Source organism: Halomonas sp. OfavH-34-E, from assembly GCF_024124525.1.
Lineage (GTDB): Bacteria > Pseudomonadota > Gammaproteobacteria > Pseudomonadales > Halomonadaceae > Halomonas > Halomonas litopenaei.
The window spans coordinates 1-57671 of the sequence record NZ_JAMXRY010000035.1 but is presented as its reverse complement, the minus strand read 5'-3'; the positions used below and the strand labels follow the sequence as shown (position 1 = coordinate 57671).

General features: G+C 60.6%; 39 protein-coding genes, 7 tRNA genes and 3 pseudogenes (1 of these 49 running past the window's edge). 33 read left to right on the top strand and 16 right to left on the bottom strand.

Annotated elements, in window-relative coordinates; translation table 11 throughout:
- Together rlmKL and NH448_RS15485 are read left to right on the top strand one after the other, a co-directional pair.
- Positions 1-902 carry part of the coding region annotated (gene rlmKL / locus NH448_RS15490) for a bifunctional 23S rRNA (guanine(2069)-N(7))-methyltransferase RlmK/23S rRNA (guanine(2445)-N(2))-methyltransferase RlmL (RefSeq protein WP_253028990.1) on the top strand (this coding region is incomplete at its 5' end). The annotated region extends 628 nt beyond the left edge of the window, so 902 of the 1530 annotated nt are shown.
- On the top strand, positions 902-1261 hold the full coding sequence (locus NH448_RS15485) for a glutaredoxin family protein (RefSeq protein ID WP_052704538.1): 360 nt from the start codon (positions 902-904) through the stop codon (positions 1259-1261). The genes rlmKL and NH448_RS15485, both read left to right, overlap by 1 nt.
- 91 nt (positions 1262-1352) lie before the next feature.
- Here the strand turns inward: NH448_RS15485 and NH448_RS15480 are convergent, their stop codons facing one another.
- Complete coding sequence (locus NH448_RS15480; RefSeq protein WP_045994891.1) at positions 1353-1703, bottom strand: hypothetical protein; 351 nt, start codon at positions 1701-1703, stop codon at positions 1353-1355.
- 2 nt (positions 1704-1705) lie between these two features.
- On the bottom strand, positions 1706-1987 hold the full coding sequence (locus NH448_RS15475) for a hypothetical protein (RefSeq protein WP_045994908.1): 282 nt from the start codon (positions 1985-1987) through the stop codon (positions 1706-1708).
- 186 nt (positions 1988-2173) lie between these two features.
- On the opposite strand from NH448_RS15475, the gene pdxB reads away from it, so the two are divergent.
- The gene (pdxB, locus tag NH448_RS15470) at positions 2174-3358 is read left to right on the top strand and encodes a 4-phosphoerythronate dehydrogenase PdxB (protein WP_045994890.1); all 1185 of its coding nucleotides are present in this window, start codon (positions 2174-2176) and stop codon (positions 3356-3358) included.
- A gap of 183 nt (positions 3359-3541) precedes the next feature.
- Here the strand turns inward: pdxB and ggt are convergent, their stop codons facing one another.
- The 5 genes from ggt to msrB form a co-directional block, all read right to left on the bottom strand.
- Entirely contained in the window at positions 3542-5281 is a 1740-nt protein-coding gene (ggt, locus tag NH448_RS15465) for a gamma-glutamyltransferase (protein ID WP_253028989.1), read from the bottom strand.
- Positions 5282-5500: 219 nt separating this feature from the next.
- Positions 5501-6400: a protease HtpX gene (gene htpX, locus NH448_RS15460; protein WP_045994888.1), complete on the bottom strand. Its 900-nt coding sequence runs from the start codon at positions 6398-6400 to the stop codon at positions 5501-5503.
- A 185-nt stretch (positions 6401-6585) separates the two neighbouring features.
- Positions 6586-7815, bottom strand: a complete 1230-nt coding sequence (locus NH448_RS15455) for a pyridoxal phosphate-dependent aminotransferase (RefSeq protein WP_045994887.1) — start codon at positions 7813-7815, stop codon at positions 6586-6588.
- A gap of 109 nt (positions 7816-7924) precedes the next feature.
- Positions 7925-8959: a ribosome biogenesis GTPase YlqF gene (gene ylqF / locus NH448_RS15450; protein WP_083970654.1), complete on the bottom strand. Its 1035-nt coding sequence runs from the start codon at positions 8957-8959 to the stop codon at positions 7925-7927.
- Between the two features lie 271 nt (positions 8960-9230).
- The gene (gene msrB, locus NH448_RS15445; protein ID WP_045994885.1) at positions 9231-9629 is read right to left on the bottom strand and encodes a peptide-methionine (R)-S-oxide reductase MsrB; all 399 of its coding nucleotides are present in this window, start codon (positions 9627-9629) and stop codon (positions 9231-9233) included.
- 305 nt (positions 9630-9934) lie between these two features.
- On the opposite strand from msrB, the gene NH448_RS15440 reads away from it, so the two are divergent.
- The 12 genes from NH448_RS15440 to NH448_RS15385 all read left to right on the top strand — a co-directional run bounded on the left by NH448_RS15440 (position 9935) and on the right by NH448_RS15385 (position 15085).
- Positions 9935-10010: transfer RNA gene (locus NH448_RS15440), tRNA-Glu, on the top strand.
- A 40-nt stretch (positions 10011-10050) separates the two neighbouring features.
- A tRNA-Gly gene (locus NH448_RS15435) sits at positions 10051-10125 on the top strand.
- A 4-nt stretch (positions 10126-10129) separates the two neighbouring features.
- Positions 10130-10205: transfer RNA gene (locus NH448_RS15430), tRNA-Glu, on the top strand.
- Between the two features lie 27 nt (positions 10206-10232).
- Positions 10233-10307: transfer RNA gene (locus NH448_RS15425), tRNA-Gly, on the top strand.
- A 3-nt stretch (positions 10308-10310) separates the two neighbouring features.
- Positions 10311-10386, top strand: a tRNA-Glu gene (locus NH448_RS15420).
- Positions 10387-10439: 53 nt separating this feature from the next.
- Positions 10440-10514, top strand: a tRNA-Gly gene (locus NH448_RS15415).
- 394 nt (positions 10515-10908) lie between these two features.
- On the top strand, positions 10909-11853 hold the full coding sequence (locus NH448_RS15410; protein WP_108131650.1) for an ABC transporter ATP-binding protein: 945 nt from the start codon (positions 10909-10911) through the stop codon (positions 11851-11853).
- Positions 11850-12623, top strand: a complete 774-nt coding sequence (locus NH448_RS15405; RefSeq protein WP_045993708.1) for an ABC transporter permease — start codon at positions 11850-11852, stop codon at positions 12621-12623. Before NH448_RS15410 ends, NH448_RS15405 begins: the two co-directional genes overlap by 4 nt.
- Positions 12624-12691: 68 nt before the next feature.
- Positions 12692-13546, top strand: coding sequence for an NADPH-dependent 7-cyano-7-deazaguanine reductase QueF (queF, locus tag NH448_RS15400; RefSeq protein WP_253028988.1), 855 nt, complete (start codon positions 12692-12694; stop codon positions 13544-13546).
- A 117-nt stretch (positions 13547-13663) separates the two neighbouring features.
- A complete protein-coding gene (locus NH448_RS15395; RefSeq protein WP_045993706.1) occupies positions 13664-14224 on the top strand; it encodes a nitroreductase in 561 nt (186 codons plus the stop codon).
- Between the two features lie 6 nt (positions 14225-14230).
- Positions 14231-14833 carry a YiiD C-terminal domain-containing protein gene (locus tag NH448_RS15390; protein ID WP_045993705.1) on the top strand — a complete coding sequence of 201 codons (603 nt, stop codon included), beginning with the start codon at positions 14231-14233 and terminating at the stop codon, positions 14831-14833.
- A gap of 164 nt (positions 14834-14997) precedes the next feature.
- Positions 14998-15085 (top strand) — tRNA-Ser (locus NH448_RS15385).
- A 447-nt stretch (positions 15086-15532) separates the two neighbouring features.
- Here the strand turns inward: NH448_RS15385 and NH448_RS15380 are convergent.
- From NH448_RS15380 to NH448_RS15370, 3 genes and pseudogenes are all read right to left on the bottom strand, one after another.
- Positions 15533-15733, bottom strand: a pseudogene (locus NH448_RS15380) (integrase core domain-containing protein); the annotation flags it as partial.
- Between the two features lie 2 nt (positions 15734-15735).
- Positions 15736-16247 (bottom strand): annotated as a pseudogene (locus NH448_RS15375) (IS481 family transposase); the annotation flags it as partial.
- Positions 16248-16498: 251 nt separating this feature from the next.
- Positions 16499-18397 (bottom strand): AAA domain-containing protein, encoded by a 1899-nt coding sequence (locus NH448_RS15370; protein WP_253028987.1) that lies wholly within the window; start codon positions 18395-18397, stop codon positions 16499-16501.
- 328 nt (positions 18398-18725) lie between these two features.
- Here NH448_RS15370 and NH448_RS15365 point away from each other — a divergent pair, with 328 nt between their 5' ends.
- The 9 genes from NH448_RS15365 to NH448_RS15325 are packed head-to-tail and all read left to right on the top strand — an operon-like array spanning position 18726 to position 42744.
- A complete protein-coding gene (locus NH448_RS15365) occupies positions 18726-21695 on the top strand; it encodes a DEAD/DEAH box helicase (RefSeq protein WP_253028986.1) in 2970 nt (989 codons plus the stop codon).
- Positions 21695-26992, top strand: a complete 5298-nt coding sequence (locus NH448_RS15360) for a hypothetical protein (RefSeq protein ID WP_253028985.1) — start codon at positions 21695-21697, stop codon at positions 26990-26992. The genes NH448_RS15365 and NH448_RS15360 overlap by 1 nt, the downstream gene beginning before the upstream one ends.
- 35 nt (positions 26993-27027) lie before the next feature.
- Positions 27028-28194, top strand: a complete 1167-nt coding sequence (locus NH448_RS15355; RefSeq protein ID WP_253028984.1) for an AAA family ATPase — start codon at positions 27028-27030, stop codon at positions 28192-28194.
- The gene (locus NH448_RS15350) at positions 28191-28631 is read left to right on the top strand and encodes a hypothetical protein (protein WP_253028983.1); all 441 of its coding nucleotides are present in this window, start codon (positions 28191-28193) and stop codon (positions 28629-28631) included. Before NH448_RS15355 ends, NH448_RS15350 begins: the two co-directional genes overlap by 4 nt.
- 33 nt (positions 28632-28664) lie before the next feature.
- A complete protein-coding gene (locus NH448_RS15345) occupies positions 28665-30767 on the top strand; it encodes a DUF262 and DUF1524 domain-containing protein (protein ID WP_253028982.1) in 2103 nt (700 codons plus the stop codon).
- 31 nt (positions 30768-30798) lie between these two features.
- Complete coding sequence (locus NH448_RS15340; protein ID WP_253028981.1) at positions 30799-37437, top strand: DEAD/DEAH box helicase; 6639 nt, start codon at positions 30799-30801, stop codon at positions 37435-37437.
- Positions 37437-39497, top strand: a complete 2061-nt coding sequence (locus tag NH448_RS15335) for a UvrD-helicase domain-containing protein (RefSeq protein WP_253028980.1) — start codon at positions 37437-37439, stop codon at positions 39495-39497. Before NH448_RS15340 ends, NH448_RS15335 begins: the two co-directional genes overlap by 1 nt.
- A gap of 23 nt (positions 39498-39520) precedes the next feature.
- Positions 39521-40975, top strand: coding sequence for a hypothetical protein (locus NH448_RS15330; protein WP_253028979.1), 1455 nt, complete (start codon positions 39521-39523; stop codon positions 40973-40975).
- A gap of 38 nt (positions 40976-41013) precedes the next feature.
- On the top strand, positions 41014-42744 hold the full coding sequence (locus NH448_RS15325; protein WP_253028978.1) for a hypothetical protein: 1731 nt from the start codon (positions 41014-41016) through the stop codon (positions 42742-42744).
- 500 nt (positions 42745-43244) lie between these two features.
- Here NH448_RS15325 and NH448_RS15320 read toward each other — a convergent pair whose 3' ends face one another.
- The gene (locus NH448_RS15320) at positions 43245-44897 is read right to left on the bottom strand and encodes a thiamine pyrophosphate-binding protein (protein ID WP_253028977.1); all 1653 of its coding nucleotides are present in this window, start codon (positions 44895-44897) and stop codon (positions 43245-43247) included.
- A gap of 18 nt (positions 44898-44915) precedes the next feature.
- Positions 44916-45656 (bottom strand): GntR family transcriptional regulator, encoded by a 741-nt coding sequence (locus NH448_RS15315; protein ID WP_253028976.1) that lies wholly within the window; start codon positions 45654-45656, stop codon positions 44916-44918.
- Positions 45657-45809: 153 nt separating this feature from the next.
- Between NH448_RS15315 and NH448_RS15310 the strand changes: the two genes are divergently transcribed.
- From NH448_RS15310 to NH448_RS15300, 3 genes are read left to right on the top strand one after another with little or no spacing between them, the layout of a single operon-like run.
- On the top strand, positions 45810-46019 hold the full coding sequence (locus NH448_RS15310) for a TRAP transporter large permease subunit (protein ID WP_286984832.1): 210 nt from the start codon (positions 45810-45812) through the stop codon (positions 46017-46019).
- Complete coding sequence (locus NH448_RS15305) at positions 46016-46513, top strand: TRAP transporter small permease (protein ID WP_253028975.1); 498 nt, start codon at positions 46016-46018, stop codon at positions 46511-46513. The genes NH448_RS15310 and NH448_RS15305 overlap by 4 nt, the downstream gene beginning before the upstream one ends.
- Before the next feature lies 1 nt (position 46514).
- The gene (locus NH448_RS15300) at positions 46515-46856 is read left to right on the top strand and encodes an NIPSNAP family protein (RefSeq protein WP_253028974.1); all 342 of its coding nucleotides are present in this window, start codon (positions 46515-46517) and stop codon (positions 46854-46856) included.
- A 509-nt stretch (positions 46857-47365) separates the two neighbouring features.
- On the opposite strand, the gene NH448_RS15295 is transcribed toward NH448_RS15300, so the two are convergent.
- The gene (locus NH448_RS15295; RefSeq protein WP_253028973.1) at positions 47366-48811 is read right to left on the bottom strand and encodes a sulfatase-like hydrolase/transferase; all 1446 of its coding nucleotides are present in this window, start codon (positions 48809-48811) and stop codon (positions 47366-47368) included.
- A 135-nt stretch (positions 48812-48946) separates the two neighbouring features.
- On the opposite strand from NH448_RS15295, the gene NH448_RS15290 reads away from it, so the two are divergent.
- The 5 genes from NH448_RS15290 (at position 48947) to NH448_RS15270 (ending at position 53287) form a co-directional block, all read left to right on the top strand.
- Positions 48947-49951 carry a LacI family DNA-binding transcriptional regulator gene (locus NH448_RS15290; RefSeq protein WP_253028972.1) on the top strand — a complete coding sequence of 335 codons (1005 nt, stop codon included), beginning with the start codon at positions 48947-48949 and terminating at the stop codon, positions 49949-49951.
- A 440-nt stretch (positions 49952-50391) separates the two neighbouring features.
- On the top strand, positions 50392-51057 hold the full coding sequence (locus tag NH448_RS15285; protein WP_253028971.1) for an amino acid ABC transporter permease: 666 nt from the start codon (positions 50392-50394) through the stop codon (positions 51055-51057).
- 7 nt (positions 51058-51064) lie between these two features.
- Positions 51065-51718: an amino acid ABC transporter permease gene (locus tag NH448_RS15280; RefSeq protein WP_221621135.1), complete on the top strand. Its 654-nt coding sequence runs from the start codon at positions 51065-51067 to the stop codon at positions 51716-51718.
- Positions 51719-51784: 66 nt separating this feature from the next.
- Complete coding sequence (locus NH448_RS15275; protein ID WP_221621126.1) at positions 51785-52531, top strand: transporter substrate-binding domain-containing protein; 747 nt, start codon at positions 51785-51787, stop codon at positions 52529-52531.
- Between the two features lie 21 nt (positions 52532-52552).
- A complete protein-coding gene (locus NH448_RS15270) occupies positions 52553-53287 on the top strand; it encodes an amino acid ABC transporter ATP-binding protein (RefSeq protein WP_124802358.1) in 735 nt (244 codons plus the stop codon).
- Between the two features lie 132 nt (positions 53288-53419).
- Here NH448_RS15270 and NH448_RS15265 read toward each other — a convergent pair whose 3' ends face one another.
- A complete protein-coding gene (locus NH448_RS15265; RefSeq protein ID WP_253028970.1) occupies positions 53420-53905 on the bottom strand; it encodes a hypothetical protein in 486 nt (161 codons plus the stop codon).
- 48 nt (positions 53906-53953) lie between these two features.
- Positions 53954-54964: an SDR family oxidoreductase gene (locus NH448_RS15260; protein WP_253028969.1), complete on the bottom strand. Its 1011-nt coding sequence runs from the start codon at positions 54962-54964 to the stop codon at positions 53954-53956.
- Between the two features lie 128 nt (positions 54965-55092).
- Between NH448_RS15260 and NH448_RS15255 the strand changes: the two genes are divergently transcribed.
- Positions 55093-55980 (top strand): AraC family transcriptional regulator, encoded by an 888-nt coding sequence (locus NH448_RS15255; protein ID WP_124802352.1) that lies wholly within the window; start codon positions 55093-55095, stop codon positions 55978-55980.
- 191 nt (positions 55981-56171) lie between these two features.
- Here the strand turns inward: NH448_RS15255 and NH448_RS15250 are convergent.
- Positions 56172-57545 (bottom strand): annotated as a pseudogene (locus NH448_RS15250) (ABC-F family ATPase); the annotation flags it as partial.
- Between the last annotated feature and the right edge of the window lie 126 nt (positions 57546-57671).

Sequence of the window (57671 nt, the reverse complement as noted above, 5' to 3'; positions counted from 1 at the left end):
GGCTCAAGCGCAGCGGCGAGAGCTGCTATCGGCTGTACGACGCCGACATGCCCGAGTATGCCCTGGCCATCGATGTCTACGGCGATCACGTCCACGTCCAGGAGTACGCCGCGCCCAAGTCCATCGACCCGTCCCAGGCCCAGCGGCGTCTGTTCGATGCCCTTGGGGTGATTCCCGAGGTGCTGGAAGTGGACCCCGGCAAGGTGGTGATCAAGCGGCGCAAGCGTCAGCAGGGGAAGTCCCAGTACGAGAAGCAGGGGCGAAGCGGCCAGCGCTTCCAGGTCACCGAAGGTCGCGCGACGCTATGGGTCAACCTGCGTGACTATCTGGACACAGGGCTGTTTCTCGATCATCGCCCGGTGCGCCGTATGCTCGGCGAGATGGCTGCCGGCAAGCGCTTTCTCAACCTGTTCTGCTACACCGCCACGGCCACGGTGCAGGCAGCGCTCGGCAGCGAGGCCGAGGGCGGCGCCAGTGACAGTGTCAGCGTAGACATGTCCAACACCTACCTGGAGTGGGCGCGGGACAATTTCGCGCTCAACCGGCTCGACCCGTCGCGCCACCGGGTGGTGCGCGACGACTGCCTGCGCTGGCTGGAGACCGCAGGCGGCGAGTTCGACCTGATCTTCATGGACCCGCCGACCTTCTCCAACTCCAAGAAGATGGAAGACACCCTGGATGTCCAGCGGGACCATCCGCGCCTGGTGCGCCTGGCCATGGCTCGGCTGGCGCCGGGCGGTACCCTGGTGTTCTCCAACAACCAGCGGCGCTTTCAGATGGATGACGAGCTTGCCGTCGACTTCGAGGTCAAGGACATCTCGCGTCAGACCTTCGACCCTGACTTCAGCCGCCGGCCGGACCTGCACCACTGCTTCCTCATCCGCCATCGGCAGGCGTCGTGATGGTGCTGACGCTCTACACCACCCTGGGCTGCCATCTGTGCGAGCAGATGGAAGCCCTGGTGCGTGCCCTTGCCCGGGTGGAGTTCACCATCGAGCGTATCGAGATCAGCGAAGACGACACCCTGCTTCGCCGTTACGGCGAGAGGATCCCGGTGCTGATCGACGCTGAACGTCCCGATGACGTACTGGAGGGGCGGGTGGAGCCGGATGCCGTCGTGCGCTGGCTGGCGACACGCGGGTGGTTGAAAGAGCAAGCGGTCGCTGTGCAAGCCGAAGCGGCCTCGGCGAGCCAGGGGAGGGAGGCTCCCGCAGTAACAGCGACCCGGGTGAAAGGACGCCGCGTCTTCGGCAAGCTCTGAGCGGGTGCTGGGATGGCTGTAGGATGACTGTAACAAGGGCTATGGCGAGAGCGCCCGTAGTGGTGGCCTCGTCGCCATGGCGGCCACCGCGTTAGCGGCGGGTCGCCAGGGCAGCCGCCAGCTCTCGCTGGTAGGCCTCGAGATGTGAGGTCGGCTCCTCGTCAAGACGCCCCAGTGCCACCGCCAGTTCGAAGAAGCCGGGGCCCGGCAGTTGGGGTGCCTGGCGGCTGACCACCAGGGCGGCGATCAGCGGTCGTTCGGCCGCGACATCCTCGCGCATGGTGATTTCCAGGGCTTCGGCCACCCGGCGGATGGTGCGTGGCGGGGTGAGCCCTAGAGCCTCGGCGGCCTGCTGGTAGGTGATCGGCAGGGCGCTGTCGGGCAGGCTCTCCAGCAGGGCACGCAGTCGGGGAGCCAGGCTGGCAGGGGAGGTGTCCGCCATGCTCAGTGCTCGTCCAGCAGTGACAGTTGCCCCATGGCTTCACGGCCTTCCGGGCTATGGTCGTCGGCTTCCAGGACCTTGGTGAAACCTCGCGATCCGAGGATGGTCTTCTCGTCTTCCAGCCACATCATTGCCTGACCGTAGTCATCGGCCAGCTGATGCTTGAGCCCGCCGAACTGGGTACCGATCTGGCCCCAGGCACGGCTGAAAATCCAGTCGCCGAACATGTCCTGGTGCACGTGCACGAGGACATAGTCATGGTCGGTTTCCCAGCGGACGATCACGGCGACTCCCGTCATATCACTTGGTGGCTACGGAGGGCGGGCGCCGGCTCCGTTTCTGGAAACGCTGATAAAGCCTTTGCAGTGTTTCCATTATGGTTATCATGGGCATTGTAAGCCCTTGAGGCTAATCCACAAATAGCCCGGTTGCATGACCGGGAGCCCGATACCTGCGACCCGGGGAACCCCATGAAGATTCTTGTCGATGCCAACGTGCCCGCCGCCGATGCCTGCTTTGCGCCGCTTGGCCAGGTCAGCCGCCGGCCGGGGCGCGAGATCGACGCCGACAGCCTGGCCGATGTGGATGCCCTGGTGATTCGCTCGATCACGCGTCTCGACGCCGATTTGATCGAGGCCACCAAGGCCAAGGACTCGCCGCTGTCTTTTGTCGGCAGTTGCACCATTGGCACCGACCATGTCGACCAGGCCGCCCTGGCGCGCCATGCCATCACCTTCGCAAGCGCCCCGGGCTGCAATGCCGAGCCGGTGGTGGACTACGTGCTGTCGGCGTTGATGCTGGCCTGCGAGCGTCGTGGCCAGTTGCTGCTCGAGCGTCGCGTGGGTATCGTCGGCGTCGGCAATGTAGGCGGCCGGCTGGCGGCCCGTCTGGCCGCCATGGGCATCGAGCACCGGCTGTGCGACCCGCCCCGGGCCGAGAGGGAAGCCAGCAGCAGAGCCGGTCGCGAGAACGGCCAGGACTTTATCGAGCTGGACGCCCTGATCGACAGCTGCGACGTGCTGTGCCTGCATACCCCGCTGGTGCGCGAGGGACGCCACGCTACTCGCCACCTGCTCGACGCCCGGCGCATCGAGGCGCTGGCGCCCGGCACGCTGCTGCTCAATGCCGGGCGTGGCGACTGCGTCGACGGTCAGGCGCTGAGCCGACGCCTGGCTCGCGGTGATGACCTCACCGCACTGCTCGACGTGTGGGAGGAAGAGCCCTCCATCGACCAGGTACTGGCGCACCAGGTCGCCCTGGCCACGCCCCATATCGCGGGGCATAGCCTGGACGGCAAGCTGCGCGGTACCCATCAGATCCATCAGGCGCTGGTGGCCCATCTGGGGCTGGGGGAAAGGGTTTCCCTCGCGGAGCTGTTGCCCGCTCCCGCGCTGTCACGCCTGGTACTTGATGGCGGCTTGTCGCCGGAGGAGGCGCTGGCGCTGTGCATGCGGGCGATGTATGACCCGCGGCGCGATCATGATCGACTGCTGCGAGCCATGGCCGTCGATGACCCGGGCAAGGGCTTTGATCAGTGTCGGGCGAGCTATCCGCTGCGTCGTGAGTTTTCGACCCTGACGCTGGAGCTTGTCGGCCAGGCGCAGGAGCTGGCGCCCCTGCTGTCCGGGGCCGGCTTTCAAGTGGATTGCCGTTGACTCAGACGGCACCGCTGACGCAGACGGCACCGCCGCCCAAGTGGTCTTTCCCGACCAGCTGCATGGACACCCCAAGGGCCCGACGCCATGCGCCGGGCCCTTGTCTGTTGTGGCGGACATCCTCTACTGCGACTGCCATCGTGTGTCGCGTCCAAGTCTTGGCGTTGCCTGGGTGTCAGCAGGTTACAGCCCCATGGCCGAGGAGGTGGACCTGCGCGGATCGGCGCCGCCGTAGAAGACGCCGTCCTCGATCAGGATCGACTGGGCGGCACCCATGGCCTCCTGCTGGCTGACGGTGTGGCCCATGCTCTCCAGCAGGTCCAGGGTGTCGGGGCTGACGCCCTGTTCGATACGGATTTCGTCGGGCAGCCACTGATGGTGGATGCGCGGCATGCTGACCGCCGCCTGGATGTTCATGTCGTGGTCGATCACGTTCATCAGCACCTGCAGGGTGGTGGTGATGATGCGCGAGCCACCGGGGCTGCCGGTGATCAGGTAGTTCTTGCCGTCGCGCTTGACGATGGTCGGCGTCATCGACGACAGCATGCGCTTCTCCGGCTCGATCTTGTTGGCTTCGCCGCCGATCAGACCGTAGGCGTTGGGTACCCCCGGCTTGGCCGAGAAGTCGTCCATCTCGTTGTTGAGCAGGAAGCCGGCGCCGTCGACCACGATGCCCGAACCATAGCTGAAGTTGATGGTGTAGGTGTTGGACACCGCCAGGCCGTTGCCGTCGGCGATCGAGAAGTGGGTGGTTTCGTTGGACTCGTAGGGCAGCGGGTTGCCTGGCGCGATATCGGCACTCGGGGTGGCCTGGTCGGCGGCGATATCGCTGCGTAGCTCGGCGGCGTACTCCTCGGAGGTCAGCCCGGCCAGGGGAACCTCGACGAAGTCGGTGTCACCCAGATACTGGGAGCGGTCGGCATAGGCCCGCTTCATTGCCTCGGCCATCAGGTGGATGGTGCGGGCCGAGTTGAAGCCCAGCTCGCCGATATCGTCGTCTTCGAGGATATTGAGGATCTGCACGATATGGGCGCCACCGGAGGACGGTGGGCTCATGGCGTAGACGTCGTGGCCACGGTAGCTGCCATGCACCGGCTCGCGTACGGTGGCCTGGTAGCTGGCCAGATCCTCCCGCGTCATCAGGCCGTCATGACGCTCCATCTCGGCGGCGATCAGCTCGGAGGTCTCGCCTTCGTAGAACTCTCGGGGGCCCTGTTCGGCGATGCGCTTCAAGGTGGCGGCCAGGTCCGGTTGGCGGTAGATGTCGCCGACCTGGTAGCGCGAGCCATCCTCCTTGAAGAACTTGGCGCGGCTAGCCTCCCAGGGCTCGAAGCGTTCGCTGGCGCTGTCGATGCCGTCGACGAAGCGCTGGGGCACGGCGAAGCCCTCTTCGGCAAGCTTGATGGCCGGGGCCAGGGTCTCGGCCAGGCTCATGGTGCCGTAGCGCTCCAGCGCCAGCGCCAGCCCTGCCACGGTGCCGGGTACGCCGGCGGCGTTGTGGGTGTAGCGGGACAGCTCGGCCACAGCGTCGCCGTTGTCGTCCTGGAACATGGTCTCGTAGGCTGCCTTGGGCGCCTTTTCGCGATAGTCGATGGCGATGACTTCATCGCTGTTCTCGTCGGAGATCAGCATGAAACCGCCACCGCCGATATTGCCCGAACGCGGCTGGGTGACCGCCAGCGCAAAGCCTGCGGTGACGGCGGCGTCCACGGCATTGCCGCCGTTGGCCAGCACCTCTCGGGCCACCTCGGAGGCCAGGAAGTGGCTGGTAGCGACCATGCCGCGGGTGCTGACCTCAGGATGGAAGCGTTCGCCTTCCAGGATCGCCTGACTGTCGGCCAGCGCCGAGGTCGAGACGAGACCCAGAGCGAGCCCTAGCGCCGAGCCTGCGATTGCCCCGCGCAGGGAGTAGGAGACTGACATGGCATACCCTCGTGTTTTCGGTAGATCGTTGCAGGCCGCTGGCCGTGCGGCCAGAACGCCTCGTTGTACGCTGCTTAACTATTGTCGTGACGAGGCGTACGCGCAAATGGCGAAGCGATCCTGGGTGTGCCGAGAGGAGTAAGTGAAAGCCGGCTCCAACGACAACGCCCCCGCCAGGCAGGGCCGGGCGGGGGCGTTGAGAGCGTATCAAGTGTGCGCTTACTGGCGGTAGGCGGCTTCCTTGAGCGCGCGGATGCGATCATCCAGCGGCGGGTGGCTCGCAAACAGCTTTTCCATCAGCTTGCGGGTCTGGCCGGTGGTGATGGCGAAGGCGGTCAGGGTGTCCGGCATCTGGTCGGGCATCTGGGTCTCGGCCTTGAGTCGAGCCAGGGCATTGATCATGGCGCCGGAACCAGCGAGCTTGGCCCCGGCGGCGTCGGCGCGGTACTCGCGGAAGCGCGAGAACCAGGCGGCGATCATCGAGGCCAGGATGCCGAACACGATCTCGGCGACCATGACCACGGCGATGTAGCCAAAGAAGCCGAGGCCCTCGTTGTCGTCACGCCGCAGGAAGCTGTCGACCACCTGGGCGACCACCCGGGCGAAGAACATCACGAAGGTGTTGAGCACGCCCTGAATCAGGGCAAGCGTGACCATGTCGCCGTTGGCGACGTGGCCGATCTCGTGGGCCAGCACCGCCTTGATTTCTTCGGGCTGCATGCGATTGAGCAGGCCGGCGGACACCGCGACCAGCGCATCGTTCTTGTTCCAGCCGGTGGCAAAGGCGTTGGACTGCTGGGCCGGGAAGATGCCGACCTCCGGGGTCTTGATGTTGGCCTCGCGGGCCAGCTCGGCGACGGTGTCGACCAGCCACTGCTCGGTGGCGTTGGAGGGATTTTCGATGATCACCGTGCCGGTGGAGCGCTTTGCCATCCACTTGGAGATGAACAGCGACACCATGGAACCCGCCATGCCGAACACGAAGCAGAAGATCAGCAGGCTGTTGAAGTTGATGCCCTGGGCGTTGAGGTAGGGCTCCACGCCGAGCAGGCGCAGGGTGATACTCGCCACCAGGATCACCGCCAGGTTGGTGCCCAGGAAGAGCAGGATTCTCATCATTGCCGACATTCTCCGTAAGGAAGGAAACCTGCCGAGCCAATTGGCTCGACGGGAGGAATCAGATGCTTAGATAAGCCCTGGAGCGACAAGTTTCAAGCGCCCGGGCGCGGATGACGCTATCGCCGTGCCAGCGTCGAGATAGCGGATTCGATGCTGGCACCCGGCGATGACGTCGACGTGACCGCTTACTGGCGATAGCGCGAGAGGAAGCGGGCGAAGCGATCCAGGGCGTCGCCGAGCTGATCGGCCCAGGGCAACGTGACGATGCGCACGTGGTCCGGGTCGGGCCAGTTGAAGGCGGTACCCTGGACCAGCAGGATCTTCTCCTGCAGCAGCAGGTCCAGCACCAGTTGCTGGTCGTCCTGGATATTGAAGACCTTGGGGTCCAGGCGCGGAAAGGCGTAGAGCGCGCCCTTGGGCGTGGTGCAGCTGACCCCTGGGATGGCGTTGAGCTTTTCCACCGTGATGTCGCGCTGGGCCAGCAGGCGCCCGCCGGGCAGGATCAGGTCGTTGATCGACTGGTAGCCCCCCAGTGCAGTCTGGATGGCGTGCTGGGCGGGCACATTGGCGCACAGGCGCATCGAGGCCAGCATGGTCAGGCCCTGGATAAAGTCGTTGGCGCGCTGGCGTGCCACCGCCCCGGACAGGGTCATCCAGCCGCTGCGAAAGCCGGCGCAGCGGTAGCTCTTGGACAGACCGTTCATGGTCACCACCAGCTGGTCTTCGCTGGCCAGTGCCCCGGTGGCCACGTGCACGGTGTCGTCGTAGAGGATCTTGTCGTAGATCTCGTCGGAGAACACCACCAGGTTGTGCTCACGGGCGATGTCGAGCAGCTCGCGCAGCACCTCGGGGGGATAGACCGCACCGGTGGGGTTGTTGGGGTTGATGATGACGATGGCGCGGGTGTGGCTGGTCACCTTGGCGCGGATATCGTCCATCGCTGGCGCCCAGTCGGCCTGTTCGTCGCACAGATAGTGTACGCCACGCCCGCCGGACAGGTTTACCGCAGCGGTCCATAGCGGGTAGTCGGGGGCCGGGATCAGCACCTCGTCACCGTCGTTGAGCAGCGCCTGCATGGCCATCACGATCAGCTCGGAGACGCCGTTGCCGATGTAGATGTCCTCGATACCTACGCCAGGGATCTCCTTGCGCTGGCACTCCTGCATGATCGCCTTGCGCGCCGAGTAGAGACCCTTGGAGTCACAGTAGCCCTGGGCGGTGGGCAGATTGCGCATCACGTCCTGCAGGATCTCTTCCGGCGCCTCGAAGCCGAACGGCGCCGGGTTGCCGATATTGAGCTTGAGGATGCGCTGTCCTTCGTCCTCCAGCCGCTTGGCGTGCTCGAGCACGGGCCCGCGGATGTCGTAGCAGACGTTGTCGAGCTTGTGAGACTTGGAAAGGGTGGGCGTGTCCATGGCGCGGGTCTCGCTGGGTCCGTGTGTCCGTGCCCGCCGTGGCGGGAGTGTCGTTGTTGGTGAGTCCTGTCGATGCGTTGCCGGGGCGGCGGGTGTCCGGGCGTGCGGCCTAGTCGTCGCTCGCCGCTTCGCCCTGGCCGCCCTGGTGAGGTGCTGCCTTCGAGGCGCCTTCTGCGACATCCTGCGAGCCGTCTTCCGAGGCATCTTCTGCGGCCTCGTTAAAGGCTACCTCAGGCGCCGGGATGTCCTCCGGGGTCTCCAGGGTCAGGCGCCCGAGCTTGCCGTCACGCAGTTCGTGCAACAGCACCTCGCTGCCGCGGTGCAGGTCGATCTCGCCACCGGCGCGCAGGCCACCGCGCTTGGCGGCGATCTCGGCGAGGATGGCGTGGCCGTCGAAGCCGGCCAGCGCCATCAGGTCCGGGCGAGCGTCTCCATCGGCCTCGACCTTGTCGGCGTCGGGATTGGCCTCGTAAGCCGGCAGCGCCTTGAGTTTATAGCGTGCCTTGAGCGCCTCTGGATAGCGTTTGGCCAGCTCGGCGGCGGTGATCAGGGCCACATCGACATAGTCGATGGCGGTATCGCGGATGGCGCCGCTGGCCGCCAGACGATAGGCACTGGCCTGATCCTCGATCTTTGGCCACAGCACGCCCGGGGTGTCGGTCAGCGCCACGCGACCCTGGATGCGTACCTTCTGCTGGCGCTTGGTCACCGCCGGTTCGTTACCGGTCTTGGCGATGGTGCGTCCCGCCAGACCATTGATCAGCGTCGATTTGCCGACGTTTGGGATGCCCATCACCATCACCCGCACGTCGCGGTCGGCACGCACCTGGCCAGCCAGTTCATGGCACAGCTTGGGAATGCGCTTGAGCTCGCGGGTATTGGTGGTGGTCACCGCCAGGGCGCGGGTGTCTGGCTGGGCGTCGAAGTGGGCGGTCCAGGCACGGGTACCCTCAGGATCGGCCAGATCGGCTCGGGACAGGATCTTGAGTACCGGCTTGTGGCGGGTCAGGCTCGCCAGCATCGGATTGGCACTGGAATAGGGCAGGCGCGCGTCCAGCACCTCGATGACCACGTCGATTTCCGGCAGCGCCTCGAGAATCTGGCGTCGCGCCTTGTTCATATGTCCCGGAAACCAGCCCAGCATCTCGTTCTCCTGCCTTTTCTAAAGGGTGTTGCGCAAATGGCTCTCCATCTTATGGAAATGCGAGGCAAATGTCGCGAGCGGTGGATGACAAGGTCGCAGATGATGGAGGGCAGGGTCGCACGCGGTGGGAGGCGAGGTCGCAAGGGCCGGGCGATAAAAGCGCCAGGCCCGCCGAGAAACACCTGGCGGCGGGCACAGGGGCTTGCAGCGAGGAGGGAAGGGGCAAGGGGAGAGAGACGTCTGAGGCGTAGGCCGGGGGAGGGCGCAACGCCTACTCCCCCTCATGAAAGTCGATGGCCAGCGAGTTGATGCAGAAGCGCTCTCCGGTGCTGGTCGGACCGTCGGGGAACACATGGCCCAGGTGGGCATCGCAGCGATGGCAGGTGACCTCGATGCGGTGCATGCCGTGGCTGGTGTCCTCGTGGCGCTGCACGCTTTCGCAGGACAGCGGGCGGTCGAAGCTGGGCCAGCCGCAGCCAGCGTCGAACTTGTGCTCGTTTTCAAACAAGGGGGCGTTGCAGCACACGCAGTGATAGATGCCGTGCACCTCGGTGATCTGGTAGTCACCGGTAAAGGGACGTTCCGTGCCTTTTTCGCGGGTGACGTGGTACTGCTCCGGGGTAAGCTGCTCTCGCCATTCGGCGTCGGACTTCTCGATCTTCTTGCGCATGGACGGTCTCCCGTGACGTTCGGTCGAGGCTTGCGCATCGTGGTTCGCGTCGATGCGGCACCCACGACAGCATCAAAGTCGCAGCCTCGGTATTCAAGCTAAGACGTTTGCTGCAGTTTGACCAACTCCTGCGTTCCACGATGCAGGGGAGGGTGGCTAAAGCGTCGATGGAGAGCGAATGCGTATAGAAAGAGCCTATATAGAGAAGGGCGCTGAATCGAGCAGGAAATCCTTCAGCCGGGGTTGACACTTTTGAGGGTGCTCAGTAACATACGCGCCACCTCGAGATGAGACGAGGCGGATGCGTCCCATTCGTCTAGTGGTCCAGGACACCGCCCTTTCACGGCGGGAACAGGGGTTCGAACCCCCTATGGGACGCCAACTCGAATCTCGAGGCCGGAATGCGGCAGTAGTGCGCAGCGCGGGAATAGCTCAGTGGTAGAGCACAACCTTGCCAAGGTTGGGGTCGCGAGTTCGAATCTCGTTTCCCGCTCCAATGCGTCCCATTCGTCTAGTGGTCCAGGACACCGCCCTTTCACGGCGGGAACAGGGGTTCGAACCCCCTATGGGACGCCACTTTCCGGTACAATTTGCGATGCGTTTGCGGGAATAGCTCAGTGGTAGAGCACAACCTTGCCAAGGTTGGGGTCGCGAGTTCGAATCTCGTTTCCCGCTCCATGCGTCCCATTCGTCTAGTGGTCCAGGACACCGCCCTTTCACGGCGGGAACAGGGGTTCGAACCCCCTATGGGACGCCACTTCGCAGCGCAGGCAGGACACGATGAAGACATCGTTGGACTGCATCGATCAAGCGGGAATAGCTCAGTGGTAGAGCACAACCTTGCCAAGGTTGGGGTCGCGAGTTCGAATCTCGTTTCCCGCTCCAGTATCGAGAAGCGTCTCAAATACCTGTGGAAAGCACATCGCCAGAAGCAGCAACAGTCGCCTGAGCGACGCGAATCATCGCGTTGATCGGCGATTTTTTTGTGCTTGCGCGAAGCGAGTCCGGCGTAAGACCATCGAGTGCCCCTTGCGTCGACGCCGCATTTGCCGCTTTGTCCGGTTGAAGATGCTCCCGACCGACCCCATATGCTAAGCCTTCTATCGAATAGCGAATCCCGTCGCTCGGCACGGCGCGATCGCGACGGGTTGGGCAAGCCGAATCCAACCGTCAACGTCGAGTCACCCGCGACAGGCAAGCTAGCGAAGGCGTGCAGCGCTTGGCGTCCGATCTCATGCTTCAAAGCCCAAGCTTTCAACCCTGACACCAAGGATCCCTCATGGCCGAACCGGCTCTGTCCATTCGAGGCCTGACCAAGGTCTACGGCAATGGCTTCAAGGCCCTAAAGGGCATCGACCTCGACGTTCAGCAGGGCGACTTCTATGCCTTGCTTGGCCCCAATGGGGCGGGCAAGTCCACCACTCTGGGCGTGGTCTGTTCGCTGGTGCAGAAGACCGCCGGCCAGGTAAAGATCTTCGGCATCGATATCGATGAGGACTTTGCCCGGGCCAAGTACCATCTCGGGGTGGTGCCGCAGGAGTTCAACTTCAACCAGTTCGAGCGGGTCATCGATATCGTGCTGGCCCAGGCCGGCTACTACGGCATGCCTCGCCGTGAAGCCCTGCCTCGGGCGGAAAGCCTGCTCAGGGACCTCAGCCTGTGGGACAAGCGCAATGGTAGTGCGCGCATGCTGTCCGGTGGCATGAAGCGCCGCCTGATGATCGCCCGCGCGCTGATGCACCGTCCCAAGCTGTTGATCCTCGATGAGCCCACCGCCGGGGTGGATATCGAGTTGCGCCGCAGCATGTGGGAGTACATGCGGCGTATCAACCGCGAGGAAGGCACCACCATCATCCTGACCACCCACTATCTGGAAGAGGCGGAGAGCCTGTGCCGCAACGTGGGCATCATCAACCACGGCGAGATCGTCAGGAACACCAGCGTACGCGAGCTACTGAGTGAGCTCGACACCGAGACCTTCCTGCTGGATCTGGCCGAACCCATCGATCATGCCCCCGCCATCGACGGCTTCGAGGTCAAGCAGGTGGACAGCGCCCAGTTGTCGGTGATGGTGCATCGCGGGCAGTGCCTCAACGACGTCTTCGATGCCCTCAAGGCAGACGGCGTGCGGGTGCTGTCGATGCGCAACCGGGCCAACCGACTGGAAGAAATGTTCGTGTCCATGGTGGAAAGCGGCAACGCCGACAAGGAGCTGAGAGGATGAACCCGAGTCAGATCGCGATCGCCCTGTGGACCCTGGTAGCCAAGGAAGTCCGGCGCTTTACCCGGATCTGGCCGCAGACCCTGTTGCCGCCGTCGATCACCATGACGATGTACTTCATCATCTTCGGCAACTTGATCGGCTCGCGCATCGGTGAGATGGACGGCTACAGCTACATGGACTTCATCGTCCCGGGGCTGATCATGATGTCGGTGATCACCAACAGCTACTCCAACGTGGCCTCGTCGTTCTTCTCCAACAAGTTCCAGCGCAGCGTCGAGGAGATGATGGTCTCGCCGATGCCCAACTGGGTGATACTGGCGGGCTTTATCCTCGGTGGCATGGCGCGCGGGCTCGGTGTCGGCATTATCGTCACCGGGGTGTCGCTGTTCTTTACCCGCATCGAGGTGGCCCACCCGTTGTTGACCATCGGGGTGGTGATTCTGACTGCGGCACTGTTCGCCACCGGCGGCTTCATCAATGCGCTGCTCGGCAAGAAGTTCGACGATATCTCCATCGTGCCGACCTTCGTGCTGACGCCGCTGACCTACCTGGGTGGGGTCTTCTACTCGATCTCGCTGCTGCCGGCCTTCTGGCAGGGCGCCTCGATGCTCAACCCCATCCTCTACATGGTCAACGTCTTCCGCTACGGTTTCCTTGGCGTCTCCGACATCCCGGTCGGCTGGGCGCTCGCCGCTATCTTCGGCTTTATCGTGGTGCTGTTCGCCATTGCCCTGTGGATGCTGGAAAACGGCAAGGGCATTCGCAGTTGATCGCTCCGGCCGCCTCGGGCGGCCGGTCGCCGTTTGTCTCTCGGACTCTCTCTTGTTCAGGTATTGCCATGTCCACTATCCCTCGGGATCCCCACCACCGCCCCGACACCCTGACCGATGCGCCCCTGGGGCGGGAATCGGACTATCCCGAGCGCTACGATGCGCAGCTTCTGTTTCCCATCGAACGCGCCGCCAACCGCAAACCGCTGGGGATCGAGGAGGGCGCGTTGCCCTTCGTCGGCGAGGACGAATGGCACGCCTTCGAGCTGTCCTGGCTGACGCCCAGGGGCAAGCCCTGTGTCGCCGTGGCACGCTTTCGCCTGCCGGCAAGCTCGCCCCGGTTGATCGAGTCCAAATCCTGGAAGCTTTACCTCAATAGCCTGAATCAGACCCGCTTTGCTGGCCACGACGAACTGATCTCCACGCTGAAGCGCGACCTGAGCGAGGCCGCCGGTGCCGAGCTCAGCGTGGAGATCCTGGCGGTGGACGATAGTGAGCTCAACCCGCGCCCGTTGCCGGGGGAGTGCATCGACGATCAGGACATCGAGATCAGCGACTATACGCCGAGCCCGGAGCACCTTTCGGTCAGTGACGAGATCGTCGAGGAAGCGCTGACGTCCCATCTGCTCAAGTCCAACTGCCCGGTGACCGGTCAGCCCGACTGGGGCAGCGTGATGATCCGCTACCGCGGTCCCCGGCTCGATCGCGAAGGCCTTCTGCGCTACATCGTCGGCTATCGCCAGCATCAGGACTTCCACGAGCACTGCGTCGAGCATATCTTCATGGACCTGATGGACAAGGCTCGCCCAGAACGGCTCTTGGTGCTGGCACGTTACGTGCGCCGCGGTGGTCTCGACATCAGCCCCTGGCGTGGTACCCCCGGCGAGGCGCCGCCTACGCCGCTGCGCCTGGCGCGCCAGTAGTCGGCAATGACTACGGGCGATAGCGCCACAGACAATACCCGACTGATCTGGTAGGGTAATGCGAAGAATTCTCGATCGCTGAACAGTGACAGGGCTCGGGCCCTCTGGAGTGACACGATGGATGCAATGACACTGCTGCACGAGCGCAGCTCCATGGGCAAGCTGATGGGACCGGCCCCCAGCCGTGAGCAGCTCGAGGCGATCTACTGCGCCGCTCTGCGCGCACCGGACCACAAGGAGCTCAGACCCTGGCGGTTTATCGAGTTTTCCGGCGAGGGGCTCGACCGCCTGGGTGAATTGTTCGCCGAGGCCGAATTTCGCGAAGACCCCAAGGCGACAGACGAGTGCCTCAACAGCGCCCGAATGAAACCCAAGCGCGCACCCATGATCATCGGCGTCGTCGCCAAGGTGGACCCGGACGTGCCCAAGGTGCCGAAGATCGAGCAGGTCATCTCCGCCGGCTGCGCTGCCCACGGCATCCTGCTGGCCGCCCACGCCCTGGGGCTCGGCGCCATGTGGCGCAGCGGCAAGTACGCCTTCGACGACACCGTGCGCAAGGGCCTCAGGCTCGGCGACGACGACGAACTGGTCGCCTTTATCTACATCGGCCAGCTCGGTGGCCGCCACAAGCCCATCGCCTGTCACGATAGTGAGGATTTTGTCGAGCGCTGGGACTAACCCCTCATGGATGAATTGATCAGACGCGTTGGCACGGCCCACCCTCGACCCGTCTTGCCGCCCGAGGGAGGCGAGGACGACCCCGGGGCCTTTCTCGACTGGCTGGGTGAGGCCATCCCCCTGGTCGGGTCGCTTGGCATCACCCGCATGGCGCGCGACAAGGAGTCGCTGCGCTGGGAGCTTGCCCTGACCCCGAACCTCAACGACAAGGGCACCGGTTTTGGCGGCTCGCTGGCCGCCCAGACAACCTTGCTCGGCTGGTGCTGGACCACCCTGTGGCTGCGACGTCGAGGCTACAACCGCGACGTGGTGGTGGCCGAGGCCAGCCAGCGCTTTCTCGCACCGGTGACCGGCGATTACCGCCTGATCTGCCGACCCGAGGTGAGCAGTGCTGCAGACGTTGATGCCAGTGGTGCGGCAGGGCAGGGTAGTGCCGGGCAGGTCGGCAGGGAAACAGGCGCCGAAGCGGCGCTGGAGCAGCGCCTGGCGGAACGCGGCAAGGGGCGCATAGCCCTGGTCCAGCAGCTGTGGTGCGGCGACACCCTGTGCCTGGAAGCCAGGGGTGACTACGCCGTGCTGGCCAGCGAACCTCCCATCGCAGCACGCTGACGCCATCGCGCCGCTTCGCCATCAGGTCTTGAGCTGCCACGCGACGAATCTGGTGTAAGCCGAAAAACGGCTTGCAATCGAGAACTTAAGACGATAAAGTATGCGCCGTCTTGAGGGATAAGCACCGCGCAACGCGGGCATCATGTTTCTCGGGATGACAATGCGGAGGGGTGTCCGAGTGGTCGAAGGAGCACGCCTGGAAAGTGTGTAAGTCGAAAGGCTTCGAGGGTTCGAATCCCTCCCCCTCCGCCACAGAATTTGAGAAAGCCGCTGAGAAATCAGCGGCTTTTTTCTATTTCTGCTCACCCCCAGCCCCCCCCACTCAGTCCCCCAGGCGATTTTGTTATGGGAGGCCGCGCCATTCAGCCCCTTGAGCCCTCCTTCACCAGCTGTGGCGGCGGGCCGTGGACAGGTGCCAGCCTATCCCTCGGCAACGTCAATGGTGCTCTCTCACTCCTCGGCTGTAGCCGACCCTTGGCCCAGAGATCAATTTCGTCTTCTATGCCCTTTGGTACCTGAATATCAGCATGCATGAAAGATCGAGGTCATCAAGGGTGAGACAGCGGGCCGCGACTTGGAGGACTCCTCCCGGGAGGTCCGTTCAATATTCTCAAATATGACTGTCATATTCTTTGTTCTGGTCAAGTTAGAGCGGACACATTTTCAAGCCGCACCTGCCAATTCAACCTCCCTCGGCGTCTAGTAGCCCAGGGTTGAATGGAGCCGGCAGCTGTTGTACTCCATCTCAATGTATTCGATCACGTCCCTGCGTGCGGCCTGTCGGCTCCAGTATCGCTGGCCAGCCAGCCATTCGCTTTACAGTGAGCCGAAGAAGCGCTCCATGACAGCATTGTCCCAGCAGTTCCCCTTGCGGCTCATCAAGGCCTGGAACCCGTGCTGTTCCAGCGCGTAGCTCGGTCGATGGCAACGTACAGATAGCGGCGCTGCGTCTCATCAGGCATCTGCGGCAGATACTTGATATCGATATGGAGGTAGCCCGGTCCTTAGTCTCGAAAGGGCTTGAGCGTTTCCTTCTTGCCCTCCTGATCCCTCTTAGCCAATTGGGCCAAGGTGAGCACCTGGCGGCGTTTCAACATCCGGTGGAGTGCCGCTCTGGATAGCGTGGGGTGCAAGAACTCCCGGGCGACGACGAGCAGGTCGTCGAGCCCGAGACGAAGAAATTGCGTGCCGCAATCAGCACCTCTTCTTGCTCGTGGTTGAGCGTTGCCTTGAGATTGTTACGGGTGTGGGGGCGATAATAGACATCATCGCGGTGCCGCCACCGACGTATCGTCATGTCACTGACACCAAAGCGCTCCGCCAGCACCGTATCGGTAATGTGAGCGGGAGCCGCCTGGATCTCAGCGCGGATCTTCGGGGTTGTAGCGGCTTGCTTATGAAGCCTGATGTCCACGGCAATGCTCCTGGATGAATTGACGGAGAAGCCCTCGGGCGGCTATCAAAGGATAGCTCCGATGGGTCAATTGAACATCCGAGATACTACTCTTAACCTTTGGCTTAGGAGTTTATCGTTTATCTCCGGAAAGGATGTATTGATAGGTGGCTTTTACTCGCCATTGACGATGGAAAGGGCGTAACTGGCCTCCCTTTCTTCGGGATACACTATTACGTTTAGGAAACGGTCCTTGAGCCTGACAGGCTCGATCAGAACTTGATTACCATTTTGAGCGTCAGGCTGAATCGCTTCCCCTTAACCGTGTTGATATTGTGGTCGCCAATCGGAGCATGCGCTTGAATGTCGGGGGTCCCTTCGGGAATGAAAAAGTCCTTTTTTGGTGGCTGTGGTTGGCTGGCTTGGTAGGCAGCCCTGATGTATGTCGACTCGAGGTCACTTTCGTGGGCAAGAATGATCAACCTAGCCTTGGCTCGGCTGAAGGCGACGTTGATCAGTTCCTTGGATAATATTTCTGAGAGAAACTTGTTAGTCCCTGATAGGTTGATCACGTCGATAACTACTGTGTGGTATTCCTGCCCTTGGGCTTTATGGATGGTCGTGCAAGGAATGCCGTTTATGCCAGCCTGTTTCGCTTTCTGGCGTATCAGGCGAAGTTGGGAGTTAAGTGGTGCCAGGATCATGATGTCAGACTCGAGCTTCTCTCGCTCTTCCCTCAACGCCTGATAAATCTCAATCGCTTTGTCAGCAGATGCGTCTCGCACCTCACCCATGAAGCGCTTTCTCCAGGTCGCCGCCCCCTCAACCAGCACCACCTCAATGGGTCTTTGGTAGGTGGCGTTCAGCCTCTTGCGAATCATGTGCCACTTCTTGCGGACCTCTCCTTTCCCTTGGTCAGCTGTCTTCAGCTTCCCAGCATAAAACTGCTCGCTGATAAGCTTGCAGATCTTGGGCACCATGCGATCCTGCTCATCTAGCTGGATGATGGAGGAGGAGGGAAACTTCTCTCGCTTGCTGAAGATCGACTTTCCCACCCACCTTTGGGCTTGTGTGTTCTGGTGAGCGACACAGACCGGCGGCAGCTGGCGGTCATCACCACAGAACAGATATCGCCTGCCTAGCGGCAACAAGGCGATCGTCTGGTACAGGGAAACTTGGCTGGCCTCATCGAATACCACCAGGTCGAATCGGCTATAGAGCGCTTCAAACCGGAAGCTCGCGCTGGCCGCCGTGGTCGCCACCAGCTGACGCTTTTGCATCAGGGCTTTGGTGTGATCGTCGATCTCCTTGCGAACGTTCTCATACTGGTTCAGCCAACTGTCGTAACCCACCGCATCACGCTGCTCCGGCTTGCGTTTTTCCAGCGTCTTCAGCTTGTCTGTGAGTTCCTGGCTAGAAGGGAGAAGGTGTTCACGGCCTTCATGGCGAGCCATGGTGAAGTTCTTGCCGATGCGTACCGAGCGTGATTTGCGCTGACCGTCGCCCAACTTTTCCAGTGCTTCGTCCACCTTTACCAGCGCATCATCCACGGCGGCGTTGCTGTTGGAGATCAGCAGGACGCGCTGCTCTGGCTCATGGATCAGGAATTGAGCGAGGATCGCTGCCAGAGTGTAAGTTTTGCCCGTGCCGGGTGGGCCGATGAGCAGGGAGTGGCTGCGATAGGGAAGCTTCAGAGCTTCACGCTGCTGGGCTCGAAGGGTCAGGGGGGCCGGGTTGGGCAGGCTTCGCTCGTCCTGAGGGGGCCGGCTATCCAGGGAGCGCAGTATGGTGAGGCCGAGTTCCTGGTAGCGCTGGTCGTAGTAGAGTAGGCGTACCGGTTCGATGAAGTTGGGCGGGTAGATTCGCAGTCGGCTCTCTTCATCGGGCAAGTCACCCCTGACGGCGGTGATGTGCAGCTCGTTGTCCTCGGGAAAGACCGAAAGCACCCTCGCTTCACCGTTATGCGGCCCATCCAGCGGCCACCAGGTATTGGCTCCTTCCAGGCTTTCGCTCAGGGTGTCGCTATTGCGACGGTCATCTTCTGCCGTCACCTTGACCACGGCGATGCGCCCACTGATACGTCTTGCCCGTGCCACCTTGAAGATGTAGGTGCTGCGCTGGGCATCTTCTTCCACCCGGATGGCTTCACGGATCTGTGTCAGCTGCCCCATACTGTCTCCCTGCGTCTGATTCCCGTCGTCCCAACCGATTGTTCTTGTCCTGGTGTTGTATCAGCCGTGACAGAGCCCCCTCAAGTCGGCGCCTGTTGTACGGTGCGACACCGCATGTCGTAGGGTACCGACAGTATGGTCAGGTGCTGCGGCCATGGTAGTGGCGACAAGGGCTGCACCTACCCGTGTGAGCCGTTAGGATGAAAGCAAAGTCGGCTGAGTATGATTCAGCCCATAACACGAAGTGCGGTCATGGCCTGAAGGGCTCAGAGCTTGGACTCTGCCGAGATTCGGCGGGCCGTTACGCAGCGGACAAGGAAGGAACAGCATGGGCAGTGTCTTTACCCCTGGCATGCGCGTCGTGTGTCGCGATGCGGAGTGGCTCGTTTCGCGGGTGGATGCCGCGGGCAGCTATCAGCACCAGATCGTCTTCTGTACCGGGGTGGATGATCTCAACCGCGGCCACGAGGCCGCCTTCCTCACCCAACTGGACCGCATCAAGGAGGTCAACCCGCGCGAGACGGCCCTGGTGCGTGACGATTCCAACGGCTATTCACGCTCCCGATTGTTTCTCGAAGCCCAGCTGCGCCAGATGCCGTTGACAGACCCGGCCCCCCACTTCGAGGACATGGGCGCCTTCACGCCCATGGATTACCAGAAGGAGGCAGTGCACCGGGCTCTCCACCAGCTGCGTCCACGGCTGCTACTGGCCGATCAGGTGGGGCTGGGCAAGACCATCGAAGTTGGCATGATCCTTAGCGAGCTGATCAGGCGAGGGCAGGGCAACCGCATCCTGGTGCTGGCCAAGAAGTCGATGCTCTCGCAGTTCCAGGCGGAGCTGTGGAACCGCTTCGCCCTGCCGCTGGTCCGTATGGACTCCGATGCGCTCTCCAAGCTGCAGCTCAAGATCCCGGCCTCCAAGAACCCCTTCGAGGTCTACCAGCGCATCATTATCTCTATCGATACGCTCAAGGACATCGGCCGCTACGCTCACTTCCTGGAGAATACCCGCTGGGACGTGGTCGTGATCGATGAAGCACATAACGTCTCCGGCGGCAGCAATCCAGAGCGCCACCTCAGCTACCGCCTGGCGCGGCGCCTATCGCGGCGCACTAACAGCATGCTGCTGACCACCGCCACGCCCCATAACGGCAAGCGCGAGACCTTCGGCCGCCTGATCAGCCTGCTCGACCCCTCCGCGGTGCCGGACCCCAATCTCCAGGAGTACGAGGCAAGAGACATCGCTCCCTTCTTCCTGATGCGCTTCAAGGAGGACGTGAAGGCCGAGGCGGGCAGCAACTTCTCCGAGCGCCAGGTGGTGCCGCTGGAGCAGACCACCGCCCATGCCAGCGAGGCCGAGGAGGGTGTCTACCATCAGCTGGCGCATATTCGTCAACGGGTGCTCGACAAGGAGATCGAGAGCCAGGCCATCGTCAGCTGGGGCATGTACAAGGCCTTCCTCTCAAGCCCCGAGGCCTGCCTCTCCACAGCCAGCAAGCGTCTGGCGCAGATCAAGCGCCAGGATCCCGGCTCCCCCGAAATCGAGGAGCTTGCACTCCTCACTCGCCAGTTGGAGCAGCTGTCCATCACCGAGAGCGCCCGCTTCAAGGCGCTTGTGCGGGAGCTGGAGGCCATGGGCTGGGACGGTGGGGCTGATAGCCCGCGCCTGCTGATGTTCACCGAAAGTCGTGTGACTCAGCAGGCCCTGGCGCCGGCGTTGGCTCGTCATTTCAAGCTCAAGTTCTCCGACAAGGAGCAGGACCAGGCCAAGCAGACCATCGCCGCCATCCACGGTGGCATGTCCGACAGCGCTCTGGCCGCCGCGGTGGAGTCTTTCGGCACCGGCACCAGCGAGGTGCGCCTGCTGCTGGCCACCGATGTCGCCTCGGAAGGCGTTAACCTGCACCACCAGTGTCATCACGTCATCCACTATGACCTGCCCTGGTCGATCATCACCCTGATCCAGCGCAACGGTCGTATCGACCGCTTTGGCCAGAAGTATCCGCCCATCATCCGCTATCTGATGGTCGAGACCCGAGAGGGCCTGCTGGAGGGCGACAGCGAGATCTTCCAGCGCCTGGTCGACAAGGTAGAGGAGATCAACCGCTCCACCCGCACCGGCGAGAGCGTGCTCAAGCTCTACGACGCCAAGCGCGAGGAGGAGACCATCGGCGAAGGCATCGTGCGCGGCGATGGGGCCCTGCTGCAGAAACTGGAGGCGGGCGGCAACGGCGAGGCCGGTGAGCTCGAATCCCTGCTGCATGACGCCTCGGCCCAGGGGCATGACGATTTCCTCGACTTCCTGCTCGGGGATGACGACGGCGAGACAGCCGCTGCCGACGCCGAGGAGCCGACCGGCGTGAAAGACAACTCGCGCATTCGTCTGCTCAGCAATGCCGAGTTCCTCGAAGACGGCTACCGAACCCTGCAGGCGGAGAACCGAGACTGGCCGGGCCTGGAGAAGACTGCCGAGCAGCTGATCTTTACCCCGCCGCGCGAAGTGGCCCGTCGCCTGGGCGCCCCCTGGGTAGACAGCGAGATGGTCTATGGTGCCTCGGCGATTCCCGAGGAGGCCTGGCCGGTAGAGAGGCAGCTCTTCTTCACCGAGAGCTCCAAACGAGCCAATGCCGCCATCCAGGCTGCGCTTGCTCAAAAGGGCCAGTGGTCCCGCGAGCTGCTGCTGACCGAACAGCACCCGGTGATGAAGTGGCTCTCCGAGCGATTGATGATGCTCCAGGCCCGCGGCGAGGCACCGCTCATCACCTCACCTTGGCTGGAGCCTGGCGAGTTGCTGTTCTGCTTCGTCGGCCAGGTCAGCTCCCGGGCGGGTACGCCGCTGATCGTCGACCCCCATGCGGTCTCCTTCCGCAAGGGCGGCAGGTTCCGCGTTCGTCCGCTCAAGGAGGCGCTGGCCGAGGTCAAGTTCGACCAGCTCACCAACACCGGCAAGCAAGGCAGTCTGCCCGAGCATCTGATGAAAAGCTTCCTGGGCTCGGCGGTCGACCAGAGCCTCTATCACCTCAAGAATCTTAAAGATCGGCGTCGTGCCGAGATCTGGCCGCGTGTGGAAGAGGAAACCCAACGACTGGACGACTGGTTCTCCCGCTGGGCTGCGCGCATCGACGCGCAGCTCGCCGGCCTGCCGCCGGAGGGCAAGCGCGCCACCCAGCTGCGCAACAAGCGTGAGGAGATGGAGAAATACCTGGAGGACCGCAAGGAGCACTGGATGGGAGCCCACTACCGGGCGACGGATGAGCCCACCACCCGGCTGGTGCTGGTCGTGGAAGGAGTTAAGTGATGGCGCTGGATAACGCAATCAAGAACGTTGGCGATTACTACGCCGCCCACTATCTGGCCGATAAGAACGGCTTCGCCAAGGACATTCGGGAGCAGGCCAAGGCCTGGAAAGACGAGGGCAGCCAGTCCGCCCCGCGCCGCCTGGCGGCCTTGGGCGATAGCTACTTCAAGGCCAAGACTGCGGCCCTTGACTTCTCCGAGCCTGAGCTGCGCAGCCGCGCCGGCGTCAAGGAACTGGATGCCTGGCACCCGGCACTGCTCGATGCCCTGGGTTATCGTCCCGAGCCCTTTGCCTTGGAGCTGCCCACTGAGAAGAAACAGCTGCCGGCCCTGCTGCGCCTCAACCGCCATAACCGCCCTTGGCTGGTGATCCTGCAGGCGCCGTTCTGCCTTTCCGGCGGTGACAGCGAGGAGGAGCCGCTGGAGCAGCCGGTGCAGGCCCCCAGCCGTCTGGTCGAGGAGCTGCCCACCCTGCAGGAGAGCTGGGAGAAGGCCATCGCGCTCCTCTTCAAGCAGGAGGACGCCCCCCGCTGGGCGATGCTGCTGGCCGGCGCCCGGGTCTACTTGTTCGACGCCCAGACCTATGCCCAGGGGCGCTACCTGTGGATCGACCTGGAGGAGGCCTACGGCCGCCGCCAGGCCGAGACCTTCCAGGCGATCTGTGCTCTGCTTTCCATCGAGGCGCTTTCCCCCCAGGGCGAGAGCGACGAGGTACTCCACGAGCGCCTGCGCGAGGGCAGCCTGAAGAGCACCCACGGCGTCTCGGAAAAGCTCCAGGGCGCGGTGCGCGACGCCATCCAGGCCATCGCCAACGGCTGGGTGGAAGCACGCCGCCAGAGCAACCTCGGCTATCGCCAGCTTAGCGAGCGCGAGGCGCCGCTGCCCGACGGCAGCCGCGAGATCAACGCCGAGCAGCTGCGCCACGATGCGCTGATCTATGTCTACCGCCTGCTGTTCTGCTTCTACGCCGAGGCCCGAGGTGGCGAGCTGGGCATCCTGCCCATCAACGACGACGTCTACCGCCTGGGCTACAGCCTGGAGGCGCTGCGTGACCTGGTGGACGCCAACGAGCCCGGCACCACCACCGAGCAGGGCACCTACATCGCCGAGCACCTGGAGAGGCTCTTCCAGCTGATCTACGAGGGCTTTGACCCGGCCCGCGAGGGCCTGGCCCAGGAGGATGACGAGAGCGATAGCCCGCAGTTCGGCCGCCTGCCCAGCCAGGCGAGCCTGTTCGGCAGCCCCGGCGGCGAGCAGCTGGCGCTTGAGGAGGCCCAACCCCGCCAGGCCGATGGCCGCCGTGACGGCTACACCCCCGGCAAGCTCTTCAGCATCGAACCGCTTACGGCCACACTATTCGACCCCGCCGCCACGCCGCTTCTCAGCCGCGTCAAGCTGCCCAATCGGGTTCTCCACGGGGTGATCCGTTGCTTGAGTCTCGGCACCACCCAGCAGAGCAAGCGGATCGGGCGCATCAACTACGCCGAGCTTGGCATCGTGCAGCTCGGCTCGGTCTACGAGGGGCTGCTCTCCTACAAGGGGTTCTTCGCCACCGAAGACCTCATCCAGGTGCACCAGCAGATCAAGCAGGGCAAGACCATCAAGCCGATGTTTGATAATGCCGTGGATCCCAAGGTGGCTACTTGGTTTGTACCAAGCCATCGTGAGGATGACTTCAAACATGGCGAGGTGGTGCTGGAGCATCGCACGAAAAAGACGCGCTATTACAAAACGGGAAGTTTCATCCTCCACCTCAACGGCGTCGACCGCGTCAACAGTGCCTCCTACTACACGCCGGAGGTACTTACCCGCACCCTGGTGGAGGAGGCCCTTAAGGAGCGCCTGAAGGAGTTCACGCCCGAGCAGGCCGACGAGGTGCTGTCGCTCAAGGTCTGCGAGCCGGCCATGGGCTCGGCGGCCTTCCTGGTGGAGGCCATCGACCAGCTGGCGCACCGCTACCTGGATCTCAAGACCAAGCAGCTCGGCCAGAGCATCGACCCCAGCGACTACGAGGACGAGCTGCGCCGGGTGCGCCACTACATCGCCGTGCACAACGTCTACGGGGTCGACCTCAACCCGGTGGCGGTGGAGCTGGGGGCGCTCTCGCTGTGGCTGGCCACCATTCACCGCCTGCAGGAAGTCGCCGGTAGCGAGGACAGCCAGCCGCTCCATCGGCCCGCGGCCACACCCTGGTTCGGCCTGCGCCTGCGCGCCGGCAACAGCCTGATCGGCGCCCGGCGCAGCGTATGGAGCAAGGGGCAGCTGGGGGCCGGCAAGCACTACGGCAAGAACGCCCAGGTGCCGCGCCAGCTCAAGCCCGGCGAGGCCCGCCAGCCCGGTGAGATCTACCACTTCCTGGTGTGGGACGAGGACATGGCGCCTACTGCCACCGACAAGCTGATGAAGCAGCACTGGCCGGAGGAGTGCGAGCAGATCAAGCAGTGGCGCAACCACCAGGTGAAGGAGAAGTTCTCTCCGGAGGAGCTGGCACGCCTTGAGGCGCTGAGCGAGCGCATCGACGCGCTGTGGGCCGACTACGCCGCCGAGCGTCACCAGGCGCTGGCCCACTCCGCCTGTACCGCCAGCGTCTGGCCCACTCCACAGAATGACGTGGAAGCCCTGCGTCCCGGCCCCAGCCTGCGCCATCAGGAACGCCTGAAGGCGAAGCTGGAGGCCGAGTCCGGTGCCTTTCAGCGCCTGCGCCTGCTGATGGACAGCTGGTGCAGCTTCTACTTCTGGCCGCTGGAGAAGGCCGATGCGCTGCCCAACCGCGAGGCCTGGCTGGCCGCCGCCGAGGTACTGTTGGGGATCGGTACCGATGACCTGGCCACCCGCGCCATGCTGGATATCCAGCTCGGCGAGGATATCGACCTGGAGGCGCTGTTCCAGGCCAGCCAGGCCCAGCTGCCCGATGCCGCCCACCTGAGTGAGCTGGTGCCCTGGTTCGGCGTCGGCCGCGCCACGGCCGCCGAGCAGCACTACCACCATTGGGAGCTGATCTTTACCGAGATCCTGGGGCCGCAGCTGGAAGACAAGCCAGAGCCCAGAGGCTTCGACCTGATGTTCGGTAATCCGCCTTGGCTCAAGGTGACATGGAAGGATGCGCCGCTGCTCAGCGAGTTCGAGCCGCTGTTGGGCGTGCGCGATGCCAAGTCTGCCACCTATAACCGCGAACGGCCCAAGCTGCTCCAGGATGAGCAACGCCGCCTGACCTATCGCACCGCCTTCGAGCAGGGGGAGGGCAGTAACGTCTTCCTCAACGATGCCACGCTCTACCCGTCGCTGGCGGGGGTGCAGACCAATCTCTACAAGAACTTTATCGAGCGGAGTTGGGGGCTGCTGGGAGAGTATGGGATTGCAGGGCTGCTGCATCCGGAAGGAGTGTTTGATGACCCAAATGGCGGGAAGCTTAGAAAGGCCTACTATCCAAGGCTAAGGGCACACTACCAGCACCACAACGGTCTTCCGTTGTTTTCTGATGTGGATGCAAAGGAACGGTTTAGCATCAATGTTTTTGTTGGGGAGCCTGGGGAAGTCAGTTTTTTCAATATTTCTAATCTGGCGGATCCCACCACAGTCGAAAGATCTGAAGCTGTTGTTGAAAGTGTTCAGCCAATACCGGGATTTAAGGATGACAAAGGTGGTTGGGAAACACGGGGTCATCCCGAGCGTATCCTGAACATCACGGAAAGAGAGCTAGGGCTTTTCGTCAGGCTCTTCGAGGAGGCCGAGACTCCGCCGCTTCAGGCACGCCTCCCCCAGGTGCATAGCCGACCGTTGCTCAAGGTGTTGGAAAAGTTCGCCAAGGCGCCAAGTCGGTTGGGAGATCTCAAGGGGCAGTACATGGCTACGGAAATGCTCCACGAGGCCAACGCACAGCGAGATGGCATGATCACCCGCCAGCAGGAGCCCAGCTTTCAGCCTGCCAGCGCCAACGAGTGGGTAGTGTCCGGCCCGCACTTCTATGTGGGTAACCCCTTTAACAAGACGCCACGCACCGTTTGCACGGCCAATGGGCACTACGATGCCATCATCGACCTGGAGACTATTCCCAGCGATTACCTGCCCCGTGCCGTCTACCGTCCCGGTGACGAAAATGGCGACCTCACCGCCTTCTATAATGCCATTCCTGAATGGCCCAAGCCGCAGAAACCGACCAAAACCGATAGCGGCTGGCAGCCCGGTTTCTGGCCCGTCGCCGATGAGTATGTGGCCGCCTTTGAGGCCCTGCTGGGTGAGCGGCTGAAGCGCTATGGTATCGAGACGTCACGCTCCGGTGCCCGCACAGCCCGTCAGTTCGGGTTCTTCTCCCGCTGGGAGGGGGACGTGGAAGGGGCGATTCGCTGGCTGAAGCACTACGGCCTGGAGCGCAACGCCCAGGCGTTTACGCGTAGCTTCGGGGATGTGCGGCTTGAGCAAGTGGCGCCCCAAAAGGACGACATGGAGTGGCTGCCGAAGCCGCTGACAGCTCAACCACGATTGGTTTACCGTCGGCGGGGGCAGCCTGCCAATGAGCGGACTCTGATACCTGCAGTTATGCCGCCGGGGATAACACATATTAACCCCGTAATATCGCTGACATTCAATGATTCGGCTATGGCGGCGATTTTTGGTGGGCATTCATTTTCCCTATTGCATGACTTCTTGATCAGGGTTGCTGGAAGAAGTGATATATATGCCAACACTCTTCTACCGTTTCCCTTGGTCGAGGAAGCTTACTGGCCAAATATTAAAGTTAGGGCGCTTCGGTTGAGTTGCCTGACCAACCACTACGCTGAGCTGTGGCATGACCTGTTTGAGGACGGATTCAGGCAAGATGCTTTCGCCATGTCTGGAGCAAAAAATTGGTCCGAACTTTCGCCCCTCTGGAGCCGTGAGGTGGCTTTCCGTTCCGACCTGGATAGGCGACAGGCCGAACTTGAGCTGGACGTGCTTCTTGCCCTGGGCTTTGGTCTGACGGTGGACGAGCTGATCCAGATTTACTCCGTGCAGTTTTCTGCCCTGGTGGAGTACGAGAAGGTGGATGAATACGATGCCCGAGGCCAGCGCCTGCCTAATACCAAGCGCAAGGATGCCGGTGGCAAGGAACTCCGCGACGCCCGCGCCGACCATGACGGCAACTCCCCGCTGACCGTCAGCTGGGAGATCGACAACGGCAATCAGGCCATTACTCGCACCTTCTATCCGCCGTTCCGCCACGTCGATCGCATCGAAGACTACCGCACCGCCTACCGCGTGTTCGCCGAGCGGTTGGGGATTACGCTGCCCGAGGCTGAGGCCCCGGCCATGGCGGAGTAAGCTGAGGTGATGACTGAACAGAGAGCGCAGCCGACATGACACAGCTAAGCGTCGAACATCTGGCCCAGATCGACCGTGCCAAGGTCGAGTTTGGCGACCTCACCCTGCTGGTGGGGCCCCAGGCCAGCGGCAAGAGCGTCTTCCTGCAGCTGTTCAAGCTGCTGCAGGACCACGGCCCCATCGTGAAGACGCTCAAGCGCTACGGCTACAGCTACGAAGCCGATGCTCACGGTGAGAACAGCGACCCGCTGCTGACCCTGATGTTCGGCGAGGGCATGGGCGGCATCTGGAGTGAGCAGACCCGTGTGGCGCTGGACGGTAAGCCCGCCGAGCTGGAAGCCCTGCGCGGCAGTAACGCCCGCGAGGAGGAGTCGGTGTTCTTCGTGCCGGCCCAGCGCGTGCTGACCCTGGATCAGGGGCGCCCGCGCAGCTACGAGAGCTTCGAGGCGCTGGACCCTTTTGTGGTCAAGAGCTTCAGCGAGAAGCTGCGCCGCCTGATGGAGCAAGGGCTGGGCGGCAAGGACAACCAGCTGTTCCCGATCAAGAGCCGTCTCAAGGAGGTGCTGCGCGAGCGTATCGACGCCAGCATCTTCCATGGCGCCCGCGTCTCTCAGCAGGTCCACGACCTCAAGAAGCGCATTGTCATCAACGTCGGCGAGGCCACGCTGCCCTATATGGCCTGGTCCGCCGGGCAGCGCGAGTTCATGCCGCTGCTGTTCAGCCTCTACTGGTTGATGCCCTCGGCCGGGGCGGCGCGCCGCCAGGGCGTGGAGTGGGTGATCATCGAGGAGCCGGAGATGGGCCTGCACCCACAGGCGATACAGTCGGTGCTGCTGATCTGCCTGGAGCTGATGCACCGCGGCTACCGGGTGGTGATCTCCACCCACTCGCCGCTGCTGCTGGAGGCCGCCTGGGCGATTCGCACCCTGCAGCAGCACGGTGGCGTGGATGACCTGCTGGAGCTCTTCGACCTGCCCAACTCGCTGGGTATGCGTGAGGTATTCGGCTCGGTGCTGGGCGACAAGACCCTGCGCAGCTTCTACTTCCACCCGGAAGCCAGCGGTGGCGTCAATACGCGGGATATATCCTCCCTCGACCCCCTGGATGACGACGACCTGGTCGCCGACTGGGGTGGCCTTACTCTGTTCAGCAGCCGAGCCTCCGAGGTGATCAGCCGGGTGATGCAGGGGGGCGATGAATGAGCCTGCAGGATACCTTTCCCGAGGTGATAGAGGCCGACCTGGGAAATGGCGCCTATCGCCCGGGCCTTCAGGCACTGAAGGCGGAAGACCGCAAACGGGTATCGCTGCGCGACACGCGGCAGTGCCACGGCAGTGCCGATATCGACAGGGCCATGGCGCGCACCCAGCCCAACGCCGCCCGTTGGGACTATGTGGTGGCCCATGACGCTACCCTGCACTTCATCGAGGTGCACCCAGCCCATACCTCGTCGGTTGCCGAGATGCGCAGCAAGAAGAGCTGGCTGCAGCAGTGGCTGCGCACCGCCGCCCTCCGGGAGTTGAAGCCACACCGGTTCCATTGGATCGCCTCAGGCAAGTATGCCATCACCCCCGGCAGCAAGCAGTCACGCGCCCTGGCACAGCTGGGGCTGAAGCCGGAGAAGCGGCTGACGTTGTAGAGTTTGATTTCAAAGAAGACGAGGTTGCACAGGATGCAGGCTAGAGACGTATTTCTTACCCAGCTGATTCAGGGACCCAAGCAGTTCCTGATTCCAATATTTCAGCGCAAATACAGCTGGAAAGAGCCGCATTGCCAGCAGCTATTCCAGGACATCTTGCGTGCTGGAGCGTCCCAGCGTACCGATAGCCATTTCACTGGCTCTGTAGTTCTTATTCCTAACCATCATACCATGGCAAGTATTCCCCAGTGGCAGGTGATCGACGGCCAGCAGCGCCTCACAACCGTCACTCTTCTCATGGCTGCCTTGGCCAGCCGAGCCGCTAAGCTCGGCATGGAAAAGGTTGGCATGACGCCTCTAAAGGCAATTCGCGGGTACTTCCTCACCAACGAGTATGGCCAAGACGAGGCCGTTTATAAACTGCTGCTGACCAAGGGAGATCGCGAAGCTCTGTGTGCTCTGATAGATGGGAAGATCCCGAAGAAAAATCTGAGCAAAAATGTTGTAGAAAATTTTCAGTTGTTTTGTGAATGGCTCGTTGATATCCAGTCAATCGAAAAGGTTTTTCAGGGTTTTCAGAAACTCAAGGTCGTTGAGGTTGTGCTGCAACAGGGGCAGGACGACCCGCAGGCCATCTTCGAGAGCTTGAACTCGACCGGGGTGGACCTTAGCCAAGCCGATCTCATTCGAAACTATGTGTTGATGCGTCAGCAGTACGAAGCGCAGACCCGGCTGTATCTTGAATACTGGTATCCAATGGAGCAGCTTTTCGGAAGCGAAGGAAGTTACCGATTTGATCGCTTCATGCAGGACTTCCTGACGCTGGAAACCGGCAGCAGCACCTTGCTTAGATCCCAGGATGTCTATACTACTTTCAAGGTGTGGTTCTCTGAGCAGTTGGAGGAGCAGGACGCTGAGAAGGCGCTAAAGCGATTGCTGAAGCTCGCGCGCTGTCACGCTGCCTTCATGTTTGGTGCAGAGCAAGACAAGCCGCTGTTGGAAGCCTTTAAGCGGCTTCGCTCACTGGCAGAAGTCGTGTCACCTACCGTTATGCGCTTGTACGAGGCCTATTCGCCTCATGGTGGAGAAAGCACGTTAAATAAATCTGATTTTATCCAGGCAGTTGGCTATCTGGAAAGCTACCTGCTGAGGCGTCAGGTCTGCGGAATGCAGACGCGCTCTCTTGGTAATATCTTTGCTAATCTGGCACAGCAGCTTGATCTAGAGGAGCCCCTCGAAACTCTCATGGTGGCACTGGCTCGCTTCAGGCGTAACAGCCGATTCCCATCAAATTCAGAGTTCGAGTATGCGCTGAAAAACCATGAGCTTTATGGGCTGCGCATCCTCAAGTTTCTGCTGTCAAATATTGAGAATAGAGGCAGCAAGGAGAAGATCGATACGAGCAACTTTTCGATCGAGCACATCATGCCTCAAAATGAAAATCTTCGTGTCGACTGGCAGAATATGCTGGGTGACGGCTGGCGGGAAGTTCAGCAGAAGTGGGTTCACCGGCTCGGAAATCTGACGCTTACCGGATACAACCCGGAGTACAGCGATAAAAGTTTCGAGGAGAAAAAGTCGATTGAAAACGGATTCAATGACAGTCCGCTTCGCCTCAACCGTTATGTGAAAGATCAGGGTGTATGGACCGAGACACAGATTCGGGAGCGCGGTGAGGAGCTGGTCAAAAAGGCGCTCAATATCTGGTCTGCGCTGGATGTCGATAGCAAGCTGGTTGCCGAGTACGAGTTAAGGGACCGTCAGGCACGCTCAAACCAGTATGACATCGAGGGGGTTCTTGGGAAGGGTAATGTGAAGCTCTATGACGCCTTGCAGGAAGTGGTGCTGGCCATGGGCGACGATATCACACCCATCGTAAGCAAGAAGAACGTGACCTTTTACACCCTAAGCGGCTTTCTTCAGGTAGTTCCCCGTTCGGGTTACCTGGGGCTCATCATGTCCGTCGAACAGGAAGAGCTTGACCCGGAGCTGGCGCAAACTGTCGATCCGACCCACCAGTGGAGCTATATCCGCCATGGCAACTTGAGCGGCGTCTATAGCTGGGTCTCCAATGAAGAGCATATCCAGGTGGTCCTGCCGATCATCCAGCAGGCCTACGAACAGGCGCTGTCTTGAGAAAAGCGGCATCGGGATATAGGGGTAATACATGCTGCCAGCCACGCTAGCCCAGGAAGTCCGCAAGCAGGTGCTGCATTATCTGCAGGCCACCTTCCGCCTGCGCGATCACGCTACCGAGAAGGCTCTGGAGGCCTTCTTCAATGACCCCGAGAATGGCCTCTTCAAGGGGCCCTGGGTACAAGTCCGCCGGCCGTTTCGGCTGGATTCGGGGGATATCTCGGGCCTGTTCGATATCGAGATTCCCTATGTGCCGTTTCGCCACCAGGCGACCAGCTGGCGCCGCCTGACCACGCGCGGTAACAACCAGCCGCTGCATACGCTGGTCACCACCGGCACCGGCTCGGGCAAGACGGAGTGTTTCCTCTACCCGGTGCTGGATCACTGCCTGCGGATGCACCAGGCGGGCAAGCGCGATGGCATCAAGGCGATCATCCTCTACCCCATGAATGCCCTGGCCGCGGACCAGGCGGGGCGCTTCGCCGAGGAGATCCTCAAATCACCGCTGCTTAGCGACATGGTAGCCGGTGAGCCCAGGGCCCGGGTCCGAGTGGGGCTCTATACCGGACGCATGTCGTCATCATCCAGCAAGGAAGAGGGCGCCGAGCCAGGTACCTATGCCGAGCTGACAAGAGAGCCCGCCCAGGATGGCAGCGGTGAGTGGACCTACAAGGCGATCACCAACCGCGAAGCGATGCAGGCCGATCCGCCGGATATCCTGCTCACCAACTACAAGATGCTCGACTATCTGCTGCTAAGGCCCAAGGATGTGAGCATCTGGCGGCATAACCAGGCCGCCCCGAGCCTGCTGCGCTATCTGGTGCTCGACGAGCTGCACACCTACGACGGTGCCCAGGGGGCCGACGTCGCCTGCTTGATTCGGCGCCTTAAGGAACGCTTCTCGATACCGCGTGGCCAGCTCTGCATGGTGGGCACTAGCGCCACCGTGGCGGGCGGCGAGGACGAGGGCACGCTGGGGCCGCTGCACAAGCTCTGCGAGTTCGCCAGTACGCTGTTCGAGGAGACGATCAGCGACGATGCGGTGATTCAGGAGGACCGCTATCGCGTCGACGAGGTGGTGCGTATCCCGGAGCTGGAGGTCGAGGCGCTGCCACCGGCAGAGGAGTGCGAGCCGCGGCATCGGGAAGATGCTGTTCACTACGCTTACCGCATGGCCGCGCTGTTTGGTGGGCCGACCTACCCGGTCGAAGCCGATGATCCGCGCTGGGCAGAGTGGACGCCGCATTACTCGGTACTCAAGGCAACGCTTGTCGAGCTGGACGATCACACCCGCTGGGGGATAGCACTGGGCGAATGGATTCGCCGGCATCCGCTGTTCCAGAAGCTGCTGGTGGCCACCCAGGAGGCGCCGGCCCACTGGCTGGAGCTGCTGCGCGAGCTGGCGCGGGAGGACTTCGCCTTCCGTTCGGTGGGCGATCTGGCCCAGCGAGGCGAGGTGCTGATGGCGTTCCTGGCGCTGGTGGCCCAGGCCCGGGAGTTGCGCAGCGGCAAGGCCTTCCCGCTGGTACCTACCCAGGTGCAGCTGTGGCTGCGCGAGTTGCGGCGTATCGGTTCCCTGGTCCACGAGGACCCGGCCTTTGCCTGGCTGGATAACCCGCCCCCTGAAGGGCGCCATCAGCTGCCGGTGGTGCACTGCACGGAGTGCGGCGAACTGGCCTGGGTAGGACTGCGTGACCTGGATGCCGATGCCGCCATCGAGAAGCACGGCGTGCGCGGCATGCAGCTGAGCGATGAGGTGCCGCCCATCTACGAGGCCTGGGGCTTCGAGGGGCAACCCAAGCCGACGCTGGTGATGTTGAGCCCCTGGCGCGAGGGCGATGATCCGGTCAATACCAGTGGACAACAGGAGCTGGAGGGGCTGCGCTGGCACCTCGCCCCCGGCTCGTTGGTGCTGCGTGAGGGGCCGGGTCCCTGTCCGCTGACCGAGGAGCGCACCTTCCCGGTGAAAGTCGTCCACGAGCACGACCACCGCAACAACGGCCAGCGGATCGGGGTGCGCCGCTGCCCGCACTGCCGCACCCTGGATAGCCTGATGTTTATCGGTAGCCGGGCGGCCACCATCGCCAGCGTGGCCATCGACGAGGTGTTCGGCTCGGTGCTCAACAGCGACCCCAAGCTGCTGGCCTTCACCGACAGCGTGCAGGATGCCAGCCACCGGGCGGGCTTCTTCTCGGCGCGTACCTATCACTTCACCCTGCGCACGGCCCTGCAGCACCTGATCGATGACGCCGGAGAGGCGGGTGTGCCCCTGAGGGAGGTGGGGGAGCGGCTGCTGGCGTACTGGGCCGAGCCGGAGCCGGGGCGGCCTGGCAAAATGAAGGAGTCGATGGCGACGCTGATCCCGCCGGATCTGCGTGAGTACGAGCCCTATCTGAACTATCGGGCCACGCTCGATAAAGACGCCTTGCCGCCGAAGGAGCTGTTCGATGAGATGGCCCAGCGCCTCACTTGGGAGGCGACCAGCGAGTTTAGCCTGATGCTGACCCATGGCCGCACCATGGAGAGCCATGCCAGCGCGTCCCTCGGCTGGGAGCCGGGCCGCATCGATGACACCCTGGCGGCGCTTCGGCAGCGTTTCCCCCGCATCAGCCCACGCCTTGAAGCGCTGAGCGACGACGTGCTGCGGCTCTGGGTGCTGGGCATGCTGCACCGGCAGCGCGAACGGGGTGGTATGCATCACCCCTACCTGAGCAGCTATGCCCGCCAGAACTACTGGGGCAAATATCCCTTCGGCAAGGTGGTCAAGGGGCGTGAGACCTACCCGCCGCATGGGCGTTATCAGCCCCGGCTGTGGACGACCCACCCCGACAAGCACCACGACCATATGCTGGTTCCGCCACGGGATGGCCAGATGCAGCCCTGGCAGCTGGTATGGGCAAGGCGTGTGCTGCAACTGCCAGGGGTGGACGACGCCACCCTGGTCGATCTGCTGGCCGCCTTCCTTGAGGCCGGAGAGAGCGCCGGTCTGCTGCGCAAGCTGCATCAGGACGGCGACAAGGCGTGGTATGCGATCAGCGATGCGGCAGCCCGGCTGCTGCCGAGCGGGGAGAAGCTGCGCTGCGACAGCAGTGGTTACTACCTCTATCGTCCCCCCGAAGAGGCTTTGCTGTGGCGAGAGGCCCCGAGCCTCTCCTACCAGGACGCCACTGGGAGATACCGCCCCGCGGAACTGAGTGAGCGCGAGAACTACTACCGCACACGTTATCGCAAGGGGGCTCTGCGCCGTGTGTTTGCCCATGAGCACACAGGGCTGCTGGATACGCCTGAGCGGGAGGGGCTGGAGTCCAGCTTCAACGATGGCAGTCATGCCGATGACCCCAATGTGCTGACCGCCACCTCCACCCTGGAGATGGGTATCGACATCGGGGATCTCTCGACAACCATGCTCTGCTCCATTCCGCCCAGCGCCGCGAGCTACCTGCAGCGCATCGGGCGGGCAGGGCGCAAGACGGGGACGGCCCTGATCCTCAGCGTGATCAACCAGCGCCCTCACGACCTGTTCTTCTACACACGGCCGGAAGCGCTCCTGGCGGGTGAGATCGAGCCGCCGGGCTGCTGGCTGGATGCCAGTGCGGTGCTGGTCCGTCAGTATCTGGCGTTCTGCTTCGACCAGGCGGTGCGCGAAGGCGTGCTGACCGACCTGCCCGGCACCGGTAAGCAGCTGGTGGATGAGGTCATCCAGAATCATGCCGGGCATATCCCGCGGCTGCTGGAGTGGATGCTGGAGCAAGAGGCGGCACTTCAGCAGCGCTTCATGGCCCGTTTCGCTCAGGATGCCAGGGACGACACCCGCGAACGTTTCCTGGGAGAGTCACGCACCGAACGGCTACGAGAGGCCATCGAGCGAGCCGCCAATGAGTTCCAGCTGCAGCGTCAGCTGCTGGATAACGCCCGCAAGCGCCTGCGTGACCAGAAGAGCAAGCTGGAACCTGCGTCGGAAGAGATCGACAGGGCCGAGATCGAGCGGGAGGAACGCATTCTGCGCGCCCGCCAGCGCAAGCTGAACGAGATCGGTGCGCTGGAGGTGCTGACCGAGCATGGCTTGCTGCCCAACTACGCCTTCCCGGAGCGCGGCGTGCGGTTCTCTGGCTCCATCTACCACCGCCGCCCCAAGGGCGAGGATGGCGAGGTGATCGAGACCCGGCCACCCATCGAGCTGGTCCGCTCCGGCTCCCAGGCCATTCGTGAGCTGGCGCCTGGCAACCACTTCTACACCCACAGCCACCGCTTCGCCGTCCAGCAGATCGAGCTGGGTTCGCGCAACCAGCCGCTGATGGGCGAGTGGGCCATCTGTGGCCGATGTGGCCATATGCGCCACGCCGCCGAGGTCCAGCGTCCCGAGGCGGTGCCGGCCTGCCCTCAATGCGGTCACGATGGTCCGGAGAGCCAGACCGACCTCGGTCAGCAGCGTAACTTCCTGCAGTTCGCCCGTTCCCAGGCGGTCTCCTACATGGAGTACTACGACAGCCTCTCCGCCGACAAGGGGGAGGAGCGCGAGAACGAGCGCTATCAGCTGGTGACCTCCTTCGACCAGACGGTGGAGCAGGCCAGCGGCGCGGTTGGCAACGATGCCGAGCCGTTCGGCATCGAATACCGCTCGGCCATGGTGCTCAGGCAGGTCAACGCCGGCTATCAGGATCAGCACCGTGACCTCGCCTTTGGCCAGGAAAAGGTCTCCTCCGAAGGGTTTCTTATCTGTGGGGATTGCGGCATGGCCGCCGAACCCGGGCAGGGCCCCGCCCAGGTACGCCATCGTCGCAGCTGTTCCGGGCATCGCGAGAGCCAGCGACGCCATCGCGAGGGCCGCAGGGATGATGCCTACGATTGGAAGCATGTCTTTCTCTATCGCGAACTGCGCTCCGAGGCGGTTCGTCTGTTGCTGCCTGATGTAGAGCCAGAAGACGTGGCCACGCTTGAGGCCGCTATCTACCTGGGCATGCGTCTGCGCTTCCAAGGCGACCCCGGTCACCTGCTGGTCCAGCAGCAGGTCATCCCCAACCTCCAGTTGGGAGTGACCCAGCATTACCTGGTGCTGATGGATGCGGTGCCGGGAGGTACCGGCTTCCTCAAGGCGCTGTTCCAGGAGGTGGATGACCAGGGACGAGCGGGCGAGGGCGTGATGGACGTGCTGAGGCGATCTCTTGCCGCACTGGAGCACTGCCCCTGCCGCGAGCTGCACCAGACGGAAGACGACACCGACGGCTGCTATCGCTGCCTGCGCACCTACCACCTGCAGTACCGCGCCGACCAGATCAGTCGCGAGCAGGGCATCCGGCTATTGCGGCGGCTGATCGCGGCTGGTGAGAGTCGCGAGTCCAAGCGGGAGCTGGACGAGATCAAGCCCCGGGCCATGTTCGGCAGTGTGCTGGAGAAGCGTTTCGTCAATCGGCTACGCGACTGGGTAGTAGAGCGTGGTAGGGAGGATGACTGGCGCGAGGTGCTGATTGGCGGCACCCGCGGGTTCGAGTTCACCCTTGGGGACGGCCGGGTCTGGTCGCTGCAGCTGCAGCCCTTGCTGGGAAGTGCCCAGGGGGTGTCGGTGGGCTGCCAGCCCGACTTCATGCTGCGTGCCGACGATGATATCTGCCGGCCGATCGCGATCTTCCTTGATGGCTTCGAGTTCCATGTGAAGCCCCATGACGCCGAGTCGCGCCTGGCCGACGACTTCCTCAAGCGCCGAGCCATCCTGGACAGCCAGCGCTACTGGGTCTGGTCGCTAAGCTGGGACGACCTGGATCAACCGGAGGGCGAACGCTTCCGGTTCCTTTCCGCCTGGATGACCGACGAGGTACTGCTCAAGTGGCGCAACAAGATGGAATCGTCCTTGCCCCAGGTGAGCGCTGCTACTGGTGATGCATTTACTCAGCTCAAGGGGTTCCTGATGTCGCCCGGGGCCGAAGGGTGGCAGCGCTTCGGTCAGGTGGTAGGGGGGTTCGCCTTGATGCGCCTGGCCAGCAGCGGCATCGGGCAGGATGCCAGTCAGTTCAACTCGGCCCTCGGTATGTGGCGTGCCGGCTATTCCGCACCACCCTTGGGCAGGGAGGATCACGGTGACTGGGCGTGGATTGCCCAGAAGCTGGCCTTGAGTGATGACCTGATGGTGTATGGGCTCGGGCAGGAGTTACTGCTCAACGACTACACCAACCTGACGGTCGAGCTGCGCCTGGGCGACAGCGAGCAGGAGCGGAGCGCAGAGGAAACCTATCGCCTGCGCTGGCGCCGTTTCCACGCCCTGGCCAACTTCTTCCAGTTCCTGGAACGGATGCTGGTCTTCACCACCTCCGAGGTCGAGAGCGGGGTGATTCCGGAGCCTTCGCTGATGCCTGAGGTGAGCCTGGACGACCAGTGGCAGGAAGTGGTCGAGGAAACGCTGTCCTCGCTGGAAAAGCTGGTCCGTCGCATGGCAGCCGAGCGGTGTGCTCTGCCTGAGGTAGAGCACTACAGTGACGATCTGGGGAATGAGCCCTTTGCCGAGATGGCATGGCCGGCGGCTTCCCCGCCTGTGGCGCTACTGGTCGGGGATCAGGCCAGCTTCGCAACCAAGTGGCACCAGGCCGGGTGGCGAGTCATAACAGACAAGGATCTGCAGACCCACGGCGAAGCGTGGTGCGTCGAACAGCTGCCGAAACGTAAAGCAGGAGACGAGTGATGGCGAAGATGATGCTGCACCGGGACGTGCTGAAGAACTTCGGCAAGTTGCCGGCCAAGGTGCAGAAGAAAGTGGTGGAGCTGACCCAGAAATTCGAGGAGGACAGTACCCAGGCCAGTATCCACCTGGAGCCGCTGAATGCCGTCAAAGACAGTAAGGTGCGCAGTGCTCGCGTGGGTGCCGACTATCGCGCCATCGTGATTGCCCCCGAGAAGGGGGATACCTTCCTGCTCATGCATATCGACCACCACGACGAGGCCTACCAGTGGTGTCGGAACAAGCGCTTCGAGGCCCACCGGGCATTGGGGACCCTTCAGGTATTCGATGTTGAGGAGGCCGAGCGTTCCCTACATTCCTCAGAGTTGGGCGATACAGAAGCGGCGCCCTCAGAGGCCCCGGCCGTTCCTAAATATGCCCTTCAGGCACTCTCCGATGAAGAGCTCTTTCAGGCCGGCGTGCCCGAGGCCCTGATCCCGGCAGTTCGCGCGGTCCGCAACGATGACGACTTCGAACGCCTGGCTGACTATCTGCCGCCGGAAGCGGCCCAGGTGCTCTATGGGGTGGCGTCCGGCATGCCGCTGGATGAGGCCATCAACGAGATGCTGGGGGCGCTTGACGAGATCGAGAAGCCGACCGGTCCCGGTGACTTCAGCCACCTGGCCGAGATTACCAACATGGACCTGGTGCTGGTACAGGGCGAGGAGCACCTGCGCGAGATCCTCAGCGAGGATATCGAGGAGTGGCGGGTCTTCCTGCACCCCTATCAGCGCAAGCTGGTGGAGTGGGAGACGCGTGGTCCGATGAAGATTTTCGGCGCGGCCGGGACCGGCAAGACCGTTGCGCTGATGCACCGTGCAGCATGGCTGGCCAAGCGCTGCAGCGGCGAAGAGAAGGTGCTGATCACCACCTTCACCACCAACCTCTCTGTCACCATCAAGGGGTTGATGGAGAAGCTGGCGCCGAGCGTAGTCGACAGTATCGAGGTGACCAACCTGCACCAGCTGGCCCGGACGATCTGTTCGCGTGCCCAGTGGCAGGGGAAGATCGCCGAGAAGGAAGACCTGCAGTCCATCTGGCAGAAGGTGCTGGCCATGCCGGTGGCCGCCGAGCTGGATTTCTCGGGTGATTTCGTACGCGACGAGTTCGAACAGATTATCGACCCCATGGGCATTACCACCGAGGAAGAATACCTCACGGTCGTGCGCTCTGGTCGCAAGCCCCTGCGCCGCAAGCAGCGCAAGGCGCTGTGGAAGGTGTTCGTCGAGGTGCGCCGCCAGCTTTCCGGTCGCAACCTGCTGACCTTCGATGGGCTGATCCACCAAGCCCGAGAGGTGCTGGAGCGCGGTGAATTCCCAGGCTATCGCCATGTACTGGTCGACGAGATCCAGGACTTCAGCTTGGAGGCCCTTCGCCTAGTCGCCAGTATCAGCCCCATCGCAGAGGGGCTGGATAACCCGCTCTGCGTGGTTGGCGATGGCCACCAGCGCATCTACAACCCGGTGCCCGTCCCACTCGGCCGAGCCGGCATCGAGGTCCGGGGCCGCTCGCGTCGGCTGAAGATCAATTATCGCACCAGCGAGGAGATCCGTGACTGGGCCCATGCTGCCCTGGAGGGGGTCGAGATCGATGACCTGGACGGTGAGCAGGCCATCACCCAGGGAGATCGCTCCATCTTCCATGGACCCAAGCCACAGCTGGTGACCTGCAGCGATGATGATGAGGTGGCAAGTGCCGTGGTGGCATGGGTGAAGGGGCTTACCGAAAGCGGTCAGCTCAAGACCCACGAGATCTGCCTGACGCCGGTCAACTCACGTGTCATCAGTGCCCTGCAATCGAACGGCTTTGCTACGGTGGAGTTGAAGGCGCGCCAGGCCGACCCCGGCCAGGAGGAGAGCGGCGTGCGCTTCGGCAGCAAGAAGCGCATCAAGGGGCTGGAGTTCAAGGCGGTGGCGATTCTCGATGCAGGCAATCGCGATAACCTGTTGGACAGGTTCGAGAACTATGTGGCGGCTACCCGGGCCCGCCAGCAGTTGCTGGTGGTCAGCCGGCCGACGAACTAACAAAAGTAGAGTGAGGAAACGTCTTGAACCAGACGGTGCATGACCTTGTTGCGGGTCGCCAAGAGGCCTGTAGCCTCCGTGAGTTGGATGATCAGCTGACCGACGTTATGGCGGCTCGCCAAGTTCAGGAATTTATCCAGGGGGATCGCTTAGCGGTGCTTGTGCAGCGTGCTCAGGTGCTCTGCGATGTAGAGAACGCTGAAGAACGTCTACTGCTGGCCGCCGTGCTGGGCCGGCTTGCTGCCGTGGCACGTAACCGCAGCCATGAGGTGTTCGAAGGGTTCGAAGCTTACATGGAATCACCGCCCGCATCCTTGGTTGTGCTCCAGGACGGTGATGAAAAGGCTTATGCCGCCATGTCGTTGGCCCACCTGGGAGCGCCCAGGCCTCCCTGGTTGGCCGACTATGTTATCCGTGAAGCCTTCTATCTGGATGCTGCCGAGAACGCCAGGAAAGTATTGCTGGGCATGCTGAGGGACCACTCTGTCGACTACCTGGGGGTCCTCAATGGTTTGGCGCAGGGCTTCGATAGCCTGGAGCTCGAGGTGCCGGACGCACGGCTGAGAAGGGTAAAGCGGATACTGGAAGCCTGGAAGGAGGTTTCACAAGATCACTTCTGGTCGCTTGAGGCTAACCCAGGCGAATCGCTCACGCGTGTCGTCAAGGCTGTCTTGCACAATGTGACCGGCGCCAAGGAGGAAGCGCTCGCCAATGATGTGTGCGACCTGCTTTTCGAGTTGCTGCTGCGGGTCGTACAGTTGCGGTTTTCCTACGCACTTGAATCGGCAACTTATGCGCCGCTAGCCGCTATGAAGGCGCATTTTGGCACTCGTTTATGGACACACCTGCGCAGTCACTCGCTCGTCAAGCCGAGAGTGCTTTCTTGCCTTCGCGAGGCTTGCCTGGTGCTGGCGCGCCAAGGGCAGACTGACAATGCAATGCTGGATGCCATGAAGGTGATGTATGCCACTCGTACCAGTATGGGAAATGACCTGAAGCGTCACTTTGAGGGGCATCACGAGTTGGATTCTGAAGTGTCCGAGTGGTGGACTTCAGGCGGGACCAAGCGTGCCAACAACGGTAAGAAGGAGAAGTCGCTCAAATCTGATGAGGACATGTTGATAGGTCAGCTGTTGCTCGAGGGCGAAGCCGCCAGGCGGCCGCTGGACAACGTGCGTACCAACTTGCTGCCACTGATTGAGGAATTCGGCAATGACCCAGTGGTGGTGGCTTCCCTTCGCAAGGGACTGGGCGGATTCGTAGAGCTTTCCACAATACTTCGCCAGTTATGCCGCCTGCGACGCCTTGAGTCATCTGGGCTTGAGGGCGAAACCATAACCTACAGCCGGACCCGCCATGAAATGGTTGGCGGGCATCAATCAGGTGTGACAGAGGTCAGGGTAGTGCGCGATCAGGTCGTGCAAAAGCTTTATGGGCGGGAAAGGGTTGTGGTGAAGGCTCTGGTTGAGTCGATATAGTCTACGAGGGCCTTGTAATATCAGGGAATGGAGGTGGCATGGATAACAATAAAGCAAGGTGGCTGCTGGAAAATCTACTGGCTCGCCTGGCTGAACGAGAAGATGGAAAGTATGAGCTGCCAGGCATCATCACTGAATCGGAGCAGAGAGCATTAACGGCAGCCATCGATTTTCTTGGCGCGACCGCAGAACCGACTTCATCGTCAGCGGAACCGGAACCGGAACCGGAACAGGAACAGGAACAGGAACAGGAGCCAGTTGAGCCTAGCGCTGAAGAGAGCACGGCTGCGGATACCGGCGTCGAGGGTCTCGCGCAAGTACTCCCAAAAGAGGCTCAGCAGGAAGGTGAAGATTTAGAGATCGACTTCCCTCAAATTCTTGATGAGCCTGTTTCACCAGATATCAGGCTCTGCATCGACTTTGGTACTGCTATGTCAAAGGTGACTCTGGTGCATGATGGTGCGGGTAAGGATGGAGGGGACGAGATTCAGGTACTTGAGCTTGGGGACGTCGCGGGGCAGGATCCCTCCGATGGCCCGCTGGAGCTGCTGATATCATCAGTCTATATAAGTAACGATGGTTCGGTATACTTTGGTAAAAGTGCCTTAGAAGTGTCTGAGCAAGAAGCTTCTGAGACTAACCGTCAGCGTATCGACAATATGAAGCGGTTTCTTTCAGAAGATGGTATAGAGAAAGTTCTTTCGGCGGAGTTTAATCCAACCGAAATAGTGATTGAGTACCGCGACATTATTTTCTATTACCTCATTTTCCTGACGTGGGTAATCAACCATTGTACTGACGAGATGGGGTACGATAAGAATATTGACCGCCGTTTTGCTATGCCTTGCTTTGATAACACGAAGTCTCGCCAATACTCTCGTATGCTTTCTCGTATGCTGGGTGATGCACAGGTTGCAGCCATTGTGTTGGGCGAGGAAATAAGCGAGGGTGTGTCACTGCATCGGCTCAAGCAAGTATGTGACAGCGTGTATGAAGAGAAGTTTGAATATTCTTTTGTCGGAGATCCGGTAACCGAACCTCTTGGCGTAGCCTCTGCCTTGGTGAGCGAAGATGGCTCTGCCAATAACCTTTCTATGGTAATCGATATAGGTGCCGGCACTACGGATATTAGCCTGTTCCGTATTCGTGTAGATTCTCACAAGGGAATCTATGTGGCGAATCAAATCCCTGAAGCGGCAGCTGGCTTGACCATGGCTGGTAATTACATCGACCGTGTGCTGGTGCAGAAGGTACTATCCATTGCTGGAATTTCATTTCAACTGCCTGATTATCGGCGTGTTCGAAATGATCTTGAGCGCAAGATAAGAATGTATAAAGAAGAACTTTTCGAAGAAGGCAGTGTCTATGTTCCGCTCCATAATGGTGATGTCATCGAAGTGTTGCTTGACGACTTCATGAAGTCACCCTCGATTCATGATTTTCAGTCTGAGCTGAAAAACAAGATATCCGAAGTCCTGGAAAATGTTGATGAATTCTTCCTGCGCACGGCGCCGCGCCGGGAGCTGGTGCTGGTGTTGACGGGAGGAGGTGCATCGTTACCATTTGTACGTGAAATGGTGGGTGTAACTATCGAGGCTGGCAGTATCTCGTTGAAGACGGTCAAGTCTCATGATTTTCCCGAGTGGATGGAAGAAGATCATGCAGATTTGGAGGATATCTTTCCTAGAAGATCTGTATCTCTTGGAGGGGCGAGAGAAAATATTATCGTGCCGTATGATCAGCGAAGTTTGGAACTCGCTGAGGCCTGATCAGAGGTCTTCACCGCCTGGCAGTAAGCTAGGCGTGAATTACTTTTGTGATTTTACGCTGTTTTGGAGTTATTTCTCTCCGTTGGTTTCGATAATTAGCCAACCCCAGCGTTAAAGTTAAAGGTCTTCAACGTTAGTGCCGGTGCCCATTAACCATTACTTTTTGTAAAAAAAGTCAGCGAACGATGGCTAGACAAGACCAAAATTGGTGAGAAAGCACAGTTTATGAGGTGTAGTGGACCGTTTTCTATTGGAAGGTCAGCGGAAACGCCATCCTCGCTCACCACCAATGCCATAGCCCAAGTTGTGCATCAGATGCCATCAAGCTAGCCGATCCCGGGCCGCGAGTGCAGCTTTCTACGCGAGCGCTGCTTTCTACTAAGTGCAGCTTGATACTGAGATGCTGCTGCGGCCCGGCAGGGTTGTCGCGGTGAGTCAGGCCTACCCTGGCGATGGTAGGGCAGCTTCCGGTCCGCGCGGGTATCTCTTGGCTACTGCCTTCATGGATGGGCCAGGGTCAGCTTGGGCGACAGGGCGTGTGGGTCTACCTTCAAGTCCAGGATCGCGGGAACCCCTGCCTCTCTGGCTGCCTGCAGTGCGGCTGGAAATTCGCTATCGCTGGTCACGGTTGCGCCAAAGCCACCGTAACTTCTGGCGAGTGCAGCGAAGTCGGGATTGTGCATCCGTGTTCCCGAGGGGCGGTCCGGATACTTTCGTTCCTGATGCATGCGAATGGTGCCGTACATGCCGTTGTTGGACACCAGAACGATGACATTTGCGCCGTACTGACAGGCAACACCAAACTCTTGCATCACCATCTGAAAGCAGCCATCCCCTGCCAGGCAGACCACGTCTCGCTCGGGGTGGCGCAATTTAGCGGCGATCGCTGCCGGCAAGCCGTAGCCCATTGAACCACTGGTGGGGGCAAGCTGGGTGGGCCAGTTGCGATAGCGATAGTAGCGATGAAGCCACGCGGAGTAGTTCCCGGCACCATTTGTCAGGATGGCATTCTCGCCGAGCGCCTCGTTGAGATGAGAGACGACTTGCTCCATCTTCAGGTCACCGGGGCTCTGCTGTGGTTGCTGCCACTCCTCGTAGTCCGAGCGCGCGCCGGTGATCCATTGCTCACGCGGTGACTCCGGCGACCTTGCTGCATCGGCCAGCTGACAGACGAGCTCAGCAGCGTTCGCGACGACGCCGAGGGCCGGTCGATAGACGCGACCAATTTCTGCAGCGTCTGCGTGGACGTGTATGAGGGTCTGTCGCGGCAGGGGAGGCGTCAGCAAGGTGTAACCGCTGGTCGTCATTTCACCCAGTCGAGCACCGAGTGAGAGAATGACATCGGCATTCTTGACGCGTTCCGCGAGCTTGGGGTTGATGCCGATACCAACGTCGCCAACATAGTGTGAATGTCGGTTGTCGAGATAGTCCTGGCAGCGAAAAGAGGCTCCCACCGGTAGCGCGGCCTTGTCGGCAAATCGTCCGAGCGCATTGGCGGCTTTCTGTGACCAGGGCCCACCGCCGACGATAACCAACGGGCGTTCGGCCTTCGCCAGCATGTCGACAATGGCGCCGACATCGCTCTCAGCCGCCTTGCCCGAAGGTAGCGTGGCAGCCGGTACAGCCGGGGCGCCAGTGTAGTCTGATGAGAGGATGTCCTCGGGAAGTGCGAGCACAACAGGACCCGGACGGCCGCTTTGAGCGACATGGAAGGCGTGGCTTACGTACTCAGGAATCCGGTCGACGCGATCAATTTCCGCGACCCATTTTGCCAATGGATTGAACATGGCCCGGTAGTCGACTTCCTGGAAAGCTTCTCTGTCGCGCTGATCGCTCGCCACCTGCCCGATGAAGAGGATCATGGGCGTCGAGTCCTGGTAGGCGACATGTACGCCACAGGAAGCGTTGGTGGCGCCGGGGCCCCGCGTGACGAAAGCGATGCCGGGACGCCCGGTAAGTTTCCCATCGGCTTCGGCCATCAGCGAGGCCCCGCCTTCGTGTCGCGTCACGATGGTGTCGACGCCGGAATCGAAAAGCCCATCAAGAGCGGCCAGGTAGCTTTCTCCAGGCACACAAAATACCCGCTCCACCCCCTGTGCCTCGAGGGCTTCGACGAGAACTTTCCCACCATGACGTGACGGTTGTTCACTCATAAATCTAGACCCTTGTTCTTATAGAAAGTCTTCGCGAGCTGCCAGACGCTCAGCCGCGCGTTCGAAGCGTAGGCGTGTCGCGCTGCGAGCTAGCGATGCGTCTTGTATTGCCAGTGCATCTCTCACCGCGCGATGTTCATCCAGAATGGAAGGGCCGAATTCAGAAGCCGCTGCATTCTTCAGAAAGGCCGAGCGCAGGTTGCTCTGTATATTCCCCTCAATCATGCCGATAACCTCGACATAATATTCATTGTCAGAAGCTTCGGTAATGCGGCGATAGAATTCGAGCTCGGTGTCGACTCTTTGCTCAAGTGCTCCATCTGGACCGAGTGCGTCGAGTCGCTCGATTTCTGCAAAGAGATCCTCCAGAGCCTGCATTTGCGCTGTGGTACGCGTTCCAGCGGCAAGCGCCGAGGCTCCTGCCTGCACCTCTGCTCTAAGCTGAAGCAACTTTATGATCTGCTTGCGTTTTTCGAAGCATCCCGGGCTGATGCGAAACGCCGACCGATTGGTGATTTCCGTAATAAAAGTGCCGACGCCACGTCGTGAGTCGACGACGCCATCGTACTTGAGAAGCGAAATCGCCTCGCGGATCACCGTGCGCGCGACGCCAAATTTCTTGGAAAGTACCGCCTCGGTGGGAAGGCGGTCGCCAGGCTGAAGCTGGCCTCCTTCGATCGCCTTGGTCAGGGCTACCGCGACCTCATCAGGTAGCCGGCGAGGGCGATCAATACGCCCATAGATTTCAAAATCCTGCATTGGGATGTCTTCCTGATCGTCTGAACAGCTCAAGCTGCGACGCGTCGTTGAAGCGTAGGCCATGCGACCTGTAAGGGGCTAGTGCGACAAAGGTAGCACTAAAAACAGTTGTCAGACAAACTGACATAAACTAATTTTAGGCTAAAAGCCGGCGTGATCATGATCATGTGTTCAATGGTCGGTTTGCTGACGCCTCCCGTGGGTATGGTTCTCTTTGCAACATCGTCGATTGCCAAAATCAGCGTCGGCCGCTTGTCGCGTGCCTTGACGCCTTACTTGATTGGTCTTTTCGTGGTGTTGATGGCCGTCGTCATGATTCCAGCGATATCGACATGGCTGCCTGATCTGGTGATGAACTCATGAATAAACTTGATCGAGTGGTGGGCCAACTCCTGCGCGCGATTGCCTCGTTCTGTTTGGCAGCGTTGTTCATCCTGCTGTTTTCAAGCGTCATTGCGCGCAGCTTTCAACTTGCGAGCTTCGCATGGCTGGATGAGGTGGTAAGGGGCTTGTTTTCCTGGATGGTATTCATGGGCTCCGCTGCCTTATGGCGAGAGCGGGCACACTTCAGAGTAGATTGGCTCGAGCAGGTGATAGGGCAAAAGCGTGCGGCCCCTTTGCTCAGGGCCTTTCTGGCATTTCTATCCCTTGGGTTCATGCTCGCCATGACGTGGTACGGATGGGAGCTGACGGCACGGAGCAGTGCAGTAACGCCTGTACTGAACCTTCCGACGGGGCTTTTCTATGCCGCTATCCCCATCTCGGGAACATTGATGATGATTTACTCATTGCGTGATCTGTTTGAATCGATCGCGGACGTTAAAGCGCCATTTTCTACCATGATGAAGGAGAAGTAAGATGATCTACGATCTAAGAACATACACCTGCCGCCCGGGTACCATCAAGAAACACATGAAGCTCTATGAAGACCACGGGTGGAAGGTACAGAGTAAACACCTGGGTTATCCCGTTGTTTATGGGGCGGTTGAAACGGGTGATGTCAACTCCTATGTTCATGTGTGGATGTACGAGGATGCGGCCGACCGCGCAGCCAAGCGCCAGAAGCTACAGGCAGACCCGGAGTGGAAAGAATATCTCGCGAAAAGCGCCGAGGCGGGGTGCCTGGTCAGCCAGGAGAACAAGATACTCGTCGCCGCGCCTTTCTTTGATCCCTTTCATGTAAAGAAGGTCGAAGGGTAGTACATAGGAAATAGTGACTTTTGATGTGATCGACTTTTGATGGAAATACTTTCTAGTCGATTCGAATATATGTTTCGATATGGCAATGGGCTCCTTTTCTCACCGAGATAGGGAGCTTTTTGTCGAACTGGGGAATTGATGTCGGGGACCGTGGGTCGATGAAGCGGTTTCACACTACGTTTTATTTCCTGGCTGTGCCCGCCGACGAACTGCCAGAATCTCCCAGTGAGCTTCGTGTCGGGATGACTGCGTGTCCTCGCATTGCGGGCGGGGTCGATCGCCAAGGGGGCGCGCCATGCAATGCCATCGATCCAAAGACGTGAGGCGCTCCACCATGACAGCGGACTCAATGAGCCAACAGATGGTGGTGTCGTTCCCTTGTCTGGCTGAAGCGGCAATCAGGCTGAACCGGTTGCGTGAGCCTGACCGCCGTTGTCACCCAGTTTCGGCCCGATGGCCAAGCACCGAGTGAGTGATTCGCCCTGGTGCCCTGGTGTTTCAGCCAGTGGTTAGAGTGTCGGCCCGGAATCCTCGCCACCGCTGCTCTGGTAGAACCAATCATCGGCGAAGGGTGCGCCATCGGTATCGTTGGCATCGACGCGGGCAATCTGACCGCGGCCGAATACCGGCTGTTTGGTGCCATCTCTGGCCGGGTCGACGTACTGCTCGAACCACGCAACCATGCGCTGCTCCAGCTCTGCCGCGATATCGGCATGCTCGGGGGAGTGGATGAGGTCGTTGAGTTCGTCCGGATCCTCGGTCATGTCGTAGAGTTCGTTGGGCCAGTCACCCACGCGCCAGATAAACTTCCAACGGCTGTCGCGGAGCATTCGCACGGGTCCATATTCGTCGAACACCACGACATCCCGGTCTTGCGTGTCATCTGGCCCCGTCAGGATGGGCAGAAATGACCTTCCAGGCAGATTGTCGCCAACCTTCGCATCGATGCCGAGGTACTCGAGCAAGGTCGGGCAGAAATCGTAGTGACTGACGAGTGCCGTCGAGGCTCTTGGTGTGATCTTGCCGGGCTGGGCCATGATGAAGGGCACGCGAACCGCCTGGTCGTACATATTCTGCGGGTAGGTCGCGTTGCCTTTGCCGTAGATGCCGTGGTGGCCAAGGCTCATGCCGTTGTCGCTGGTGAAGATGACCAGAGTATCTTCGGTGAGACCGAGATCCTCGAGCCTGGCCAGGACCCGTCCGATCGCCGCGTCGGCTGCGGTCAGTGAGGTGCAGTAGCCCTGGATCATCTCGTTGACGTCTTCCTGGGGATAGACGCCGTTGTTGATCTGATCGGGATGGCGCGGCTGGCGAGGGAAGGTGGAAAACTCACAATCGTCGTACTGGCTCCAGACCTCGCGTGGATGCTGTGACTTGTGCCAGGGCCGGTGGGGAGCGGAAAAATTCAAGGACAGGAAGAAGGGACGGTCTTCTCCGGCACGGGACTCGAGATAGTGGGTCGCCTCGTCGGCCAGGAAGTCCGTAAGATAACCCGGGACTATCTCTTCGACGCCGTTGCGGTACATTCTGGCGCCGTAATAGCTGTCGGAGCCTTTCGGCATGGTGATCCAGTGGGTGAATCCTTTCTGGGGATGTGCGCTGTCACCCAGATGCCACTTGCCGATCAAGGCGCAGTCGTAGCCGTTGTCATGAAGCACGTCACTGAATCCCAGCATGCCTTGCAGGTATTCGACGGACCTGTCGCCATTCTTGTCCTCGGAGCCCTGGCGGATCCAGTCGAGCACACCGTGCTGCGACGGGATGCGTCCGGTGAGTAGCGAGGCGCGGGCAGGGGAGCACACCGGAGAAACACAGTAGCAGTTGACGAAATCCACTCCGCTACGCGCCAGAGCGTCGATATGGGGGGTCTGGACTTCCTGATTGCCGCGCGTTCCCAGGCTCCAGAAGCCCATGTCGTCGGCCAGGATCATTATCACGTTGGGTTGCTTATCCATATTGTTCTCCTCGCATGCGTGATGGATGACTGTAGAGCGAGATTTGGATAGACGTCAATAGAACGATCTAACTAGGTGTTAAGTGAGCTAGTATTTGCGGCAGGACAGCGGCATGATTGAGAAAAAGGAGGTCCGATGCGTAAGAAAGTGACGATGGAGATGGTGGCCAAGGCGGCCGGTGTGTCTCGGGCGACCGTTTCGCTTGTCGCGCGAAATTCGCCACTGGTGTCGGATGCGACTCGCGAGCTGATCACCAAGACCATGAAAGATATGGATTATGTCGCTGATCGTGCGGCCGCTCGACTGCGCAGCAACAGCAGCGGTACGGTGGGGCTGATCGTTCCAAACCTGATTAATCCGTTTTTCATTGATTTCCTGGCGGGCGCCGAGCGGACCATGGCCGACGAAGATCGGGTCATCCTGTTGGCCAACAGCTATGACGACACGGAGCGTCAGGAGGATATCCTGCAGAGGTTCCGGGAGCATTCGGTCGATGGCATCATCCTGTGTCCGGCCGTAGGCACCCCACCGGAGCTGCTTTCACGCATCGCCAACTGGGGCATTCCGGTGATCCAGGCCATGCGCGCGGTCTCTCCGACCGAGTCTGACTATGCCGGGACCGACAACGCCAGCGGCATGCTTAGCGCCGTTCGGCATCTGACCTCCCTTGGACATCAACGCATTGTTTTTGTGTCTGTTTCGTCCAGGTCGTCGGCGCGGGCCGAGCGGGTTGGCGCCTTCCATCAAGGGTTGGCCGAGGCCGACGGTGTCGAGGGAACCATCATCGAGACCGAGTTCTCGCTCGACGGCGCCATCGAGGCGGGGGCCCGCATCGAGGACGAAGCCGCTGACGCCACCGGCATCATCTGCTTCAACGATATCGTCGCTGCTGGGGTGATGCAGGGGCTACGCCAGAGCGGCGCAGTACCAGGCGAGACGCATGCCATCATCGGCTTTGGCGATCTGCCCGTGGCGCGGATGGCGTATCCGCAGTTGACGACGGTGGCAACGAACCCCGGCAACACGGGATCAAGCGCATCCACTCTTTTAGCGCGCCGTCTGGGCAAGCCGGAGGCGCCTTTCGAGCGTGTTCTTACCGTTCCCTCCCTGGTGGTTCGCGGCAGTACCTTCGCCCTGTAGTGGACAGTCGACGGTAGTGCTTACAGGCTACTTCGCTGTTTCTGCTTGCTATTTTTCGTCTAAATCACTCTCGCTGGAGCGGCTCGATGCTACCGGCGAGTGGTAGTGCGATCCTCCTTCGCCCTCCCGGTAGTCTCCCCTTGTCGGCGCTTGCTGCGGTATCGCCGACCCAAGCGGCAGGAGGCCTGAGATGTAGGCTTCTACGACTATTGATATCAAGCCTGGCGCCCGGCGAGTTTCCTGCTGTTCCGGCGTCGAAGAAGTTCTCGAATGCGCTAGAAATATCCATTTTTAACAGTGTTGTAGGTTCATATTCGACAACGCTAACAGATGGCTTGACGAAGGTGCCGGCAGCGATGGCCCTTGGCGTGAACCGGCCTCCTACCTTGACATTGTGTAAGGTGCAATTTAGAACGATATAAACAACAAGGAGGACCAACATGTACGATTTCAATTTTCAGCCAGTCTTCGCGAGCTGGGATGCGCTGCTAGTCGGGGCACTGCTGACCATTCGGCTATCGGCCACCGCGATGGTGTTCGGGCTGGGGATCTCGATTCTCGGTGCCGTCGCCCGCACGTCACATGTTCGACCCCTGCGAATGATCGTGGCGTCCTATGTCGAGGTCATCCGCAACACGCCCTTCATCGTACAGATCTATTTCATCTTCTTTGGCCTGCCGGCGGCTGGCATCACGCTTTCCCCGAACACCGCGGCGCTAATGGCGCTGACGATCAACGTCGGCGCATACGGCACCGAGATCGTACGATCCGGTATCGAAGCGATTCCGCGCGGCCAGATCGAAGCGGGGCGGGCGTTGGCACTCAGCCCGTTCAACATCTTTCGCCATGTGGTCATCAAGCCTGCGCTTCGCACGATATACCCCTCGCTGACCAGCCAGTTCATCTACCTGATGCTGATGTCGAGTGTGGTCTCGGTCATCTCGGCAAGCGACCTCGCTTCTGTCGGCGCCGACATCAACGCCGCGACCTTCGCAAGCTTTGAGGTCTATCTGGTGCTGACCGCCGCCTACCTGGCGATGGCGCTGGGCTTCTCGGGCGTATTCGCGCTCATCCGTCGCAAACTCTTCACCTACCCTGTGAGCTGACGCCATGATTCGTGAATTCTCGACCGCCGACATACTTTTCATGGCCTCCGCCGTGCGCTGGACGCTCCTGCTGTCGCTTATCGCCTTTGGATGCGGCGCGATTGGGGGCTTGCTGATCGCCGCCATGCGTACCTCCGGCTACAAGATGGTGAGCACTGCTGCAGCCTTGTATATCCAGTTGTTCCGGGGCACTCCGCTGCTCATGCAACTCTTCCTGATCTACTTCGGTTTCTCGGTGTCCAGCTTTCCGGTCAGCCCCCTCACCGCTGCCGCGGTGGGCCTCACCCTGCATGCCAGCGCCTTCCTTGGTGAAATCTGGCGAGGCGCCATCGAGGCCGTGCCGGGTGGGCAGACCGAAGCGTCGAAGGCCCTTGCGCTCAGCTACGTCAACCGGATGCGTCATATCATCCTGCCCCAGGCGATCAAGATCGCCACGCCCGCCACCGTCGGTTTTTCGGTACAGCTGATCAAGGGCACCTCGCTCGCCTCGATCATCGGCTTCACCGAGTTGACCCGCGCCGGACAGATCGTCAACAACGCCACGTTCTCGCCGATTCTGGTCTTTGGCACGATTGCCATTTTCTATTTTCTGTTGTGTTGTCCGCTGTCGATGTTCGCCAAGCGACTCGAAGCGCGGATGAGACTCTCAACCGTTCGATAATCCCCTAAGGAGCATAAAAAGATGATAAAAATAAAACATCTTGTCGCCAGTACCGCCTTGACCCTCATGGCCGTCGGGACACAAGCATCCGCCGTCGCTGCTGAACTCACCGACATCCAGGAGTCCGGCAAGCTACGTGTCGGCATGCTGGTCGATTTCCCCCCCTTTGGTGTGCTCGATACATCAGGCAATCCCGATGGCTATGATGCCGCCGTGGCAACCGAACTGGCGGAAAGCCTCGGCGTCGATTTGCAGATCGTGCCGGTGACAGGGCCTAACCGTATCCCTTACCTGCTGTCCGGCCAGGTCGACGTTCTTGTGGCGTCCCTTGGCATTACACCGGCTCGTTCTGAAAAGGTGGATTTCTCTGACCCTTACGCGGCCATCAGTATTGCCGTGTACGGCGATGCGTCCAAGGAAGTCGAATCGAAAGCGGACCTGGCCGACTACATCGTGGGCGTAGCCCGGGGCTCCACCCAGGAAAAGGGCGTCGTCGAGGCGGCCCCGGAGGGCACGGAAATCCGTCGCTTCGATGATGGTGCCGGTGCAGTACAGGCGCTGATGTCGGGCCAGGTCGACCTTCTAGGCGCCTCCAACGTAGTGATGGGAGAAGTGATCGCCGTCACCGGTGGCCGTTTCGAGAAGAAGCTCGATCTGTCCAACCAGCTCCAGGGTATCAGCGTGGCGCCAGGCTCCGACGAGCTGCTGGAGCAGATCAACAGCTACCTCGCCCAGATCAAGTCCGATGGCACCCTGAACGACATCCACCAGGAGTGGCTGGGTGAGCCGCTTCCGGATTACCTGAACAAGTAAGCCAATAATTGGGGACTGCCAATGTCTGCACAAGCTGTCGTGATGCAGGATGTCGTGAAGTACTACGGCGAGTTTGCCGCCCTGACTGACGTCAACCTGTCCGTCGAGTCGGGTGAGCGTATCGTCATCTGCGGCCCATCCGGGTCAGGGAAGTCCACCCTGATCCGCACCATCAACCAGCTCGAAGAGATACATTCGGGCACGATCGTCGTCGACGGGATCGAGCTTACCGCGGGAGGCAAGAACGTTGCCAAGGTACGCGAAGACGTCGGCATGGTGTTTCAGAGCTTTAATCTGTTTCCTCATATGACGGTGCTGGAGAACTGCATCCTGTCACCGATGAAGACCAAGAAGGTCAGTCGTGCCGAAGCCGAGAAGACCGCTCGTCACTACCTCGAGCGAGTCAAGATCCCCGAGCAGGCCGACAAGTATCCGGCGCAGCTCTCCGGTGGGCAGCAACAGCGCGTGGCCATCGCACGGGCTCTGTGCATGAAGCCACGGATCATGCTGTTTGACGAGCCGACCTCTGCGCTCGATCCGGAGATGGTGAAGGAGGTACTGGATACGATGATCGATCTGGCCGGGGAGGGCATGACGATGATGTGCGTGACCCATGAAATGGAATTTGCCAAGGCCGTGGCCGATCGTATCGTCTTCATGGACGCGGGCAAGATCGTCGAGATCAACGAACCGACCGGGTTCTTCACCAACCCGCAGAACGAACGGCTGCAGAACTTCCTGGGTCAGATCACCTGAGCTGACAAAAGACCAGGCCTCCCTGCCGGTGCGTGCCGGCAGGGGGCGTCCTGCTTGGAACAGAGGGACGCATGGCCTTCCATGCAAGGTGAGTGCTTTCTCTCCGGTTGAATACTCGCCATGGCAATGGTGTCAGTACACGTAGTAGCGTATTCCCGATGTGAAGATGCTTTCATAATCTTCATCCGGGGAAAATACGTAGCTCGGGACGACCTCCGAGAAGACCGAAATATCGATCGGCGTCATCAGCTCAATGCCGATGGGAAGCCTGACTCCCCAGCGTTCGTTGGTATTGCTGCTCTTGTTCTCGAAGCCGTAGTCTTCTTGTCCTTTGAGCAACATGATCCCTGCGCCGGCGTAGAAGATGGGAGTTATACGTGCTAGCAGGTCCTTGGGTGATGTGTACAGGTGCGCATTCAGATGAAGCATGAATGAGTCGTCAAAGTCTGTGTGGGCGCCAAGCTCTGCACTGAAGTTTTCGTAAAATGCCTTGTCCGAGTAGTGTAGCTGTTCGTTGTTGTAATTTGCGATGCCGATGCCAAAGTGTAGCGTAGCGCTGGCCCCCATGGTTGGCGCAAGGAATAGAACCGTCGCGATCGGAAGGGTCATGATATGCATTGCTTTTGCTCTCTTGTTTTTTCTGGTTTTTTCGTCTTGTCGAGATTTTTATATTTGCCATCCGATAGATGTTTCTTTTTCTGAGACTGCCCATAATTTCTCGGCGACGGCCCTGTCCCAGACAAATGGTTTGATCTCACATTTTCCGACTGGCCCTATCCAGTTAAATAAGCCGGAAGGACCATAATAATCTTGCTGTTCGAGGTTTTTAGTGGTGGCACACATCACTTCCGGGTAGGCGCCTCTTTCCGCTGTTTGCACCATCGGTGATTTTTCCATCAACGAAAAGATCAAACGTGACGCCACATTGGCCTTTTCGTTTATCAGGGAAGTCCGGGATGCACCAGGATGGCACACATATACTTTTATGTTTTTCTCTGCCGCTGTTGTTCTTCTCTGTAACTCGTAGGCAAATATCATCTGAGCTAGCTTGCTATGGCAGTAAGTGCTGTTTGGGTGGTAATTCTTGTTCCAGTTCATATCATCGAACTGGATGGTTTTTATGCCCATCTTGTAGCCTTCACTGCCAACTACCACTATGCGCCCGTTCGAATCATCGATTCGCTGGTAGAGCAGTCCACAAAGAAGGAAATGGCCGTAGTGGTTTACGCCGAGATGACTTTCAAAACCATCCTGAGTAAATTCCTGCCTGGCGACCTGTGCAATAGCACCGTTGCAGATAAGGGCATCAATTCGGGGGAGCGTTGCCAGTACTTCTGCCGATGCTTTACGCACCGAGTCAAGCGAAGCAAGATCCAGTCGAACGAACGTTGCTTGTACCTCTCTACCGAATTCTTGTTTCAGTGCTGCTATCGCTGCTTCCGATTTTTCGACACTACGATTCATCATCACCACCCCGGCGCCTTTGGACACCAGAATGCGCGCCGCCTGAAAGCCCGTACCTGAGTTGGCTCCAGTAATTACATAGGTGTTTCCCTGCAGGGACTCGAGTTGATCTGGTGTCCAGCCCTTCGCTAGGGTTTTTTTTGTACACATTTTCGTGTCTCCAATTCTAGCCAGACCGACTAGTAAAACAGTGACTGAAGTTTGTGGCGCCAATGATAACTCTCGGCCATGCGTGAATGTAGACCAGATAATCTCTAAAACATGCCTATTCGTATCACTTCGTTGACTTTGTCTCTTTTGGTTGATAGCTTTCTTCCACTAAGTTATTCGAGTTTTGTCGAATGAGCAGGCACAAGATAAAAGCGCTTGTCGAAAGCAAGCTTCACGAAGATGGGGTGATGGAAACGGGGGTATCGGGCGTTCAGATATTCCGTGTTACTGAGGCGCTTCATTGTACTCCTGCCGTCTACGAACCTAGCGTGATCGCGATCGTAGGCGGTTCCAAGGAAGCCATCGTGAATGGCAGGCGATATGTGTATGACAGCAGCCAATACATGTGTTGCCCCATTTCGTTGCCGGTCGAGGCGGGTACCCCGGCTGCCTCCCCAGAAAATCCCTTGTTGGGTGTGTCTATTTCCCTGAATACAAAAGTGATGAAAGAAATAGTTATTCAGGTAGAAAGCACCGCAGCGGGGGCTGAAAAACCTCGTGGGGATTCATTGTCGCAAAGCGTATCTCTCGCCCGATGGGATGATGAATTTTCTGAAGCACTGTTACGCTTGTTGCAATTAGGTGATAGCAAGACGCAGACCGAGGTTCTCGGAGAAGGGCGCCTTCGCGAGTTGTACTATGCCGTTTTGATGGGAGATGCCGGGGCTTCGGCGAGGCTCGCTTTTGGAGTCGGCAACGAGATTGCCAGAGCCATCGAATATTTACAGTCCCGCCTCGATGAAACTGTCACCATTGACGAAATCGTCTCGTATGTGGGGATGAGTCGTGCTGTTTTTCATCGGAAATTCAAGCAGGCGACCACGATGTCACCCATTCAGTTCGTGAAAACGATGCGGCTGAACAGCGCCGCCATGAAGATTGCTACGGGAATGAACGTGAGCGAAGCGTCAATGGCGGTCGGGTACGCAAGTGCTTCGCAATTCAGTCGAGAGTTCAAACGACTGTATGGAAAGTCCCCCAAGCAGTGGAGCCAATACCAGGCGCTTGCCAGGGGCTAGAGAAGTGGCAGGCATTCAGGTTTCAGGGGGAGAGCCCCAAGCGAGGGCGCCGAGCGCGTAATACCTGCTCGCCATTGTCTTGCCCGCTGCGATGGGTATCGATATTGGGTCGACCACGAGGTGATCTCGCTGAAGGCGGTAAATCCGGCTCGCAGGGCAGCATCCGCCGCCCTGCGTGTGTGAGTGGTAACTTATCCGAGCACGCCCTGGCTACGCAGGTAGTCGTCGTAGCTGCCGCTGAAGTCGACGATGCCATCGTCCTTCATCTCGATGACGCGGGTGGCCAGTGAGCCGACGAACTCGCGATCGTGGCTGACGAAGATCAGGGTGCCGGGATAGTGCTCGAGCGCCAGGTTGAGCGCCTCGATGGACTCCATGTCGAGGTGGTTGGTGGGCTCGTCCATCACCAGCACGTTGGGGTTCTGCAGCGAGAGCTTGCCGAACAGCATGCGTCCCTGTTCACCGCCTGAAATCACCTTCACCGACTTGCCGATATCATCATTGGAGAACAGCATCCGCCCGAGGGCGCCGCGCACGATCTGCTCACCGGCGGTGGTCCACTGCTGCATCCATTCGAACAGGGTTTCGCCCCCCTCGAAGTCCGCCGCGTGGTCCTGGGCGAAATAGCCCACTTCGGCGGCATCGGTCCATTTGACCTCACCGGCATCGGGCTCCATCGCGCCGACCAGGCAGTTGAGCAGGGTGGTCTTGCCGATGCCGTTGGGGCCGATGATGGCGACCCGCTCTCCGGCTTCGATGCGCAACCCGAAGCGCTCGAACAGGACATTGTCGTCCCAGGCCTTGGACAGCGCTTCCACTTCCAGCGCCTGGCGGTGGATCTTCTTGTTCTGCTCGAAGCGAATGAACGGACTGATCCGTGATGACGGCTTGATCTCGTCGAGCTGGATCTTGTCGATCCTGCGCTGGCGTGAGGTCGCCTGCTTGGCCTTGGAGGCATTGGCCGAGAAGCGACTGACGAACTGCTTCAACTCGGCAATTTCTGCCTTTTTCTTGGCGTTTTCGGACTGCAGACGTTCACGCGCCTGGGTGGCCGCGGTCATGTACTCGTCATAGTTGCCGGGGAACAGCTGCAGCTCGCCGTAGTCCAGATCCGCCATGTGCGTGCACACACTGTTCAGGAAGTGGCGATCGTGGGAGATGATGATCATGGTCGACGAGCGCGCACGAAGAATGTCCTCGAGCCAGCGAATCGTGTTGATGTCCAGGTGGTTGGTCGGCTCATCGAGCAGCAGCACGTCGGGGTCGCTGAACAGCGCCTGAGCGAGCAGTACGCGCAGTTTCCAGCCCGGTGCCACCACACTCATCGGCTGGTCGTGCTGCTCAAGCGGAATCCCCAGACCCAGCAGCAGCTCACCGGCACGAGCCTCGGCGGTGTAGCCGTCGAGCTCGGCGTAGCGGACTTCGAGGTCTGCCACCGCCATGCCGTCTTCTTCGCTCATCTCGGCCTGGGAGTAGATGCGCTCGCGCTCAGCGGTCACGCTCCACAGTTCTTCGTTGCCCATGATGACGGTGTCGATGACACGTTCGTCCTCGAAGGCGAACTTGAAGTGACCCCCTCCATAGCTGCACAGGGTATAGTGCAGTCATCAGGAGGACAGGATGAGCGACGACAACTCCATCAAACGATGGACCGCGAAGCGCAAGGCTGCCGTGGTCATGGACATCTTCAA

Coding starts and splice junctions, on each gene's coding strand:
- NH448_RS15455 (WP_045994887.1), bottom strand. CDS start 7,815: ATGGACACGCCCACCCTTTCCAAGTCTCACAAGCTCGACAACGTCTGC.
- ylqF (WP_083970654.1), bottom strand. CDS start 8,959: ATGCTGGGCTGGTTTCCGGGACATATGAACAAGGCGCGACGCCAGATT.
- NH448_RS15285 (WP_253028971.1), top strand. CDS start 50,392: ATGTACGATTTCAATTTTCAGCCAGTCTTCGCGAGCTGGGATGCGCTG.
- NH448_RS15325 (WP_253028978.1), top strand. CDS start 41,014: ATGGATAACAATAAAGCAAGGTGGCTGCTGGAAAATCTACTGGCTCGC.
- NH448_RS15315 (WP_253028976.1), bottom strand. CDS start 45,656: ATGCAGGATTTTGAAATCTATGGGCGTATTGATCGCCCTCGCCGGCTA.
- NH448_RS15395 (WP_045993706.1), top strand. CDS start 13,664: ATGGATGCAATGACACTGCTGCACGAGCGCAGCTCCATGGGCAAGCTG.
- NH448_RS15295 (WP_253028973.1), bottom strand. CDS start 48,811: ATGGATAAGCAACCCAACGTGATAATGATCCTGGCCGACGACATGGGC.
- NH448_RS15370 (WP_253028987.1), bottom strand. CDS start 18,397: ATGGGGCAGCTGACACAGATCCGTGAAGCCATCCGGGTGGAAGAAGAT.
- NH448_RS15480 (WP_045994891.1), bottom strand. CDS start 1,703: ATGGCGGACACCTCCCCTGCCAGCCTGGCTCCCCGACTGCGTGCCCTG.
- NH448_RS15365 (WP_253028986.1), top strand. CDS start 18,726: ATGGGCAGTGTCTTTACCCCTGGCATGCGCGTCGTGTGTCGCGATGCG.
- NH448_RS15340 (WP_253028981.1), top strand. CDS start 30,799: ATGCTGCCAGCCACGCTAGCCCAGGAAGTCCGCAAGCAGGTGCTGCAT.
- NH448_RS15305 (WP_253028975.1), top strand. CDS start 46,016: ATGAATAAACTTGATCGAGTGGTGGGCCAACTCCTGCGCGCGATTGCC.
- NH448_RS15255 (WP_124802352.1), top strand. CDS start 55,093: ATGAGCAGGCACAAGATAAAAGCGCTTGTCGAAAGCAAGCTTCACGAA.
- NH448_RS15270 (WP_124802358.1), top strand. CDS start 52,553: ATGTCTGCACAAGCTGTCGTGATGCAGGATGTCGTGAAGTACTACGGC.
- pdxB (WP_045994890.1), top strand. CDS start 2,174: ATGAAGATTCTTGTCGATGCCAACGTGCCCGCCGCCGATGCCTGCTTT.
- NH448_RS15360 (WP_253028985.1), top strand. CDS start 21,695: ATGGCGCTGGATAACGCAATCAAGAACGTTGGCGATTACTACGCCGCC.
- msrB (WP_045994885.1), bottom strand. CDS start 9,629: ATGCGCAAGAAGATCGAGAAGTCCGACGCCGAATGGCGAGAGCAGCTT.
- NH448_RS15290 (WP_253028972.1), top strand. CDS start 48,947: ATGCGTAAGAAAGTGACGATGGAGATGGTGGCCAAGGCGGCCGGTGTG.
- NH448_RS15390 (WP_045993705.1), top strand. CDS start 14,231: ATGGATGAATTGATCAGACGCGTTGGCACGGCCCACCCTCGACCCGTC.
- NH448_RS15335 (WP_253028980.1), top strand. CDS start 37,437: ATGGCGAAGATGATGCTGCACCGGGACGTGCTGAAGAACTTCGGCAAG.
- NH448_RS15355 (WP_253028984.1), top strand. CDS start 27,028: ATGACACAGCTAAGCGTCGAACATCTGGCCCAGATCGACCGTGCCAAG.
- htpX (WP_045994888.1), bottom strand. CDS start 6,400: ATGATGAGAATCCTGCTCTTCCTGGGCACCAACCTGGCGGTGATCCTG.
- NH448_RS15485 (WP_052704538.1), top strand. CDS start 902: ATGGTGCTGACGCTCTACACCACCCTGGGCTGCCATCTGTGCGAGCAG.
- NH448_RS15405 (WP_045993708.1), top strand. CDS start 11,850: ATGAACCCGAGTCAGATCGCGATCGCCCTGTGGACCCTGGTAGCCAAG.
- NH448_RS15320 (WP_253028977.1), bottom strand. CDS start 44,897: ATGAGTGAACAACCGTCACGTCATGGTGGGAAAGTTCTCGTCGAAGCC.
- NH448_RS15350 (WP_253028983.1), top strand. CDS start 28,191: ATGAGCCTGCAGGATACCTTTCCCGAGGTGATAGAGGCCGACCTGGGA.
- queF (WP_253028988.1), top strand. CDS start 12,692: ATGTCCACTATCCCTCGGGATCCCCACCACCGCCCCGACACCCTGACC.
- ggt (WP_253028989.1), bottom strand. CDS start 5,281: ATGTCAGTCTCCTACTCCCTGCGCGGGGCAATCGCAGGCTCGGCGCTA.
- NH448_RS15275 (WP_221621126.1), top strand. CDS start 51,785: ATGGCCGTCGGGACACAAGCATCCGCCGTCGCTGCTGAACTCACCGAC.
- NH448_RS15265 (WP_253028970.1), bottom strand. CDS start 53,905: ATGCATATCATGACCCTTCCGATCGCGACGGTTCTATTCCTTGCGCCA.
- NH448_RS15410 (WP_108131650.1), top strand. CDS start 10,909: ATGGCCGAACCGGCTCTGTCCATTCGAGGCCTGACCAAGGTCTACGGC.
- NH448_RS15345 (WP_253028982.1), top strand. CDS start 28,665: ATGCAGGCTAGAGACGTATTTCTTACCCAGCTGATTCAGGGACCCAAG.
- NH448_RS15300 (WP_253028974.1), top strand. CDS start 46,515: ATGATCTACGATCTAAGAACATACACCTGCCGCCCGGGTACCATCAAG.